We start from the raw sequence: 57,671 nt of genomic DNA, 5'->3' as shown, positions 1-57,671 counted from the left end.
TCTATGTGTGGTGCTGGAAATGTCGGAAAGGTCAGCAGAATGAACGAGTTAATGCGTCGGCAGTTCGACTGGAATCTGCTGCACACCTTTACCGTTATTGTCGAGGAACGCTCGATCACCGGGGCGGCCAACCGGTTATTGCTGCGCCAACCCAGTGTCAGTAACGCGCTCAAACGCCTTGAAGATCAGATTGGCGCGCGCCTGATTGACCGTGAACGCGGCCGGTTTGAAGTCACCGAACAGGGATTGGCGCTTTATCACGAATGCCGCGAAATTTGCGGTGCCATCGGCCGATTGTCGGATGTGATGTCTGATAGTGGCAATCAACTGACCGGGCATTTGCATATGTGGCTGGCCAGTCATGTGGTGTTTCCACCCCTTGATGATGCCCTGTTTGAATTCAATCGCGCCCATCCCGAAGTCACCTATGAAATCGATGTTGCGACCTCGGTCAATGTCGTCGATCAGGTGCTGTCACAGCAGGCCAGCTTTGGCATCTGTCTGGTCAAGGAACGCCATCCCAGACTGGAATATCGCCGTTTGTATCGCGAACATTTCGGATTTTTCTGTGGCCCGACCCATCATCTGTTCGGACAAAAGGACCTGACCCTCGCCGATTTGCGCCGCGAGGCATTCGTATCATTCGCGACCGACCAACTGAGCGATGCACTGGCCCCGGTCGCAGTCCTGCGCGCGCAGGAAGGCATGAAGGGCAAGGTCGTCGCCGTCAGCCCGCACCTTGAAGAAGTCCGTCGCCTGATCAATGCCGGACTTGGTATCGGGCCGCTACCGATCCACGTTGTACAAAGCGCGACCGACCGTGGGCAGCTTTGGCGCCTGCCGCCCTATATCGACCCGCCAGCGATTGATATTTATCTGGTGACCAACCCGCGCATGTCGCTGAGCCGGGCCGAACGGTTCTTTATCGAAAACCTGACTGCGCGACTGGATGCGGCGCCGGACGGCTATTTTGTTTACCCATAAGGTGCAAATTCGTCGGATCACGCCATTGGGACTTGCCACCGGGCAGGGACTTGCGCAAGCATGCGGGCAAATTGAAGTTTGTTGTCAGGATTAAACATGAAGCTGATCTATTTTTCATGGGTCAAGGACCGCATCGGCATGGCGGAAGAGGCCATTGACCTTCCAGATACCGTCAAAACGGTTGCCGACCTGCTGGCATGGTTGCCCGGTCGCGGCGAAAACTTTGCCAATGCCCTGGCTGATCCCGCGATCATTCGCGTCGCGGTCGATCAGGAATATGCCACGCCTGAAACCGACGTCACCAAGGCGACCGAGATCGCGCTGTTCCCACCGGTGACAGGCGGATAATTCATTCCTCATAGAAAAGGGCGCCTTGTTTCCAGGGCGCCCTTTTAATCATCAGACTATTTGATCAGCTTAATCCGCAACCGATGCGGTTTGCGTCAAACTGTCAAAGAACTCCTTGCGGCCCAGCGTGCCGGTCACCTTGCCATCGCGGGTCAGGATGACCGGGTTCTGGGTGATCGATCGCATCTCGATCAGATCCTTAAGCAGCACATCCTCCTGCGCGACAAAGACAATCGAGTTGTCGGTCGCGTCCAGTTCATCGGGCAGGGTGCCGTCATAATTGATCAGCTTAAGCTCGCCGCGTTCGCCATTGTTGGCGGACCGGACAACACCATCCTGCAAAGTGACGCGGATATTGGCGTCTTCGAGCAGGAACTCGGTATTGCCGGATTTCTGATCGCTATCAAGGCGATGCATGATCGCCCGCCCCCGCAGGATATTGACCGGGTTCATATGTGCCACAAAGTCCGCAACATATTCGTTGGCCGGGCGGAGCGCGATGTCTTCTGGCGTGCCATGCTGCACGACATATCCACCTTCCATGATGGCGATCGAATTGCCGAGCTTCATGGCTTCGTCAAGGTCGTGGCTGACAAACAGGATGGTTTTATTGAGCTTCTCCTGCAAATCCAGCAACTCGTCCTGCAGACGGTTGCGGATCAGCGGATCAAGGGCCGAGAACGGCTCGTCCATCAGAAGGATCGGCGCATCGGTGGCAAAGGCACGCGCCAGGCCAACACGTTGCTGCATGCCGCCGGACAGTTCATGGGCATATTTGTTTGCCCATTTATCCAATCCGACAAGCGCCAGCTTTTCACGCACGATCTCGCGGCGCTCAAGCGGACCCATGCCGCCCAGTTCAAGGCCAAAGCCGACATTGTCTTCAACCGTTCGCCACGGGAACAGGGCGAATTGCTGGAAGACCATGGCGACATTTTTACGACGCAGGTTCCGTAATGTTGTGGGATTGCAGCTCGTAACATCGACCATGTCTTCGCCCGCCCGAACGCGAAGCGATCCGCGTGAAACGGCGTTAAGGCCATTCACACAGCGCAGAAGCGATGATTTGCCAGATCCCGAAAGTCCCATCAGGACACAAATCTCGCCCTCGGGAACATCAAAGCTGACATCGGCGACACCAAGAACATTGTTGGTGGCAGCCGCAATCTCTTCGCGGGTTTTGCCCTGATCAAGCAGTTCAAGTGATTCTGCCTGACGGTTGCCAAAGATCACATCAATCTTATCGAATTCAACAGCATTGCTCATGATCACTGCCCCGACTTTTCTTTGTGGTCACGACGGCAGATGCGGTCCAGCACGATGGCCAGAATCACAATTGCCAGACCGGCTTCAAAGCCTTGCGCGATATTCACCGTATTAAGCGCACGCACAACCGGCTTGCCAAGGCCGTCTGCCCCAACAAGGGCTGCAATCACCACCATCGACAGTGACAACATGATGCACTGGGTCAGGCCGGCCATGATCGACGGCATCGCCGATGGCAATTCAACCTTGAACAGCAACTGGCGCGGCGTACAGCCAAAGCTTTCGCCAGCTTCCAGCAGGGATTTCGGCGTGTTGGAAATGCCAAGGTGGGTCAGGCGGATCGGGGCGGCAATCGCAAAGATCACGGTCGAAATAAGACCGGGAACGACACCAAGACCAAACAGGATCAGGGTCGGGATCAGATACACGAATGTCGGGATCGTTTGCATCAGATCAAGGACCGGGCGCATCGCCTGATGCAGCCACGGGCGGTGGGCGGATGCCACGCCAAGCGGCACACCGATCAACATGCAAAACAGCGTCGCATAGATCACCAGCGCCAGCGTTTCCATGGTTTCTTCCCAATAGCCAAGATTGACCACCAGCAACAGGGACAGAACCGTAAATGCCGTCAGTTTCCATGATTTGTGCAAGACAGCGGCAAGCGCCCCAAAGACCGCAATGATCAAAAGGGCAGGCAACCACACCAGAAAATCGATGGTGTTTTCAATAATGAATTCGAGAACATCCGAAACGGTATAGAAAACGAAATCGGCATGTTCGTTCAGCGCATCCATCAGGGACGATATCCACTGTCCCAGCGGAATCTTCGTTTCCGTGAGCCATTCCATGCGAAAAAATCCGTTCAATGAGAATTAAGAAAAATACATCCGATGCGCCCGCATCGGCCGGAAGCCACAAATGGAAACCAGCGGCGGGCGCATCGGTAAAATCAATCGCGGTGCTTAAAGACCAAGACCGGATTTCAGTGCTGCTTTGGCATCGCCACCGTCAAAGGTGGTTACACCGTCAAGCCATGCCATCGCGGCATCCGGGTTGGCTTTAAGCCATGCGGTTGCGGCTTCTGCCGGGTCGGTACCTTCGTTCAGGATCGCGTCCATGATTTCGTTTTCCATGGCGAGGCTGAATTTCAGGTTGGTCACGAATTTACCCGCATTCGGGCATTCGTCGGTGTAACCGGCACGCAGGTTGGTGTGAACAGTCGCACCGCCAAAGTTCGGGCCAAAGACATCATCGCCACCATCAAGATAGGCCATGTCATATTTCGCATTCATCGGATGCGGTTCCCAACCGAGGAAGACGATGAACTGATCGCGCGATGATTTGCGGCTTACTTCTGCCAGCATGCCCTGTTCGGAGGACTCAACAAGCTCGAACTCGCCCAGACCGAACTGGTTGCTGTCGATCATGTCCTGGATAAGACGGTTGCCGTCATTGCCCGGCTCGATGCCATAAATCTCGCCATCAAGCTGATCCTTGAACTTTGCAATATCTGCAAAGTCCTTAAGGCCCGCATCAAAGGCGTTCTGGCTCACGGCAAGGGTGTATTTCGCACCTTCAAGGTTTGCGCCGGTCGACACAACGGTGCCTTTATCAAGGTAAGGCTGAATATCGGCTGCCATGGTCGGCATCCAGTTGCCGAGGAAGACGTCAACGTCGCCGTTGGCAAGGCTCGTGTAGGTGACCGGTACCGACAGCAATTCGGTTTCCGCGGTGTAGCCAAGTGATTCAAGGATCACGGATGCGGTCGCGGTGGTTGCGGTGATGTCGGTCCAGCCCACATCAGAGAAAGTCACGGTTTTGCAGGCATCGCTATCGGCTGCTTTGGCAGCAGTGGCACCCAAAAAGGTGGTCGCAATAATGGTGCTGCCAAGAAGGCGGCCGAACGTGGAAAGATTGGTCATGCTTCTGGTTCTCCCTTGTATAAACCTGATGTTGCTGATGACCGGATTTGGCCGGTCATCAGAAGACGCTCGGTTCCGGAGGCCAGACGAACATCAACGCAACAAACATGTCGCCAACACTCGCCCAGAGCCATCAACCACATTCCCCTGAATGGGTGTGATGGGCCGGAATAATCACAAAAACAGCCGCATAGCCGCGCAGCAAAGGCCAAAAGCCCTGAGAAACGCGCCGCATATGTCGGCGTGTTTTTATTGATTGATTGTTCAATTAAATTACAGCATATTCACGAGACGTCAATTGCGAAGGATTAAAAACTGCGTCTTATGCTGTTGCACCGGCGTTAAACCCTTCGCAACGCAGAGGATTGGATGAATTAATGCCCAAAGTTGGTATGCAGCCTGTACGCCGCAGGCAGTTGATCGACGCAACGATTGAAACCATTCACCAGCACGGATTCGCCGACACCACGATTGCGCGGATCTCTAAGGCTGCCGGTATGTCGTCCGGGATTATTTCGCACTATTTTGGCGGCAAGAACGCCCTGTTGCAGGAAACCATGCGCTCCCTGATGAAGGATTTGCGCAATGACTACATGGTGCGACTGGCAACGGCCAAAACGCCGATGGACCGTCTCGAAGCGATCATCAATACCAACTTCAACGAAGAACAGTTCACCCCGCAGGTGACAGTGGCCTGGTTGTCCTTCTGGGCGCAGGTGCCGTTTTCTGATCAGTTGCGGCGTCTGAACAATATCTATTTTCAGCGCCTTGCATCCAATCTGCGGCACGAGTTGCGTCAATTGACCACCGAAGAATGCGCAGATGAAATCTCGTCTGCAATTGCCGCCATGGTTGACGGCATCTGGGTGCGAACCGGTCTGTCACGCGGACAGGCCGACATTGCAGGGGCGCGCAAGATGGTGCTGGGCACCTTGCGCCTGTATCTGGCGAATTCGCCCAGTCCGGCAAAGTGCCCGAAAAAGCACGCAAAGAAGTAATCGAACCAAACACAAAGACCACGGCTGCCGGTTGCCCCGGTGGCCTGCAGGAGTTTTAAGATGAGCCTTTATCAAATCCAGAATTTCATCAATGGCAAGAAGACCCAGGGTTCGGGCGCAGAGATGGTTACCCTTAACCCTGCGACCAACACGGTTCTTGCCAAGGGCCACGAAAGCACGGCAGCTGATGTGGATGCCGCGGTCAAGGCCGCCCGCGCAGGGTTCGAAATTTGGAAAAATACGCCGGCAGCCGAACGGGCACGTGTACTTTTCAAGGCCGCCCAGATCCTGCGGGATCGCAATGATGAACTGGCGCTGGTTGAAACCCGTGATACCGGGCGTGCCATTCAGGAAACTGAAATTGTCGATGTGATTTCAGGTGTCGAATGCCTTGAATACTTTGCCGGTGTCGCCGGAAGCCTTGCGGGCGAACATATCGATCTTGCAGGTAACTTTGCCTATACCCGCCGCGAACCGGTCGGGGTTTGTGGTGCCATCGGTGCCTGGAACTATCCGATCCAGATTGCTTGCTGGAAGGCGGCCCCGGCATTGGCATGCGGCAACGCGGTTGTTTACAAGCCGTCCGAAACCACGCCGCTTTCGGCCATTGCGGTTGCCGAGGCCCTTAAAGAAGCTGGTCTTCCCGATGGCGTTTACAACGTCGTACAAGGCGCGCGCGAAAGCGGTGCCGCACTGGTTGAACATCCGGGCGTTGACAAGATTTCCCTGACCGGATCGGCCGCAACCGGTGCCAAGGTGGCCTCTGTTGCCGCAGGTGGCATGAAGGCCGTTACCATGGAACTGGGTGGCAAGTCGCCGATGATCGTGTTCGAAGATGCCGATCTGGATAACGCTGTTTCCGGTGCGCAGATGGCGAACTTCTATTCATCGGGTCAGATTTGCTCGAACGGGACGCGTGTGTTTGTCCATGAAAGCGTTGCCGATGCATTCATCGAAAAGCTGATCGCACGCTCCAGGGATCTTGTTCTCGGCGATCCGGAAAAACCTGAAACTCAGGTCGGCCCGATTGTCACCAAGGCCCAGTATGACCAGGTCATGTCCTATATCGAAAAGGGCAAAGCAGAGGGTGCCAAATGCGTTCTTGGCGGCCATGCCGTCACTGAAGGCATGCCAGAAGGCGGACTTTTTGTTGCACCGACCGTGTTTGCCGACTGCACCGATGACATGACCATCGTGCGCGAGGAAATCTTTGGCCCGGTAATGTCTGTCCTGACCTTTAGCGACGAAGACGAAGTGATCAAGCGCGCCAATGACACCGAATACGGTCTGGCGGCTGGTGTGTTCACCAAGGATCTGTCGCGTGGCCATCGCGTGGTCGCACGGCTTGAGGCCGGCACCTGCTGGATCAACACCTATAACATCACGCCGATCGAAATGCCGTTTGGCGGTGTCAAGAAATCGGGCGTTGGCCGCGAAAACGGCCGTGCGGCGATTGAATATTACACCCGCATCAAATCCGTTTATGTCGAAACCGGCGATGTTGAGGCCCCTTACTAAGGGGTTTTGACCAACCAACGTCGCCAACCACTCACCGGCTGCCCACACAGCACGACCAAACAAGGGATCAGAAATGACGACCCCAACGACCACTGAAAAATATGATTATGTGATTGTCGGTTCAGGTTCGGCAGGGGCTGTGCTTGCCAACCGACTGACCGAAGATGCTGAGGTTAAGGTTCTGGTGATCGAAGCCGGACCGAAGGATCACTGGTGGGACTGGCGCATCCATATGCCGACAGCGCTGTCCTATCCGATGCAGTCGGAAACCTATAACTGGGCCTATTGGACAACGCCGCAGCCCAACCTGAACAACCGCCGCATGGAAACGCCGCGTGGCCGCGTTTATGGCGGTTCAAGTTCGGTCAACGGCATGGCCTATGTCCGTGGTCACGCCCTTGATTACAATCGCTGGGCCGAAGAAGACGCAAGCCTCAAGGAATGGGATTATGCACGCTGCCTGCCTTATTTCCGCAAGGCCGATACGCGCAACGAAGACACCGAAGGCGATGAATATCACGGCGGTGATGGTCCGCTGCATGTGACGACCGGTGCCTGTCAGAACGACCTGCACAAAGCATGGATCAAGGCCGGTCAGCAGGCCGGGTACGAATTCACCCCGGATCAGAACGGCTATCGCCAGGAAGGTCTCGGGACCATGGATATGACGGTCTATAAGGGCCGTCGCTGGTCAACCGCGCGCGCCTATCTGCATCCGGCGATGAAGCGCCCGAACCTGACTGTTTATCACAAGGCCTTTGCTCAACGTGTTGTTTTCGAAGGAAAACGTGCCATCGGCCTCGACTTTTTCCATGACGGCGAAAACAAGCGCGCCCTTGTTGATCGTGAAGTGATCATTTCGGCCGGTTCGATCAACTCGCCAAAGCTTTTGATGCTTTCGGGTGTTGGTCCGGCAGCCCATCTGCGCGAACATGGCATTGATGTTGTCCATGATCTGCCCGGTGTTGGTGAAAACCTTCAGGACCATCTGGAGCTTTATGTTCAGATGGAATGCACCAAACCCATCAGCCTGAACAGCAAACTCGATTGGTGGAACAAGCTTAAGATCGGGGCGGAATGGTATTTGTTCAAAACCGGTCTTGGTGCCAGCAACCATTTCGAGGCGGGCGGCTTTATCCGTTCCAAGGCGGGCGTGCAGCACCCAGACATTCAGTATCACTTCCTGCCAGCCGCGATTAACTATAACGGCTCCAAGGCGGCCGAAGGCGATGGCTTCCAGGCCCATGTCGGTCCGATGCGTTCCAAATCGCGCGGCACGGTTCGTCTGGCATCCGCCAACCCCAAGGATCGCCCGATCATTGATCCGAACTATATGAGCCACCCGGAAGACTGGGAAGAAATGCGGGCGTCTGTTCGTCTGACGCGTGAAATCTTTGCCCAGGAAGCCTTTGCTGATCTGCGCGGGGCGGAAATTGCACCGGGCAAGGACATCCAGACCGATGAAGAGATCGACGCCTTTGTCGCCGATCACGCCGAAAGTGCTTATCACCCGTCCTGTTCGTGCAAGATGGGCAGTGATGAGATGTCGGTGGTCGACGAGAAAACCCGCGTCCATGGCGTCGAAGGTCTGCGTGTGGTCGACAGCTCGATCATGCCGTCCATCGCATCGGGCAACCTCAATGCCCCGACGATCATGATCGGTGAAAAGGCGGCTGACATCATTCGTGGCAAAACGCCGCTGGCACCGTCGAACGCACCGTATTTCGTGCATTCCGAATGGGAAACCAAACAGCGTTAAGCTCTGTGATTTCAACGAAAATCTCCTGCATTTCGTCAGGGGATTTTTTTGTGCGCGACTGAGGATCAATGACGACGCGATGTGGCGCGTGGCCGGTCGCGACGCTGTATGGGGACGTTATTGTTGCCATTTGCACGCTGTTGCAGGCTTGCACCTATGGCAACACCAATACCGCAGCCGACAGCGATGCCAATGGCAATATTGGGAGTAAGGTTGTTGGTGATTACGCCGAGAATTATCCCAGCAGCCGTGCCCAGAACGCTGCCGCTGATAAGGCAAATTGCTAATGGCATATCGTTCAGCCTTCCTTTTGGTGACGTTGATCAAACCTTGCCCATGATGCGTTATCGCGGCCCAGGCAGGCAAATAGAATATCGGTATCGTTGAACAAGGTGATTGCATTTGGGCCAAGGCCACGCGATCATCCCGGCATATTGTATGCAATCCTTGCGACATACAGCCAAAACGAAGAATTACCGCCATGCAAGAAATCAGCCTGCTTAATTCCGTCATTGGTCCCGTCATGCGCGGGCCGTCCAGTTCGCATTGTGCCGCCCCCTATATGATGGCAAAGCTCGTGCGTGAGCTTTCCTGTGCCAATGGCGAAACCCTTAAAAATGCGGTCATCCGCTTTGATCCGCGCGGCTCTTTCGCGCCGGTTTATGCTGCGCAAAGCTCGGACGAAAACTTTGCCGCAGGGCTTGCTGGGGCGAAACTGACCGATGCGGATTATCGTGACATTCTGGGGCGGGTAGAGCGCGGGGAGGGTTTCCAGTTCGCGGTCGAAGTGACCGAACTTGAAAACAACAACCACCCCAACCGTGTCGATTTGGAACTTAGCGTTGTCACCGCCGATGGCACGGATCGCACCGATCTGTATACAGGTGCCTCGGTCGGTGGCGGGATGTATTATATCGACAGTCGAAATGGTGAACGCCTGTTCATGACGGGCAAGACCGCGACTGTATTTATCTGGGGACCGGCAGCGGTGGCAGATGCCGATGCGTTGGCAACTGACATGACGTCGGGCGAAAATAGCCTGCTTGGTGTGTCGGTTGAACCCGATCATGAACGGGTCGAAATCGCGCTACAGGCCTTGCCGAATACGGACCTTCTGGCAGCACTTCGTGCCCGCAACGGGATCACGGATGTGCGCTTTGCCGACGCATCACAATATCCGGTCTGTGCCACCGATGATCTGTTTTCGCAAAGTGCCGACGTAATTGCCGTTGCCGATGACGCCGAAGGCGGATCCATCGCCGATGCAGCATTGGCGTTGGAGGCAAAGCGCCTTGGCCTGTCGCGCGATGCGACCCGCGCTTTGTTCCGCGAGCGCTGCGAACTGATGCTGCGCGTCGTGGCCGAGGGGTTTGATGCCAAGCCTGATGACAATGTCATGCGCTTCCTGACACTGCGTGCGCGCAACGTGCGTGATGCCAATCTGCCTGCTGGGCTTGGCGGTCCGGTTTTGCAGGATGCGATGGCCGGTGCATTGTCGGCCATGGAACGTGATAGTAACCGGGGGCTTGTGTGCGCGGCCCCAACCGCGGGCAGTGCCGGTGTTGTGCCGGGCACGCTGTATGGTCTGATCCGTCATGGCATTGATCTTGATAGGGCGACGGATGCGCTGCAAACCATGGCGCTGATCGGGGCGGTGTTTGCTGCACGCGGGACATTTGCTGCCGAATGCGGTGGGTGTTCGGTGGAAACCGGCGCGTCTGCCGCAATGGCGGCTGCCGGGGTGGCGCAGGCCTATGGCGGCACGCCCAAGCAATGCTTTGATGCGGCCAGCATGTGTCTGATGAATACCCTTGGGCTTGTCTGTGACCCGGTGGGCGGGGATGTCGAAATCCCGTGTCATGCGCGCAATGTGGCCGGGGTGTCGCATGCCTTTTCATCGGCGATGGCGGTACTGGCCGGGTTTGATGCGGTGCTGGAATATGACGAGTTGGTCGATCAGACGGTGAAGATCGGCAATATGATGCATCCTGATTTGCGCTGCACAGCGCGCGGTGGCTGTGCCGCCACCAAAACCGCCCTTCGCATGGTCGAGGCAGTTAGTCAAAAACCTTAAAACGCTGATTCTCAAGGTTCTATTGCCTGCCAACAGCAAAAACCAGTGCCGCAGGTATCACGCTTTGTTGGCTGCTTTACGCAATCGTTCTGCTTGGACTTGGCCGGTTTTGGCATAATCGGCGAAAAGCGGGTTTAAGGCCGGAAAAAGGGCAGTTTTTCCTTGATAGGTCGGTCGGATTGGGCAGGATAAGCCCACATCCATTTACAAATATGAGGGTTCCTCATGTTCACCCCGAACTTGCTGACCGCCAATGACCAGGCAGGCCAATATCCTGATTCCTATTACGCCGCGACGGCGAATGCGACCGCACCCTTCGCCAAGCTTGAAGGGGATCAGACCTGCGACATTGTCATCATTGGTGGCGGCTTTACCGGGCTGTCATCCGCATTGCATCTGGCAGAGCGCGGCTATGACGTGATCCTGCTTGAAGCTCACCGGGTCGGCTGGGGCGCGTCGGGGCGTAATGGCGGGCAGGTCGGGTCCGGCCAGCGGCGTGAACAGGATGAACTTGAGCAGATGGTCGGGCGCGACGATGCGCATAAGCTTTGGGGTATCGCCGAAGAGTCAAAGGACGTCGTCAAGGCCCTGATCGCCAAGCATAATATCCAGTGCGACTGGAAGCCGGGCATTTTGCATGCCGATCACCGTGCACGCTTTGTCGAACATTCCCATGCCTACGCCGAAAAGCTTCAGGCCGAATATGGCTATGAGGATATCCGGTTTGTTGATCGCGATGAAATGCGCGCGATGCTGGGCACCGAATTTTATCATGGCGGGTCGCTTGATACAGGGGCGGGGCATTTGCATCCGCTGAACTTCGCCCTTGGTCTGGCCGATGCAGCACGCAACGCCGGTGCACGCATTTTCGAGGGCGCGGTTGTCACGTCATATGAAAATCAGGCGGGCAAGGTCACGGTAAAAACCAAGGATGGCAGCGTTGTTAGCGCTAACAAGCTTATCCTTGGCTGCAACGGGTATCTTGATGCATTGGATGATCGGGTGGCAAAGCGGGTCATGCCGATCAACAATTTCGTCATTGCCACCGAGCCGCTTGGCGATGATCTGGCGCGCGAACTGATCCGCGATGATGTCGCGGTCGCGGACTCAAAATTCGTGATCAATTACTACCGGCTGAGTGCGGATAAACGCATGCTGTTTGGTGGCGGGGAAACCTATGGCTATAATTTCCCGCGTGACATCAAGGCGTTCGTGTCGCCGCATATGCTGGAAGTCTATCCGCAGCTGAAAGACGTCAAGATTGATTATGGCTGGGGTGGGACGCTGGCGATCACGATGAACCGTATGCCGTTTTTTGAGAAGATCGAAGATAACGTCTTTACCGCGTCGGGCTATTCCGGGCATGGGGTTGCGATGGCAACCCTTGCCGGACAGATCATGGCCGACGCCGTTTCCGGCACCATGGAACGGTTTGACGTGATGGCCAATATCAAAACTCCGGTGTTCCCGGGCGGGAAGATGTTGCGCTTCCCGATGCTGGTGGCCGCGATGCTGTGGTATTCGATCCGAGACAAGCTTTGATCTGATGTGACGTGAGGTGCTTAGCGCTTTGAAAGGCGCTAAGCCATTTTGCGTCCTTCATCTTTGTCTTTTTTGTTCCGGGCACTGGTGTCCTGATCACCGGTGTCGGGCACCGTGGTATTCTGGTTGCCCGTATCGGGCGTACTGTCAGGGGTGCGGGCGCCAGATGGATCTGCATCCGTTGTATCGGTCTTAACGACCTGTGTGTCTTGGTCCATATTATCGGATGCGCCGCGTGCGGTCAGAAGTGCCTTGGTGCGTTCCCATTTTTTAGGGTTCAAAGCCAAAGTGGTCGCGTCGCTGAAAGAGACGTCATACCCGCGGTTAAGGGCTGCCTGCATGGTTGCCTTGACGCAGAAATCGCCGTCCAGACCGACAATGATCAGTTTGCCGACTTTCTGACGATCCAGAACGCGGTCAAGTTCAGGTTCGCTGAAGCCATCCGCGCGCGCCTTGACGATATCATGGTCGATATCGCCATTGATCCGTTCATCAAGATCAAGGCCCTTGGACTTGGGACTGCCGCGACCTTCATTCAGGAGCTTTACGAGAAAGTTGATGTACCAACCGCGGAATGTCTGGCGGATCGAGATCACCGGCGTTCCATTGGCGTTTGCGGCTTCAACCAGTTTGTTGATTGCAGAGATCAGTTTATCGACCATGTCGGCCGGATAGGCATGCTTGCCGTCCGAACTGGTGAAATCTTCCTGGACGTCAACGATCAGAAGGGCGCTATTGGGCCGCTCTGCGAGATTGATCTTTTTGCCCTTGCTGGGGGCGAGGTGATGGCGTTGGCCATAGATGGTGTAGGCGATGGCACCCACCAGTAAAATGACAATAAGAGTGATCACCGACCACATGTCCAGGCTCTCCGTTTCGTCGTCTCAGGTCGCTTCGTAAATCTACTTTGCAATCGGACTTAAAGACCATCGGTGAACCGGGCAGTTCAGGTGCGGTAACGCACTGAACCACACCCGACCGTTTTGGGGCGGGTGTTCCAGGCCAGATGTATCCAATTGTCAGAATGCCGGATGCCGCGTTGCGGCGCGTCCAATGGACGTCACGAACAGAGCTATTTTTTTCTAGTCTTCCAGCATTCTTCATAACCATATGAAATCGTAATCATTTAAATTTGTCAACTTAGCCGACAAAAAGCAAACCCGCGGTTTTGCGGGCTTCGTGGTTATGTGTATCTGATTGCCTAACGTTTCAGGATCAGTTTGGTTCCCAACTTGATACCGGGTCATAGCGTTCGCCCTTGGACAGGATCACGCCATTGTGGGCGGCAATGCCGACTTCAAAGCTTGAAGCGATGCGAAGGGCCCGTTCCATGAAATGTCTGGCGGCGGGTTCTTCGCAAAATTCCGAAAGGGTTTGGGCAAAGAGTTGCAGCCATCGGTCAAAATGATGGCGGGTGATCTTGAGCGGCAAGTGCTTTTGCATCGGGCGCCCGTCATAGTTGCCAGTCGCCAGCGCGACCGAGGACCAGAACATCACCATGCGATCAAGATGATGGTCCCAGTTATCGACCTTTTCATCAAACACCGGGCCTAGCAGGTCGTCGTCGCGCACCTTGGCGTAAAAGCCATGCACAATGTTCTTGATCATGTCCGTATCAATGCCGGTATCTTCCTTGATACGCCGCGTGGCAATTTCGCGACGTTCCTTGATTTCGGCAAGGGTTGGCTGTTTTTCGGACATGGTAAAGGGCCTGTTTTGCGCATCAACTGAAACCGCTTTAAACGACGAAGCGATTTTCGGACATGACATATGTCACTTTGTGTCCGAACGCAAACAGATCGCCTGTTATGGCATTATCGGTCAGGCAAAGCGATCATGCAGTCCGTAATAACGATAGCCGATAGAACGCGCCATACGCCGCAATGACGCCATCGGGAATTTTTCCATTGGTGTCGTCAACACGGCACCCAGATCCTCTTCATCGCAGGTACCCAGCATCCGTTCTGCCAGAAGCTTGCCACCCAGACTTGCCATCGCCACCCCGTTGCCATGCCAGGCAAGGGCGGTCCAGACATCGTGATGACCCGGAACCCGCCCGATATAAGGCCGCCAGCTTTGCGACAGGCAGGCAAGCCCGTTCCAGTGATGGGTAAAGGCAACATCCTGCCAGGCCGGGAACATGCGTTTGAAATTATCAAGCAGATCCTGTTTGCCTGCGGCAAAGGCCTTGGGCGTTGCTGTAATCCCGCCGCGTCCACCAAACAGAAAACGATTATCAGGCAGCTTGCGGAAATAATGCAGCAGAATGCGGCTGTCAAAAGCCATCAGGTCACTGGTCCAGCCTTGATTTTCCAGCTCATCCGCGCGAAGCGGACGGGTAATCAGAATACCCGAAAAGACCGGCATCAAACGTCCGCCAATCCAATCGGGCAGGTTTTCCGCACTATATCCGTTGGTGGCGATGACGATCTTGGCCGCCGTGATTTGGGTGTTGCCGGAATAAAGGCGATAGGTATCACCATCTTCCTCAAACCGTTCGATGGTTGCCTGTTCGAATATCCGAACACCTGCGTGAACGCATTGTTCATGCAAGCCCGAAAGATACTTCATCGGGTTGATGCCAAAACCGGCCTGAACATGCAAACCGCCATACGTTTCCGCCGCACAAAGGCCGCGTTCCTTCAATGCGTCGCGGCTTAGAAGCTCTGTCGGGATGGTCGTGAAATGGGACAGTTCCTGTGCCTCATGGGCCAGTTCGGCGACCCGGTTGGGTTTATGCGCCAGAACCACTTCGCCGTCAGAATGGCGATCCGCATCAATATCCCAGTCATTTAGGCGTTGATCCACCAGATCAATGGCATCGCGTTGATGACGGGCAAACTGTTTGACAGCGTCTTCACCAAAACTCTTTGCCAGTTGGCCAAATCCCTTGCCACTGCCACCCATGCAGCAAAAACCGCCATTACGCCCCGACGCGCCCCAACCGGACCGGCCAGCATCAAAAACCGCAACACTTGCGCCGTTCTTCGCCAGTTCCAGGGCCGTCGACAGGCCGCAATAACCGCCACCGATAATGGCGATATCGGTTTTAAGCTGGCCTTCTTCGGGCAGGGTTTCACAGGCAGGAAGTGGTGATGCACTTTCGACCCAATAGCTGTCAGGCAGGGTATCGGTGCGATAGGCGGCGGGTTGATAGATACGTTTTAGCATGGTGGGCTCTTTTGGGGCTTGGCTTGGGTGAGGGGCGGTGGGATGTGCGTGCCTGTGGGGCAGGCTTTGGTGGGCGGCTTGTTATCGCTGTAATCAAAAATACCCGGCAATGATAGCTCATGCCGGGTATTTGGGTAAGTTTTTGTAATCAGGGTCTGGTTACATTTTGCCAAGTTTCTTCGCGGTCTCGTCAAAGGCGGCGCGCGCCCGTTTGACCAGCTCGTCGATTTCTTCCTTGGTGATGCAAAGTGGCGGCGACAGAACCATGCGATCACCACAGGCACGCATGATCACGCCATTGGCAACGCAGGCATCGCGGCACATGGTGCCAACGGTGCCCGGCTTGTCGAACATCTTGCGGGTTTTCTTGTCATCCACCAGCGGCATACCGGCAATCAGACCAACGGTTTCAACCGCACCGACCAGCGGGTGGTCTTCAAGGGTTTTCAGTGCCTTGGCGAAATACGGGCCGATATCGTCCTTGACGCGTTCGACCATCTTTTCTTCACGCAGGATGCGAATGTTCTCAAGCGCCACAGCCGCACATGCCGGATGACCGGAATAGGTAAAGCCGTGGGTGAATTCACCGCATTCATTGATCAGCACATCGGCAACCCGATCGCCAACCATGACAGCCGAGATTGGCAAATAACCCGAAGACATGCCCTTTGCCATTGGCATCAGGTCCGGCTTGATATCAAAGGTGTCCGAGCCAAACCATTCGCCGGTCCTGCCAAAGCCGCAAATGACTTCGTCAGCAATCAGAAGGATGTCGTATTTTTTGCAGATACGCTGAATTTCAGGCCAGTAGGTTGATGGCGGAATGATCACGCCACCAGCCCCCTGGATCGGTTCACCGATAAAGGCACCGACGCGGTCTGCACCAAGTTCCTTGATCTTTTCTTCAAGCTTGCGGGCCGCAATCAGGCCGAATTCCTCGGGGGTGTGATCGCCGCCTTCGCCGTACCAGTATGGCTGATCGATATGAACGATATCGCGCACCAGCGCACCGCCCTGCGAATGCATGCCCGACATCCCGCCAAGCGACGCACCGGCAACGGTGGAGCCGTGATAGGCGTTCTTGCGGCTGATGATGGTGGTGCGTTCCGGTTTGCCCTTAAGGTTCCAGTACTGGTGCACCATACGGACAACCGTGTCGTTCGCTTCCGAGCCGGAATTGGCATAGAAAACGTGGTTCAGACCTTCTGGCGTGATTTCGGCAAGAACTTTGGAAAGCTCGATCGCCGGGGTATTCGCGCACTGGAAGAAGTTGTTGTAATAGGGCAGTTCAAGCATCTGCTTGTAGGCGGCTTCGGCAAGTTCCTTGCGGCCATAACCGATATTGACACACCACAGGCCCGCCATGCCATCAAGATAGCGTTTGCCGTTGGAATCTTCGATAAAGACGCCTTCGGCACGTGTGATAACCCGGGTGCCACGATTGTTCAGGTCCGCCGTATCGGTGAACGGGTGAATGTGGTGAGCCTGATCAATATCCTGCCAATAGGCGGTTTTGTCGAAATTATTCATAACGTCTCCTGACAGCGGCGCTGCTCTGCTTTCGTGCGATATGTTGAACATCCGACCTTAGTGTTCGTTTTTTCGAACACCTTTGCAAGAGGATTTTTCGACAATCTTCTTGAGGAATTCAAGGTCAGTTTTTGTTACCTGGCGGTCGATGTGAGTGGTCTGTGCTGCTGAACCATCCTGTCGCGCCAGAAAATTGTGCATTGCATGATTTGCACGATATATCGAACGAAGGGGCTTGACCGGGGCTATCCGGCGCGGCACGATGCGTTACAGTTTAATAACAGGCCTTCTCTGGGAGTATATGACGATGAACAAGTCGTTCGTCGAAGACAGTAGGGCGGAAGCCCAACGATTCTTTGAAGAAAATCCGGATGTCGAACTTGTTGAGTTGCTCATTCCCGACATTAACGGCGTGTTTCGCGGCAAGCGAATCAGTAAACAGAAATTCCTTAAAAGCTTTAGCGAAGGTGTAACGCTGCCGGGCTCCATGTGCCTGGTTGATATCACGGGTGACAACCCCGAAGGTACGGGCCTCCTTTGGTCGAGCGGTGATCAGGACAATCTGGCAAAACCGATCCCGGGAACCCTTTGCCGCGTGCCTTATGGTGAACTGCCACTCGCACAGGTGATGATGAGCCTGTACAACCTTGACGGCACCAAGTTTTTTGCCGATCCGCGCAATGTGTTGCAGGGCGTCGTTGATCGTATGGCCGCCGATGGTTTTTATCCGACCGTGGCACTTGAACTTGAATTCTATCTTGCCGATCAGAACCAGGAAACCGCCGCACCGCTGCCGCCGCAGCCGCTTGGTGGTGGTATTGCGTCTGATGGCGTGCAGGTTTATGGCCTGCAACAGATCGAGGATTTTGAAAAAGTCCTGCATGATGCGGTTGCCGAACTGAACCGTCAGGGCATCCCGGCCGACACCATCGTTGCCGAAGCAGGCCCGGGGCAGTTTGAAATCAATCTTGGTCACGTGACCGATCCGATGATGGCGGCAGATCACGCCATGCAGCTTAAACGCGTGGTTAAGGGCATTGCCTGGGATCACGGCGTGACAGCAACCTTCATGGCAAAACCCTATTCCGATCAGGCGGGCAATGGCCTGCATGTTCATGTGTCGCTGCGTGACAAGGATGACAATAACGTTCTCTCACCGGTGGGTGACGAGGAAGTGTCGGACAATCTGCGCTTTGCGATTGGTGGCCTGCAGGAAAGCATGTTTGAAAGCATGGCGATCTTTGCACCAAACCCGAATTCCTTCCGCCGGTTCCAGAACAAGGCCTATGCGCCGATGTCGCCGAACTGGGGTTTGAACAACCGTACCGTCGCCCTTCGTATTCCGGCAGGAAGCCCGAAGGCAGCCCGCGTTGAACACCGCGTGTCGGGTGCCGATGCCAACCCGTATCTGGTTCTGGCGTGTGTTTTGGCTGGCATGCATCATGGCATGAAGAACAAACTTGATCCGGGTGAACCGACCGTTGGAAACGGCTATGAGCAGCATGGCGGGCGCATTGTTCCGCGCAGCATGATTTCGGCCCTCGATCGCTTTGTCGAAGGCGATATCGTCAAGGAATACCTTGGCGAACGTTTTGTCGAGGTGTTCGATATCTGTCGTCGTGCCGAATATGACGAGTTCTTTGCCGAAGTCACCCAGCTTGAATATCGCTGGTATCTCGACGCGGTATAACCAGACAAAACAACAATAAAGTTTGACAGGGAAAAGACGGGAATGTCGCAAAAGGTAGGGGATCGTCTGAAGGCGGTGCGCAGCATGTACGGGCTGTCGCAGCGTGAACTGGCCCGCCGGGCCGGTGTGACCAACAGCACGATCTCGACGATTGAACAGAACCGGGTCAGCCCGTCTGTTGATAGCCTGGCCAAGGTTCTGGCTGGCATTCCCATGAGCCTGATAGATTTCTTCACCATTGATCTTGATACCGGTGAAGAAATCTTTTTCAGGAAAGAAGACCTTGTCGAACTGTCTGATGGGACGATGTCGATGCGTCTTGTCGGGGCATCGCGCAAGGATCGTAATTTGCGCGTGCTCCATGAAACATACCCTGCGGGCGGGGATACCGGTAACAACCTGATTGTCCAGAAGGGCGAGGAAGCCGGTGTTGTCGTCCGTGGCAAGCTTGAAGTCACGGTGGGCGAACGGGTCAAGGTGCTTGGCCCCGGTGATGCCTACTACTTCAATGCAGAAATTCCACATCGTTTTCGAAATGTGGGTGACGGGGAATGTGAAGTCGTCAGTGCGGCGACGCCACCGTCATATTGATGACAGATCGTGCTGCCAGAGTGCCCATCAGGGTGCCAAGTGCCACGATCAACTTTGAAAAAATCCAAACGCGCCATCCGTCAGGAGACTTGCGATGACCAATCCGATGAATTTTGAACAACTGACCGCGCAGGCCGCCGCCCTTGATATTCGCAACAAGGCGTTCATCAACGGTGCCTATGTCGATGCGGCATCCGGCAAGACATTTGATTGCATCAGCCCGCGTGACGGGTCGGTGCTGACCAAGGTTGCCGAGTGCGACGTCGAAGACGTCAATCGCGCGGTGGCATCGGCGCGTGTGGTATTTGAAAAAGGCAGCTGGTCCGAAGCCGCCCCTGCGAAACGCAAGGCGATCATGCTGCATTTCGCCGATCTGCTTGAAAAGAACGCTGCCGAACTGGCTCTTCTCGAAAGTCTTGATATGGGCAAGCCGATCACGCTTGCGGCGCGCGATGACATTCCGTTGTCCTATAAGTGCATCCGCTGGTATGCCGAGGCGATTGACAAGATCTATGACGAAATCTCGCCGTCGGGCACCAATGAAATTGGCATGATCACCCGTGAACCGCTGGGCGTGGTTGCCGCCGTTGTCCCGTGGAACTTCCCGCTGATGATGGCGGTCTGGAAGCTTGGCCCGGCCCTGGCGATGGGGAATTCGATCGTCCTTAAACCAGCCGAGCAGTCACCTTTGACCGCACTCCGAGTGGCGGAAATCGCAGTTGAGGCCGGCATTCCTGAAGGCGTTCTGAACGTTGTGCCGGGCTTTGGCCCGACGGCAGGCAAGGCGCTTGGCCTGCATGAAGATGTTGATTGCGTGACCTTTACCGGGTCGGGTGAAGTCGGCAAGCTGTTCTTGCAGTATTCCGGTCAGTCGAACATGAAGCGTGTCTGGCTTGAATGCGGTGGCAAAAGCCCGAACATCGTTCTGGCCGATTGCCCGGATATGGATGCGGCTGCTGCGGCGGCGGCCGGCGGTATCTTCTATAATCAGGGTGAGGTCTGCACGGCTGGTTCGCGTTTGATTGTCGAAGAAAGCATCAAGGACGAATTCATTGAGAAGGTGGTCGCCGCGGGTGCGAAAATGCAGCCGGGTGATCCGCTTGATCCGAAAAGCCAGATGGGCGCGATTGTCGATGAAAGCCAGATGAACCGTGTTCTGGGCTATATCGAAAAAGGATCCAGCGAGGGCGGTGTCCTTCGCACCGGTGGTAAACGGGTTCGCACCGAATCTGGTGGGTATTATGTTGAGCCGACCGTGTTTGACGGCATTAAAAACGACATGACGATTGCCAAGGAAGAAATCTTTGGCCCGGTTCTGTCGGTTATTTCGGTCAAGGACTGGAAAGAGGCTGTTCAGACCGCAAATGATACGCCATATGGTCTGGCAGCAGCAGTCTGGACGCGCGACATCAACAAGGCACACATGACCGCAAAGAAACTGCGTTCGGGTCTTGTCTGGGTCAATTGCTGGGACGGTGGATCAATCACCATGCCGTTTGGTGGTTACAAACAGTCCGGTACCGGTCGTGATCGTTCGCTGCATGCGCTGGACAAATATTGTGAAATCAAGTCGACCTGGATTGCACTGGGCGACGCGTAAGAACTCCGTCGACCGCTGGCAGGCAGATGGTCCGGGTTTGATACGGGAAGTGAGAAGGGTTTAAAAATGAGCAGCACCGGGGTCATTGACACCAAGGGCGGTGATAACGCCTTTACGGCAAAATCTGTGCATCAGAACACCAGCGAGCCGATGTATTCCGGTGCGCTGTCCTTCATGCGCCGCCGATATTCGCGCGACCTCAATGGGATTGATGTTGCTGTGACCGGTATCCCCTATGATCTTGCAACATCAAGCCGACCGGGCACGCGTCTGGGCCCGCAGGGGGTGCGTCGTGCATCGACCAACCTTGCCTGGGCACCGCATTTCCCGTCCGGCCGCGATATCTTTGCCGAGATGGCGGTGATTGACTATGGCGACATGGTCATTGATCCGGGCCACCCGGAAAAGATTCCGGAAATGATCGAAGATCACGCACGTGATATCGTTCAGTCCGGCGCCAAGATGCTGACCATTGGTGGCGATCACTTCATCACCTATCCGATCCTGAAGGCACATGCCGAAAAGTACGGTGATGGCATTTCACTCATCCAGTTTGATGCCCACTCCGATACCTGGGAAGATGACGGCGACCGCATTGATCACGGCACCATGTTCTGGCACGCGGCCAAAAAGGGCATCGTCAATCCGTCAAAATCCATTCAGGTCGGTATTCGCACCCACAATGAATCGACCCACGGGTTCAATATCCTTTATGGCCCGGATGTTCAGTCGATGTCGATTGACGCCATTGTCGAAAAGATCAAGGCCACGGTGGGCGACAACCCGGCCTATATCACCTTTGACATTGATGGGCTTGATCCGTGCTATGCACCGGGCACAGGTACGCCGGTTCTGGGCGGTTTGACCAGCCATCAGGCGGTGTCGATCCTGCGCGGTCTTGCAGGGCATGTGAACCTGATCGGCAGTGACGTGGTTGAAGTTTCGCCGCCTTATGATGTTTCTGACATCACATCGCTTGCCGGTGCGACCATGGCGTGGGAAATGCTGAACATTCATGCGGTTAACCGCGCAAAGTAATCTGCGATTTCAGATCGAAAATCTTCGGGGCCGGTATCATTTCACGATACCGGCCCTTGTTTTTTCATTTTCCTGTGCTCTGATAGCAATCAGAAAAACAAAAGAAGACAGGAGATCAAGGAAATGAAACCAATTGCTATTTCGCGCCTGACCATTTGCGGCATTGACGAACTGCCGACCCATCGCAGCCATGGTGTGACCCATGTCCTGTCGGTCCTTGATCCCGAACGTGAAGACCCGACCATCTTTGCCAATTTTGACCCGCATGAACGCACTATTTTGCGTTTCCATGACGTGATCGAAGACAAGGAAGGCCGTCCGGCCCCGACCAAGGCCGATGTCGAGGCCATCCTTGCCTACGGCGAAACCCTGATCGGAAGCCGTGCGGATCGCCGCGATGGCCATTTGCTGGTGCATTGTCACATGGGCGTATCACGTTCGACCGCCGCGATGATCACCCTGATGGCACAGTGCGAGCCGGACCGTGACGAAGACAGCATCTTCACCACTATCCGCGAAATGCGCCCGATTGCCTGGCCAAATTCGGTCATGATCGCCTTTGCCGATGAACTCTTGGGGCGCGAGGGGCGCCTGACCGCGGCCCTTCATCGCCACTACGCCATTCAGCTTGAGCGTGATGCGATGTTCGAACGCTGGATGACCGAACTTGAACGCCAACGTGAAGTCGGCTTTGGCAAAGGCCTGCAGAGGACGTAATTCGTCCGCCACAGGCACTCTGTCGCAGCAATTTCGTGGAAGTTACAGTTGCTGCGACAGGGTTTTGGTTTTTTCAGTAACAACATTGCCGGTGTGTTTGGTCGATTTGCTTTCAATCAGCAGGACCCAGCACTCTTCCTTGGCAATCGGGTTATGCATGACCCCTTTGGGGATGGTCAGAAATTCGCCTTCGCTCAGTTCGACCTTGTGGTCTTCGAACTCGATGATCAGGCTCCCCTTGACGATATGGAACAGCTCGTCTTCCTCGTCATGGGCATGCCAGACCAGTTCGCCTTTTACTTTTGCAATTTTGAGATATTGGTCATTCACTTCACCAATAATCTTTGGCGACCAATAGTCGGTAATTTGATCAAAACTTTGCATCAGATTGCGTGCGACGAGTGTGCTCATGAAAATGCCCTGTTGTCTGCTAGTGTGGTTTGGTTTTGATTTCGCGACTTTATATCCGGGGCGATTTTCGCACTGAAGTCCTAATCTTTTTGGGCCAAGCCTTTTGCGCAAGAATGTGAAAAGCCGATATGCTGGCGAATGCGACGCTACGTTCGATTAGCATTTGTCTGACGCGTTGAATCGATTTAAAAGGCGGTGGGTCCCACAGACCACATACTATTGATCCGCCGAATTTGCGGACAATTCGAACGGAGAAACGTCATGACAGCCAAAGCTGTTTGTCTTGGGGAACTGCTGATTGATTTTGTTCCGACCGTGACCGGAACCGGCCTTGCCGATGCGCCGGCCTTTGCCAAGGCGGCCGGGGGCGCACCGGGCAATGCGGCTGTGGGTTTGCAGCGTCTGGGTATTGAAACCGGTTTTATCGGTAAACTCGGCGATGATGCCTTTGGCCATTTCCTGGTCGATACCCTTAAGGCCGACAATGTCGATACATCGGGCATTGTCCTGACCAAGGAGGCGTTGACCGGGCTTGCATTCGTCTCCCTGCGTGCCGACGGGGAACGGGAATTTTCATTCTATCGCAGCCCGTCAGCCGACATGTTGCTCAGCATTGCTGATCTTGATCAGGACATGCTGAAATCAACCGATCTGTTCCATTACGGAACGCTTTGCATGATCGATGATGACCCGCGCGCGGCGACGCTTGAGGCGATCAAGATTGCCCGCGAGAACGGCGCGATCATTTCGTGTGATCCGAACCTGCGCCTGCCGCTGTGGCCGAGTGAGGAAAAGGCTCGTGAAATCCTGCGTTTGGCGATCAGTCAGGCCGATGTCGTCAAGATGTCGGACGAGGAAATCACTTTTGTTTCCGGCAAGGATGACCTTGAAGAAGGCATCAAGGATCTGTGGTGTGATCAATGGCGCGCGATGATTGTGACTTACGGTCCCAAGGGATCACGTTACATCACACCGGCGTTTGATGGCTTTGTGCCGTCCTTTGAAATCACCGCGGTTGACGCCACCGGGGCAGGGGATGGCTGCACGGCAGGCTTCCTGTCGCGCCTGCTGAAGGACCCGGAGCTTCTGGGGTCCGAAGAAAAACTTGCAGCCGCGTGCCGCTTTGCCAATGCGGTCGGTGCGATTACGGCAACCAAGCGTGGTGCCATCAACGCATTGCCGACGGAAAAAGAAGTCGAAGACTTTCTTTCGAACCGATAAGATCACAGGCGTAAATGAAAAATCACGCGGCGGCCATAATCTTGCCGCCGCGTGCTGCAAACTGTCCCACACATGGTTTGAAACGCGTGTTAGCCTGTTGGCAATAACACCGTATTGTTATGAATGAATTTGAATGGGCCGAGGGTGGTATGTCTGCTGATAAAATGACCGCAAGCTGGGATAAACTCGATCAACTGGGCGCGGAAGTTTCCGAAAAGCTCAATCTGCGTCAGGCATTTGCCAACGATCCTGCGCGCTTCGAACGATACAGTGCGGCCCTCAATGACCTGTTTGTTGATTACTCCAAAAACCTGATGACCGACGATGTGATGGCGGCCCTGGTTGAGCTTGCCAAAGCAGCCAATGTTGAAGGCTGGCGCGACCGGATGTTTAAAGGTGATCGGATCAATGTCACCGAAAACCGCGCGGTCCTGCATACAGCACTCCGCAATCTTGATGGCGGCCCCGTCGAGGTTGACGGCGAAGACGTCATGCCTGCGGTCAAGGAGGTTCTTGCCCGTCTGAAGGACTTCGCAGCACGCGTGCATTCCGGCGAATGGAAAGGCCATACCGGTAAGAAAATCACCGATGTGGTCAATATCGGTATTGGGGGCTCCGACCTTGGCCCGGTCATGGTCAACGAGGCGCTCCGTCCTTATCACATCGATGGCATTCGCTGCCATTTCGTGTCCAACGTCGATGGCGCACATATTGTCGATACGCTGAAATTCCTCGATGCGGAAACGACGCTTTTCATCATCGCGTCCAAAACCTTCACCACCGATGAGACGCTAACCAACGCCTATTCGGCGCGGGATTGGCTTGTCGGGATGCTGAAAGACGAAGCCGCCGTTGCCAAGCATTTCGTTGCCGTTTCAACCGCCCTTGATAAGGTCGCGGCATTTGGCATTGATACCGACAATGCATTCGGTTTCTGGGATTGGGTTGGCGGACGTTACAGCCTGTGGTCGGCGATCGGTCTGCCGATTATTCTGGCGGTCGGGTATGACAAGTTCGAAGAATTGCTGCGCGGTGCGCAGTCGATGGATAACCATTTCAAAACAGCCCCGATTGAAACCAACATTCCAATGATTCTGGGCCTGATCGGGGTTTGGTATCGCAATGTGCTGGGCGCATCCAGTCAGGCTATCCTGCCCTATGATCAGCATCTATCACGCCTGCCGGCCTATCTGCAGCAGGCCGATATGGAAAGTAATGGCAAATCAGTCACCCGTGACGGCAAACCGATTGCCTATGAAACCGGTCCGATCATCTGGGGAGAACCGGGCACCAACGGACAACATGCGTTTTATCAGTTGATCCATCAGGGTACGGAGCTGATCCCGGTTGATTTCATCGTGGCGGCAAATGCACTGCATCCGTTGGCGAACCATCATGACAAGCTGGTGTCGAACTGCCTCGCACAGGCCGAGGCATTGATGCGCGGCAAGACCGAGGCCGAAGTCCGTGAAGAGCTTTCTGGCAGTGACCTGTCACCAGCGGAGATTGACGTGCTGGCGCCGCAAAAGGTGTTTGATGGCAACAAGCCCAGCACCATGATCCTCTATAAGCAACTGGATCCCTTCACCCTTGGCCGACTGGTTGCGATGTATGAACACAAAATCTTTGTTCAGGGCATCATCTGGAACGTCAATTCCTATGACCAGTGGGGCGTTGAACTTGGCAAACAACTTGCCAAGGAACTGCTTCCGATGGTCGAGGGCAAGGAAGACGCCGGTGCCCGTGATGCATCTACCGCCGGTCTGATCAAACGCCTGCATGCCTTGCGTGGCGCATAAGCTGGCTTAGTCGTCCTGATCATCAAGGACGATGCGCAATCGATAGTTACCTGAAGGGCGGTTTTGGCCATGGCTGATGCCGCCCTTTTCAAATGTCAGTTTGCGTTCGGCACATAGTTGTTCTGCGACCTGATGCACGCGCGGCATCAAATCCCGCCAGTAAGAGCCAAAGGTTTTGGCAACCTCTGACGGGCAGATCGTTTTGTCTGGTCCGCGCTCTGTTGCCAGATCAATCACGCGCTGGCGCAGGATGGCGTAGGTTGGCTGATCTTCGTCTTTTCGGTCAAACATCATGACACTTGGTTCTGCATGTCCGCTTTTGCAGGCTGTTTTCGCTGGCGCCGGCACCGGTCAGAGCAATACTGAACTGCGTCCCAGCAATCCTTCCATTTGCGCCGCCAGTTAAACGGTCGTGCGCATGTCACGCAGGTTTTCTGCGGCAAATCTGATTTGCTGTGACGACGTCCATTGGCATTTTTCGGCATGACACTGCGTTCGGATCAATTTTACCGATTATCCGATCAGGGCTTCGACCATGGCATGTGCCGCTGTTCGGCCACTGCGCCATGCCGCCTCGACCCGTGCGCCAAGGCACCAGTCGCCTGCTGCAATCACCCGGCCATTCATGCCATTAAGGTGACTTTTGCCAAGCGGCAATTCAGTCCGCGCATAGCGCCAACGATGGGCCTGTACTGAATGAAGTTCCGGCAATTTCACGCCACTGACATCACGAAGGGCAGCCAGCAGCTTTTCAATCACGCGGTCCTTGTCTTCTTCAAGGTGGGCGCGTGACCATTCCGGGCTGGCATGCAGGACCCACGGATCGGGTGTGCGACGGTGGAACATGTCTTCGTTCTGGCTGCTGCGTGCGGCCCAGCTGATTTCGGGGCTCGGATACAGCATCGCGTCAAAGCCGGTCGGAAGCGGGCTTTCAAAGGCCGCCATCACCGCCCAGCACGGCGCCATGACAACCTCGTCAATCGGGGCATAGCGCGGGGCAAGTGGGCGCAAAAGATCGGCAGTCTGCGGGGCAGGGGCGGTGACGATCACACCATCAAACGGGCCGTAAGTCCCGTCCAGATCATCATGGAGCATAAAACTGCGCGGGCCGTTCGGCTCGATGCCGACAATGCGGTGTTGTTTCTGGATCGGGAAGGTGTCGACCAGGGGGCGGATCAGTTTGTTCATCTGTGGTGCGCCCTGATACCAGGGCTCTTCGGCAAGGTTGCCGACATGGCGCGCGATTGGTGAAAGTGCCGCACCTGATTGCGCGGGGGCGGACGTTCCGCGATGCAGGTTGGGCGACCAGTTTTGGGCCGCGTTAAATTCGGTTGCTTCTTGCAAAAACGCATTAAATCCGGGGTCACGCGCCGTCACATATTGCGCACCATGATTGAAGTGGCCGAAGTCGGTGCGCCGTGACGCCAGCCGCCCGCCAAGACCGCGGCTTTTTTCAAACACCGTTACATTCATGCCGATGCGGTGCAGCGTGCTGGCCGCCTTTAGGCCCGCCATTCCGGCACCAATGATCGCAATATTCACGTTTGACATCCGTGGCATGTGTGGCTCCTGTCTGATCCGGGCCGAATGTGAATTTAACTGTGCTTTGTCATACGCAAGCAGATCGGATTTGGAGCAGTGCGAGGAGCTAGAAAGTTGCGAAACCGGGTTCATCCATACAGGTTTGATGATCAAATGGTAAAATGGTTCAAACCGGTGGCGATATCGACTAAACTCCCGCCGCGGTCGGGGACATGGCCGATGAATATTAGGGGAGTTCGGGACACTGACGACGCGACGTGAACCACATATTCTGGTCGTTGATGACGACCAGGAAATCCAGAAGCTTTTGAAGAAGTTCCTGTTGCAACACGGTTTTCGCATTACCACCGTGTCCGACGGCAATGAAATGCATCGTGCACTGCGCGACTGGAAAATCGATCTGGTGATTCTTGATATCATGTTGCCAGGCGAGGACGGCTTTGCGCTGTGCCGGGATGTTCGACGGACCTCCAAGGTGCCGATTGTCATGCTGACGGCAGTGGGCGAGGATACTGACCGTATTCTTGGCCTTGAACTTGGTGCGGATGATTACCTGACCAAGCCGTTTAACCCGCGTGAATTGCTGGCCCGCATCCGTGCGGTGTTCCGGCGCTTTGAAACGGGGGCGGTTGGGCCGTCTGATAACGAAGTCGCCCCGGCGCACAAGATCATTTTCGGTGAATGGACGCTTGATATCGGATCACGTGAATTGCGCGATTCTGATAATGTCGCCGTGCATCTGTCGACGGGCGAGTTTTCGTTGCTTCTGGCACTGGTCAAGAACAACAAGCGGGCGCTGTCGCGTGAACAGCTTGTTGATATTGTGCGCGGGCAAAGCTCGCTTCCGTTTGATCGCAGCATCGATATCCAGATCAGCCGCCTGCGCCGAAAGATCGAAAAAGATGCCAAGAACCCGAAACTGATCAAAACAGTGCGCGGCATCGGCTATCAGTTCTGCGCCGACACCCAAACGATTTAGGCCGCCCCATGGCCGATATGTTCGCAAAATTCAGCAACTATATGCGCCGCTACAAGCCGCGCACGCTGGGCGGGCGTATCTTTCTTCTGATGATGCTGGGCGGGCTGATCATTGCAGCCCTCAGTGCCATGGCGTCCTATTACGTGATCGAGAGGGACGAACGCATTGGCCGGGCCTATACACTTGGCTTTACCATTCGCGAACTGGTACGGATCGCCGAAAACCCCGAATTTGAAAAAAACATCATCGATATTGCTGCGCGCGATGGCATGACGATGCGCATCCTGCCATCCGATGATGTCGGGACCTTGTTACTGTTTTCGAGACCCGCACAGCATATCGCCATGCCGGTCCGACTGGCCAATACCGGTTGGCCGACCTCGGTCAAGGTTCATTTCGAACGCGGTCGTTTGAGTGCCGAACAGCGCGCCACCATCGAGGCTACCGAAAATCCCAGCCTGTTCTTTGCCGAACTGTCGCGTGAAATCGCGCGTCTGGGCCTTGAGGCACAGGTTGAAATCATGATGCCGTCGGGCAAGCGCATTCTGGTGCACCATAACGAGCTGTGGGCGAATTATTCATCACCGTCGCTGGTCTTTCTGATGTTCCTGATGGGGGTGGCGGCAGTTCTTGTCGTGTTTGCCGGGCTTGCCGATTTGTTGGCAGGCCCGTTCAAGCGCCTGACGCGTGCGATCATTGATCACGCCGATGATGTCAGCGGCCCACCGGTCGAGGAACGCGGACCGACCGAGGCCCGGTCAATGGCCGCGGCCTATAACGATTTGCGTGAACGTATTTCAAGGATGCTGGGCGATCGCACCCGGATGCTGGCCGCCATTTCGCACGATTTGCGCACGCCCAGCACGCGGTTAAGACTGCGTGCCGAATTCATTGAAAATGATGAGCTGCGTGAAACCGTTTTGCGCGATCTTGATGAAATGGACAGTCTTCTCAATGACGCGCTTGATTTCCTCGGTGACTGGATTGCCAACGAAGAAGAACGCACGGTTGATTTCATTTCCGTGCTTGAAGCCATCTGTGACGATTATGCCGATCTTGGCCGTCCGGTGAGTTTTGCCGGGCCGCAGCCGTTGCAGTTCAGCTCGGTCCATACGGTGTTCGGCGGCAATGATGATGCCCATTCCTTTGAGGGCAAGCGCAGCATCCGGTTGTCTTGCCGTCCGGGCACGTTGAAGCGTGCCTTTACCAACCTGATTGAAAATGCCCTGAAATATGGCCATCGGGCCAATGTCAGCCTCGAAGCAACGGCAGATACCGTGCTGGTCACCATCCGGGACGAAGGGCCCGGTATCCCGGTCGAACATCAGGACAAGGTCTTCCTGCCGTTTTATCGTGTCGAAGGATCGCGGGCGCGCAGCACCGGGGGCAGTGGCCTTGGGCTTTCGATCGTCAAAACCGTGATTGATGCCCATGACGGGCGCATTGAATTGCGCAATATGCCGGGAAAAGGTCTGGAAGTTATCGTATCCCTGCCGCGCAGGGTTTAGGGCCATTCGATACAGTATCGGGCAGAGCAGGGCCCAAAAAGAAGAATGGCGGGTGGCCCCCAGAACCACCCGCCAATCAGATCAGATCCGCAACTCGGTATCCGGGTCAAACAGACTGATCTGAGACATGTCGGCCGAGAACGTCATGCTCTCGCCCGGTTTCGGTTGACGGTCCGGACGGACGCGCGCAACGATTTCCTTCCCGGCGATTTCGATCACGGTCATCGTGTCGGCACCGGTCGGTTCGATCACTTCGACCTTGCTGTCGAAATTGACATACTGGCTGCCCGGTTCGTCCGACCCGGTACGTTTGTGGGTCAGGGCTTCGGGGCGAATGCCAAACACGACATCCTTGCCGATATAACCACGATAGCTTTCCGGCGCCTCAAACAGCGGCAGGACAATCGGGTTGCCATCGCGCGGGATGGTCAGGGCCAGCTTGCCGCCCTCTTCGGTCAGGGTCGCATCAATGAAGTTCATCGACGGCGATCCGATGAAGCCGGCAACAAACATATTGTTCGGGCGTTCATAGATGTTTTGCGGCGTATCGAACTGCTGCAGGATACCGTCCTTCATCACCGCGATGCGCGACGCCAGGGTCATGGCTTCGATCTGGTCGTGGGTGACATAAACGATGGTTGAGCCAAGACGCTGATGCAGCTTCTTGATCTCGGTGCGCATGTCGACACGCAGTTTCGCATCAAGGTTTGAAAGCGGTTCGTCAAACAGGAAGATATCCGGATCACGGACAAGCGCGCGGCCCATGGCAACACGTTGACGCTGACCACCCGAAAGTTGGGACGGTTTGCGATCCAGAAGTGCTTCGATCTGAAGCAGTTTGGCAACATCGGCAACGGCCTTGTCACGTTCCTGATTGGAAACGCCACGGATTTCGAGGCCAAAGGTGATGTTCTTGCGCACCGTCATGTTCGGGTAAAGCGCATAGGACTGGAACACCATGGCGATGTTACGGTCTTTGGGATGCACGTCGTTGATAACGCGATCCCCGATGCGGATTTCCCCGTCGGTGGCTGTTTCCAGACCTGCAATCAGGTTCAGAAGGGTCGATTTGCCGCAACCCGACGGACCGACAAGGACGAGAAACTCGCCATCGTCAATCGCCAGATTGATTTCCTTGAGAACTTCGACAGGGCCAAAAGCCTTGCGAACTTTATCGAGGGTGAGTGATGCCATTTGCTTATCCCTTCACCGAGCCGGCGGTCAGGCCGCGGACGAAGTATTTGCCAGCGAGAACATAAACCAGCAACGTCGGAAGGCCGGTCAGCAGGGCTGCTGCCATATCAACGTTATACTGTTTCACGCCGGTCGTGGTGTTGACGATATTGTTGAGTGCGACGGTCATCGGTGCGTTTGCGCCAGAAGCAAACGAGGCACCGAACAGGAAGTCGTTCCAGATCTGGGTGAACTGCCAGATGACCGAAACCACGATGATCGGGGTCGAGATCGGCAGAATAATGCGCCAGAAAATGGTGAAGAACCCGGCACCGTCAATGGTGGCTGCCTTGACTAGTTCGTCCGGGATTGAAACGTAATAGTTCCGGAAGAACAGGGTGGTGAAGCACAGGCCGTAAACCACGTGGACCAGAACAAGGCCCGGGGTCGAGCTGGCAAGACCAAGCTTGCCAAGAACCTGCGACATCGGCAGCAGAACGACCTGGAACGGAATGAAGCAACCAAACAGCAGCAGGGCAAAGACGATGTTCGCCCCCTTGAACCGCCACTTGGTCAACGCATAGCCGTTGATCGCACCAAGGAAGGTCGAAATCAGAACGGCGGGGATCGCCATTTTGACCGAGTTCCAGAAATAGATTTTGATCCCGGTACATTCGACACCAACGCAGGCTTCGTTCCATGCATAGTTCCATGCATCAAACGTCACCACGCGCGGCAGCGAAATCAGCGACCCTTCACGAATTTCGTCAAGCGACTTCAACGAGGTCGAAATCATGACGATCAGCGGGAAAAGGTAATAGGCCGCAAACAGGATCAGAATAAGATACAGCAACCCGCGCAGAACGGTATTCTTCCAGCCTGCATCGTGGCTATAGGTCTGAATATCAGCCATTTTTCTTGCCTCCGCGCAGTTCGGAATACAGATACGGCACAATGATCGCCATAACGGTCGCCAGCATCATCATGGCACTGGCTGCACCAACACCAAGCTGGTTACGCTGGAAGGCCATCGTGTACATGAAGGTTGCCGGAAGATCGGATGAATAGCCCGGGCCTCCACCTGTAAGCGCAATGACAAGGTCAAAGCTTTTGACCGCAAGGTGGGCCAGAACGACGATCGCACTCAGGAAGACCGGGCGGATCGACGGAATGATGATACCGAAATAGATCCGGGGCAGGCTGGCACCGTCCATATAGGCTGCGCGAATGATGTCCTGATCGACGCCGCGCAATGCCGCAAGGAACATTGCCATGACAAAGCCCGATGCCTGCCAGACTGCTGCGATCACAACCGTGTAGATCGCCATGTCCGAATTGACCAGCCAGTCGAACTTGAAGCTCGTCCAGCCCAGATCATGCATCATGCTTTCAAGGCCAAGGCCCGGATTAAGAAGCCATTTCCAGACAGTACCTGTCACGATGAAGGACAGGGCCATCGGATAAAGGAATATCGTACGCAGCGCACCTTCGGCGCGAATACGCTGATCAAGAAGAACTGCCAGAAGGCACCCGATGATCAGGCAGGTCACAATAAACAGACCACCAAAAATCAGCAGGTTTTCAATGGCAACATGCCAGCGTTCCATCTGCCACAGACGTTCGTATTGCCGAAGCCCTGCCCAATCCCAGACGGGAAGCATGCGCGACTTGGAAAACGCCATATAGCCGGTCCACAGGATGAACCCGTAGACAAAAAACAGGGACGCAGCAAAGGACGGTGCAACAACGATCTTGGACAGATGACGCTGGATGCTGGCCGTCAGGTTGCTTTCGGTGCTTTGAGAAGCCCCCATAACCTTTGCCTCAAAAGTTAAATGAGTGGGAAACAGGCCCCGGAAATTCCGGGGCCTGCAAATTGCTCATATCTCAGATTGTACTGATCAGATGAGATTAGTCTTTGGCCAGTTCAACTGCTTCGACCAGACGCGAGACGGCTTCGTCAGACGACATGTCGGAGTTGAAGTGGGCAGTCACGACGTCAATGATCGCACCGGCAAGGTGGCCACGAAGGGCCATGCCATGTGCCATGGACGGAAGGAAACCACCGGCTTCCTGTGCGGCCTGGAGGTCAGCTTCGGACTTCTTGGCGCAATCGTCGAACTTATCAAGCGAAACGCCTGAACGTGCCGGGATCGAACCTTTGAGAAGGTTGAAGGTTTCCTGGAACTTCTCGCCAACAATCAGTTCGGCAAGCAGTTTCTGGCCTGCGACCTTGTCGTCGCCCGAAACGTTGAACATGGCAAAGCTGTCAACGTTGAACAGGTAGCCGTTTTCGGACGGGGTTGCTGCACAGATGAAGTCTTTGCCCGGTACTTTACCAGCAGCAAGGAATTCGCCTTTTGCCCAGTCACCCATGATCTGCATGGCGGCTTCGCCATTCATGACCATTGCGGTTGCAAGGTTCCAGTCACGACCCGGGAAGTCGGCATCGACATAACCACGGATTTTGCGCATCTGGTCAAACACCGCTTTCATGGTGTCGGAGTTCAGTGCGTCTTCGTCGAGATCAACCAGAGCACTCTGGAAGAATTCCGGGCCGCCAAGGCCAAGAACGACGGTTTCAAAGACAGTTGCGTCCTGCCACGGCTGACCACCATGGGCAACCGGCGTGATGCCAGCAGCCTGAAGTTTGTCAGCAAGGGCGTTGAACTCGTCCCAGGTGGTCGGTGCGGAATCGGCACCAACTTTTGCCAGAAGGGTCGGGTTTGCCCAGATCCAGTCAACGCGGTGTACGTTTACCGGAACAGCAACATAGTCGCCTTCGTATTTCATAACGTCCTGGATCGCAGCCGGGATAACGTCATCCCAACCTTCAGCAGCGGCAACGTCATTGAGATCAGCAAGGGCACCCTGTTCGGCCCATTCCTGAATTGCCGGGCCTTTAAGCTGAACAGCAGCCGGTGCATCACCCGACAGAACGCGCGAACGCAGAACGGTCATGGCTGCATCGCCAGCACCACCAGCGACCGGGCTATCAACCCAGGTGCCGCCATTGGCTTCAAAATCTTCTTTAAGGGATGCGACAGCTTTTGCTTCGCCGCCCGAAGTCCACCAGTGCAGAACTTCAGCGGTCGGCTCGGCATGAGCAAAGTTAGCAGTCGCGAGTGCAGAAAACGCCACACCAGTGGCGAGGATGGTTTTGCGCAGATACATCTAGGTTTCCTCCCTGGCTTTTAACCATTTGCAGCGACAACATGCTGCGAGAAGGGGCACAATGCATCCACAAAACTGTAACAGGGCGTTTCCAGATTGCGAACTGAAACACTTTGTTACAAAATTGGCAATATACATCGCTAATATATTGCAGAGCAGCAAAAACAATTAGGGCGTTTGTCGGCATTAAAGCTGTGACGCATCGGAATAAGTGCATTGAATTTGGTCGTGATTATCATGTGATAGCAGGGGAATAGAGGACGGCCATGTGGAATAACGCACCTGTTATCGACTGGATTGCCAAAGAAGGTCGCCTGATCGAGGATGCAAATGCATTCCTTGACCAACTGATGACGCGGATCAACGCCCAAGGATTTCATATTGCGCGCATGCGCTGCTCGATGGAGGCACTCCATCCGCAAGTCGCCGTCTGGTCGTTTCTGTGGGATCGCGAACACGGGGCCCGTCTGTGGGAGGCCACCCACGGCATTCATGAAAGCGGCTCTTACATCGGAAGTCCGGTCGAAGACGTTAACCTGCATGGGGGCCCGGTGCGCATTCACCTTGCCAGGGTCAATCCGGCCGATCATCACCCGCTTGTTGGCGAGCTGATCGGCATGGGGTTGACCGATTATTATTGTACGCGCATTCGGTTCAGCGGCGGACGCTGGTGCGTCATGACCATCGCAACAGATCAGCACGACGGTTTCGATGATAGCGAAATCGCCTGTTTTGAAGGATTACTGGACCACGTTGGCGGGGTGCTTGAACTGCATGTGACCAAACGGATCGAACATTCGTTGCTTGATACCTATTTGGGCGAACGCACCGGCGCGCGAGTCATGCATGGTCATATTCGTCGCGGCGACGGTGAAACCATTCGTGCAGCCCTTTGGTTCAGTGACGTGCGCGATTTCACGGTGATGACCGAAACCCTGTCGGTCGAACAGCTGCTTGACAGTCTTAATGTCTATTTTGAAACGGTTGAACGTGCCGTGCGCGCCCACGGTGGCGAGATTTTGCGTTTTGTCGGCGATGCGATGCTGATTGTCTTTGCCCAGGAAAACGATCAATCCGCCGAAAGTGTCTGTGAAAACGCCGTGCGTGCGGCCGAGGCCGCCTTGGCCGATCTGGAAAATGTCAACCGCAACCGTTTGAAAGAAGGGCTGCCAATCCTTCGCTTTGGCGTCGGGCTTCATTACGGCGAAGTGGTCTATGGCAATGTTGGCGGCACCCATCGACTGGATTTCACCGTAATGGGTGTGGCGGTAAACCGGACAGCCCGTCTGGAAAGTCTGACCAAACAGATCGGCACACCCTTGTTGATGTCAGATGTTCTGGCAAGCCACATCACCGAGCCGACGGTGTGCTGTGGTGACTTCGCAGTCAAAGGCGTTGCCGCGCCGCTTACCGTCCATGCCCTTCAATCGGCTTTGCCTTTTGCCAAGGTCGCAGAGGGTAACGCCTAGGCAGGGCATGGGGCAGTGCGTTTTGATCTGAAAATCCGGCGAAAATGCTGCGCTGCACTATGCGCGTTCAGGTATAATTCAGCTCAAAACATCATACTTAATCGCCGTATCAGCCACGGATTGTCGGGTATGATTTGTTCATATGAGTTTATCTGTGAATAAATGGCACAGATGATATGCATTTTTTGGTGGTTGAGGATCAAGTGGAATTTCGACATATTGCAACGCGAAGCAAGCTGATGAATGCGCCAGACAGTTGGAGGTCACCTCCAAGGCAGCATTCAAAATTGTAACCCAAGGAGGTTCAACATGTTCCTGTCCAGTATTCTTGTTGCTGTTCGCCGTTGGGCCTATGCACGCTCGGTCGCGAATGAACTTTACGGCCTTGATAAGCGCGATCTTGATGATGTCGGGATTTCCCAGTGGCAGATCAAAGACGTTGCTCGTAAAGCAGCACGTGACGCGATTGCATAACGCTCGCACCATATAGGCACCCGTCAATCGGGATTGCCAATGCGGAAGCCGGACACAAGTCCGGCTTTTTGTGTTTCTGGGGTAGACTCTGGGTCAAACCAATCCGGACAAAGTTACGCAGCGTATGGAAGCAATATTCTTGTGATTGCGAGTTCCGTTTTCATGCCGCTGGTTTGTTTCCGCATTTTAAATCTGTCCACCACACCTGACCCGAACGATGTCGTTGGGTGGTGCTGATGCGCCCACCAACCACAATCGTCTGGTTAAAGCGCGACTTGCGCCTGCATGATCATGCGGCGCTGAATGCGGCGATTGCTGCCGGATATCCGGTTGTGTTGCTTTATGTCTTCGAGCCCGATTATTGGCGCTTGCCAGACACATCGGCACGGCATTGGCAGTTTATCCGGGCGTCCCTGCATGAACTGGCGTCCGATGCCCGTGCGCTTGGTCAATCGCTTACCGTGCGGGTTGGCGATGTTGTTGATGTTTTGGCCGGGCTTGCCGACACATTCGATATCCGTGCCATTCACGCACACGAAGAAACCGGCAATCTCTGGACATTCAAACGTGATCTGGCCGTTTCGGATTGGGCGCGCCAAAAGGGCATTGCATTCCACGAACATCGTCAGTTTGCCGTCATCCGTGGCAGGCTTGATCGCGACCACTGGCACGGGGCATGGCAGGCGTTTTTTGCCAGCCCACCAACCGGGCAGGTGCGGTTTCAAACACCTGCTGTTGATCTTGATCCCGGCTCAATTCCCGAACATCCGGTGGCGCACCTTTCCGCACCTTGCAATGACCCGCAGGGTGGTGGACGGCGCGCGGGGATGCGGCTACTCGACAGTTTTCTTGGCTATCGCGGGCAGAGATATCACCGGGAAATGTCATCGCCCCGAACCGCGTTCGATAGCTGTTCACGGCTAAGTCCGCATATTGCCTATGGCACAGTATCCCTGCGCGAAATCATTCATGCCGTGCGTGAAAGACGGCGCGATATCCATGCCATGCCTGCAACGGATCGCCCCAAAGGGTTCCTTTCGGCGCTAAAGGCATATGAAAGCCGGCTGCACTGGCATTGTCATTTCGTCCAGAAGCTTGAAACCACACCGGGGATCGAGATTGAAAACCTGCATCCGGCCTATGATGGCTTGCGGCCTGATCATCCCGATGATCCAGGCCTTCTGGCGTGGAAAGCTGGCAAAACCGGATTTCCGTTTATTGATGCCTGCATGCGCGCCCTTGATCACACCGGCTGGATCAATTTCAGGATGCGCGCGATGCTTACAGCCTTTGTCAGCTACCAGCTTTGGCAACATTGGCGCGAACCTGCATTGCATCTTGCCCGGCAATTTGTCGATTACGAACCCGGCATTCATTACCCGCAAATTCAGATGCAATCAGGCACGACCGGGATCAACACGCCACGCATCTATAACCCGGTCAAACAATCTAATGATCAGGACCCCGATGGTGCGTTCATCCGCCGTTGGGTGCCGGAATTGCGTGACGTGCCGGACGCCTTCATTCATGAACCCTGGCGTCTTGCCCCGATTGAACAGATTGATCTGGGCGTTGAGATCGGAAAGCGTTATCCAGCGCCGATTGTCGATCACATGGCCGCCGCCCGACATGCCCGCACCAACATCTGGGCCATTCGCAAAAACGATGATTTCCGCGATCAGGCACAGCACATCGTCAAGCAGCACGGAAGCCGAACGTTTAAACAGAAACGGCCACCGGCCGGGCGCGATAAATCCGATCAACAGATCACGTTTGATTTCTAAGCTTCAGAAAAGGCTGCCTTATTCTGATCCGGTATCAAGCTTGCCATCATCAAGTTTGCTTAAAAACGCGTCGGCCTGTGCGATCAGATCGCGCTTTTTGTCGTCCTTCATGCGGGCCCAGTTGCGGTATGGCATGCCGAGGCGCGGATTGTTGCCAAGCTTGTCGGCGTTGCGATCCAAAAAGTGCCAATAAAGCGCGTTGAACGGACAGGCATCCGTGCCGGTATTGTTGCGCGGGTTGTACTGGCAGTCCTTACAGTAATCAGACATGCGGTCGATATATTTGCCACTGGCGGCATAGGGCTTTGATGCCATCTTGCCGCCATCGGCATAAAGCGCCATGCCAAAGGTGTTGGGAAGCTCAACCCACTCAAACGCGTCGATATAGACCGCCAGATACCAGTCGCAGACTTCTTTGGGATCAAGCCCGGCCAGCAGGGAAAAATTGCCAATCACCATCAAACGCTGAATGTGATGGGCATAAGCATTTTCAAGCGTTTCCCCAATCGCCTGTTTCAGGCAATTCATTGGCGCATCTCCATCCCAGAAAAAACCGGGCAGGGGGCGTTTGGCATCAAAATGATTACCGCTGCCGTAATCCGGACCAAGATACCAGTAAAGCCCGCGGACATATTCCCGCCAGCCAAGGATCTGGCGAATAAACCCCTCAACCGCGTTCAGCGGTGCCTTGCCCTCATGATAGGCCTTCTCGGCCGCCCGGCAGACTTCATCAGGCAACAACAGCCCGGTATTAAGGCACGGGCTGATCAGGGAATGATAAAGGGTGGCGCTTTTGACCGTCATCGCATCCTGGTAATCGCCAAACTGCGCCAAGCGATGCTTGATGAAATGATCAAGTGCCGCAAGCGCATCCTTGCGCGTGACCGGCCAGCCGAATGACGCAACATCCCCCAGCGCATCGGGAAAATCATCGCATACGCGATCAAGCAAACCTTGCGTGATCTTGTCAGGTGCAAATGTCTTTGGCGTTGGTGGCGTCACATCATCGGGCAGGCTTTTACGGTTATCGTGATCAAAGTTCCACTGCCCGCCAACCGGCTTGCCATCGGGTTCCATAAGAATGCCGGTATCGCGCCGCAAACCGCGATAGAAATACTCCATCCTCAGTTCCTTGCGGTCCTTGGCGAAATCCGCGAATGCTGAAAGCGGGGCAAAGAACCGGTCATCGGCGCGCACATCAACCGAGATATCGAGGTCTTCGGACCATGTATCGATTTCATGTTTGACCCGCCATTCACCGGGCTCGGTGATGATGACTTCCTTGATGTCGTGTTCGGTAACGGCCGCTTTCAGGGCATCGGTGAAGGATTTGGTCGGATGGTTTTGATAGTCAAAATACGCGACGTGAAATCCGTTTTCGCGCAATTCCTCGGCAAAGTGGCGCATCGCAGACAGGATCAGCACGATTTTTTGGCGGTGATGGGGGACATAGGTGGCCTCATCATGCGGCTCTGCCATGACGATCAGGTCCTGATTGGGATCGGCGTCCTTCAGGCTTGAAAGCGACGGTGTCAGTTGATCCCCAAGGATGAAACGAATGGTTTGAAAGTGCGGCTTCATGTTTTGCTTCAATCGATTGCACGGCAGTTGCGAGTCGTACGAAAACATCCGGGCACAAGATCTTTGCGAAGGGCAATTTCGCCGAACCGATTTTCATTCTCAGGGAAATCCGTGCGAATGATTTTTAGTCATTCACCCCAACTGGCTTATTTCGGAAAAATCGGCTAAATTATTGATAATGGTAATCAAAGGCGCGTTTTTTCCTTGAAACAAGCCGGGTGGATTCCCACTATCTGCATAGCCCAACCATCAGGAGAGCCATGATGAAAGGTGATCCCAAGATCATCACATATCTTAATCGCATTCTGACCAACCAGTTGACTGCGATTAACCAGTATTTCCTGCATGCCAGAATGCTGCGGGACTGGGGCGTGGAAGAAATGGGCGAGTATGAGTACAAGCTCTCGATCAAGGAAATGAAACGCGCTGACGACACGATTGAGCGCATTCTGTTTCTTGAAGGTCTTCCCAACCTCCAGAACCTCAACAAACTGATGATCGGCGAAAATGTCGAAGAGATCATCAGCTGTGACATGAAGTTTGAATTGGCGTCTCTGCCGCTTCTGCGCGAAGCCATCACCGCCTGTGAAAAGGCCGAGGACTTTGTGACGCGCGATCTGCTTGTGAAATTCCTGGAAGAACAGGAAGAGCACGTTGATTGGCTTGAGACCGAAGAATGGCAGCTCGAAAATGTCGGGATTGCAAACTACATCCAGAGCCGTTCAGGCGACGGCGACTAATCAGATCAGGAGTATTACGCCATGAAGGGTAGTAAAAAGGTCCTCGCCGCGCTGAACAAACAGCTCACTGCCGAACTGTCGGCGGCCGACCAGTACAACACACATGCTGAAATGTATGCCGATTGGGGGCTGCATTCGCTGTATGAACGCATGCATCACGAAAAGGATGAGGAACTCGAACACGCAAAGCGTTTGATCGAGCGTATCCTGTTCCTTGAAGGCGTGCCCGATACCGCATCGCGTGAACCGATCAAGATCGGCAAAACCGTGCCCGAGATGATGAAAAACGATCTCGAACACGAATATCATGTGATCAATCTTCTGAAAAAGGCGATCAAGATCGCCGAGGCAGAGGACGATTTCCAGACCCGTCAGATGCTGGTCGCACTGCTTGATGACAGCGAAGAAGATCACGCCTATTGGCTGGAACAGCAGATCCGCCTGATCGACATGATGGGCCTGCCGAACTACATCCAGTTCCGCGCAGCTGGCGAACCAAGCCCGGAAGGCTGATCATCAGCCAGCAAATAATTTTCAGAAGGCCCCGGCAATGTCCGGGGCTTTCTTTTTGGTATCAGAGGCTTAGCCCTGCGTTTTTATATGTCGCTTTTTTATCTTGACCTTCCAGTTGCTGGAAGGTCTATCGTGCCCCATATCTTGTAATAACCCCTTTTTTTGAGGTGCGTGATATGGATCGCCGAACAGACGAGTACGATACCGCAGCAGGCGGTGGGGCATCCGTGCAGCCGACTGCCAATACCAGCGAAGTGAACCTTGAGATCGAAGGCATGACCTGTGCAAACTGTGCGGGGCGCGTTGAAAAGGCCATTGCTGGTCTTGATGGTGTTTCTGATGTCACCGTGAACTTTGCACTCAACAGTGCAAATGTGCATTTTGACGACAGCAAGCTTGATACATCCAAAATCGCCGAGGCGGTGGCGGATTCAGGCTATAGCGTCGTGACCCGGCAGCTTTCCTTTGATGTCGATGGCATGACATGCGCGAACTGTGCCTTGCGGGTTGAAAAGGCACTTTCCGCATTGCCGGGCGTCACCGAAGCCAGTGTCAATTTCGCGCTGGAACGTGCCGATATCTCGGCAGTATCAGACAAGGTCAATGATGCCATCGCGATCAAGGCGATCGAGGATGCCGGCTATCACGCAACGTCACGCAATAAATCCGGATCCGAAGACGGTGACGCAGACGAGGCGGCCCGCAACGAAAAGAAACAGGACAAATCCCTGATCCTTCTTGCGGTATCGGCATTGCTGACCGCACCACTGGTTTTACAGATGGTCTGGATGAACCTTGGTGTGTCCTATCATCTGCCGGCATGGGTTGAACTTGCGCTTGCAACCCCGGTTCAGTTCTATATCGGTGCGCGCTTCTATCAGGGGGCCTACGCGGCCCTGCGCCATCGCAGCGCCAATATGGATGTGCTGGTCGCACTCGGGACATCGGCGGCCTATTTCCTCAGCCTCTATAACATGCTGACGGCCAATGCCGGTCAGACCCATCTTTACTTTGAAGCATCGGCTGCGATCATTACCCTGATCCTTGCGGGCAAAATCATGGAAGAACGCGCCAAACGCGGGGCATCAGCCGCCATTCGTGAATTGATGGCGCTGCGTCCACGGCGTGCGCGCAAGGTGGTCGCGGGCGAAGGCGAACAGGATGTTGCGATTGAAAGTCTTTCGGTCGGCGATATCGTTCGCGTCCTGCCGGGCGAACGTGTGCCGGTCGATGGCAAGGTTCATGCCGGTGAAAGTGAACTGGATGAAAGCCTGATCACCGGGGAAACCCGACCTGTGGCGCGCGTTAGTGGCGATACGGTCGTTGGTGGCGCGGTGAATGGCACCGGACGTCTTGAGATCGAAGTCAGTGCCGTTGGCGATGATACGACGCTGTCGCGCATCATTCGCCTGGTTGAAAAGGCCCAGACCGGCAAGGCCCCGGTTCAGAAGCTTGTCGACCGGGTATCGGCCGTCTTTGTGCCGATTGTGGTTGTCATTGCACTGCTGACCTTGGCCGCATGGTTGTTTACCGGCTTTGGCGCAGAGGCATCGATCGTTGCCGCCGTCTCCGTGCTGGTGATTGCATGTCCTTGTGCGCTTGGTCTGGCGACGCCGACTGCGCTGGTGGCTGGGACCGGCAGTGCTGCGCGCAACGGCATTCTGATCCGCAATTTCGAGGCACTTGAACAGGCCCACAATGTCGATACCGTCATCTTTGATAAAACCGGAACCCTGACGGAAGGTACGCCGACCGTGCGCGATATCTGCCCGGTTGAGGGTGTTGACCGTAATGAGTTGCTGCGCCTGACAGCAGCCGTTCAGGCCGCCAGTGAACATCCCCTGGCGCGTGCGGTTGTCTCGATCGCCAAGGATGAAGGCGTATCACTGCCTGATATCGATAACTTCAAGGGCAAAACCGGTGCCGGTGTCATGGCCGATGTCGAAAAGCACAAGATCGCCATTGGCAGCGAAGCCTTGCTGAGTGATCTTGATATCGCAGGTCCGCCGCAGGATCTGGCAAAGGACATCAAGAAACACGAAGGCGAAGGCAGAACCGTTATTCTGGTTGCGATTGATGGCACGTTTGCCGGTTACCTGACCCTTGAGGATCGCATTCGTGAAGGTGCCAAACAGGCGATTGCCGATCTGAAGGCACGCGGCATTTCATCGATCATGTTGTCGGGCGACAGTCAGGATGTCGCAAGCCATGTGGCGCGCGAACTTGGCCTGGAACGCGGCGAAGGCCGTATTCGCCCGCAGGACAAGGCACGTGAAGTCGAAAAACTCCGCAAGGAAGGCCGTCATGTCGCCATGGTTGGTGACGGCATCAATGATGCCCCGGCACTGGCGGCGGCCGATGTCGGTATCGCCATGGGCGGTGGCACCGATGTTGCCATGGAAACGGCTGGCATCACCCTGATGCGGTCTGATCCGGCACTTGTGTCTGCCGCGATTGATATTTCGATCGCCACGCGCCGCAAAATCGCACAGAACCTGTTCTGGGCCTTTGCCTATAACGTGGTGGGTGTTCCGTTGGCAGCATTCGGTGTTCTGAGCCCGGCGATTGCCGGTGCGGCGATGGCGCTCAGCTCCGTCTCGGTTGTTGGTAACTCGCTGACATTGCGGCGCTGGACAGTCCGGAAATAGGAGAGGGCGATGAACATTTCTGACGCCGCGACTGAATGCGGACTTCCGGCGAAAACCATCCGTTATTACGAGGATATCGGTCTGGTTTCGCCGGGGCGCCTGGCCAACGGGTATCGTGACTATGACGAAAATGATCTGCACAAATTGCGGTTCCTGCAACGTGCCCGCGGGCTGGGGTTTTCGGTCGAAGATTGCCGGGTGTTGCTGTCACTTTACGAGGACCGCAACCGTGCCTCTTCCGATGTAAAGGAAATCGCCAAAACCCATCTGGCAGAGATCGAACGCAAGATCGCCGAACTTCAAAGCCTGCGCGATACACTTTCCGACCTTGTGCAGTCCTGTCATGGCGATGATCGTCCGAACTGCCCGATCATCAATGATCTCGCCCGCAAGGCGTGATCCCGAAACACAAAAGAATGAGAGAGCACATTGAAGAATAAAGGTGTTATGGCGCTTGGCGCGCTTGTCGGTGCGGCGATTATGTATGGCATCGTCACATTCTTTGGCCCGGGCGGGATCGCGGATCAGGATGTGTCGTTGCGTCCCGATGATCTGCAACTGGTTGCGCAGGGCAAGAAGATCTATGACGCAAATTGTGCGTCCTGCCACGGTGCAAGACTTGAGGGCGAAGCCAATTGGCGGGAACGCGGTCCTGACGGTTTGCTTCCGGCGCCGCCCCACGACGAAACCGGCCATACCTGGCATCATCCCGATCAGGTGTTGTTTGAACTGACCAAATACGGACCGGCAGCAATGGCCGGGGGCGATTATAAATCAGCGATGCAGGGCTATGAGGGTGTGCTGAGCGACGAGGAAATCATTGCCAGCCTGTCTTATATCAAAAGCCGCTGGCCCAAGGACGTCATCGCACGGCACGACCAGATCAATCAATCTGCGGCCCAATAAGGCCTGAAGATCAAAAGACCCGCCTCGGACATGTCCAAGCGGGTCTTTTGATATACAGAGTTAACGATATCATGTTACGGCCGGGGCAGGGTAATGCGCACGGTCGTGCCCTTGCCAAGGTCGCTTTCGATACTAAGCCGACCACCATGCAGCTCCACCAGAAGCTTGGCCAGCGGCAGGCCAAGACCGGTGCCGACACTTTCCTTCACCCCGGATGGATGAAGCTGCGAGAACCGGGCCAGCGCCCGGGGAATGTCATTCGGGCTCATGCCGACACCATTATCCTCGATCGCAAAGGTGACGTCTTCGTCGGTTGTGGTCAGTCCGATGCGGATCTTGCCGTGTTCGGGTGTGAATTTTGCCGCATTACTCAGGATATTGATCAATATCTGTTTGAGTTTCAGCTTGTCACACAGCATCGATACCGGCTGTTCAGGCAGATCGAACTGCAATTGATGGCTGCGACGCGAAATATCATCCCCGACAAGTCGGGCGGCATCGCGTATTACCGAACCAAGGTCGGCCTCTTCAAGCTGCAAGGTCATCGAACCGGCCGACAGCTTTGACACGTCCAAAACATTATTGACCAGTTCAAGCAGATGCTTGCCCGCCTCGTAAACGTCGCGGCCACATTCGCGGTACCCGTCGGGGAGATCGCCAAGAACCCCGTGCGCAATCAGTTCGGAGTTGCCGATAATCGCATTAAGCGGTGTGCGCAATTCATGGCCCATATTGGCGATAAAGTCGGATTTTGACGCGTTGGCATCTGACTGATTGCGGTTTTGTTCCATCAAGGTGCGTTCGGCCTGTGCCTGACGGTCATTTTCAAGCAACGTCATCAGCACCGCGGTGCGCGTTTCATTGTTCTGGCAATATTCAAGCGGCGCGATGGAAAGATCGCAGACGTGGCTTTCCTTGGCGGCACCGACCAGAATGATATCGCCGCGCCAGGTCCGGCCCGAAGAAAACACATCTTCGATATCGCTCATCAGGCCTTTGGAAATGAAACCGGCCTTGCGGCCCAGCATGCGATCACGCGAAACGCCGATCAAACGCGCGATGGCCTCGTTACATTGCATAACGATGCCGTTGCGGTCGCATATGACGGCGGCATAGGGCAGGGCGTTCAGAACAACCTGGTCGGCCAATGGCACATTGGTTGAACCAATTGGTGTGTTGCTGGTCATGTCAGCCCGTGATCCCATAATAATCAGGTCGTCCGCTAAAAGCGGTCGATACCCAGCCCCGCCAGAGAGATGTCAGGGGTCTTGTCGCTGATGAGATCGGCGACTGCTTTTGCTGATCCGCAACTCATCGTCCAACCCAACGTCCCATGCCCCGTATTAAGGTATAGATTAGCATACTTCGTATCCCCAAGAACAGGGGCAGAATCAGGCGTTACCGGCCGCAAACCCGACCAGAAATCGATGCTGGAACGATCACCGGAATTCGGGAATAATTCCAGTGCTTTATCAACGATAAGTTTTTGGCGGCGTGGCGACATCCGCAGGTTATAGCCATCAAGCTCCGCCGTGCCTGCAACTCGAAGGTGTGTTCCAAGACGCGAATACACCATTTTCACACTGTCATCGATCAGGGCCGTTTCCGGTGCCCCGGAATAGCCGGTGGTATTGATGCTGATCGAGTATCCCTTGCACGGATAAATCGGCAATTTGATGCCAAGCGGGGCTAGCATCAACGGGCTGTAGCTGCCCAGACACACCAGAAATGCATCCGCATGGATGTCACCCTTGTCGGTTTGAACGCTGGTGATCTTGCGCTGATCATGTACAAGGCCGGTGATGTTGGTATTGAAGTGAAACGATGCGCCCTTGGCAATGCAATGTGCGCTCAGACGCTCGGTGAATTTACGTGCATCACCGCTTTCATCGTCGGGCGTAAAGCTGCCGCCTATGATCGGTGCTGTGGCATCGCGCAGGGCAGGCTCGATGGTAAGACATTCCTCGGACGATACAAGTCGACGTTTAAGCCCGTATTCCTGCATTTGGGCAGTGGCCTTTTCGACCGCGGCCATGTCTTGCTCAGTGCGGCAGATATGCAGGATGCCACGTGTGCTATGATCGTATTCAAGATCAAGCTCGTCGCGAAGCGCGCGCAGGCAATCGCGGCTATAGATCGCAACGCGAAGCGCCTTTTCCAGATTGATCTTGGCCCGTGCATCGGTGCAGTTGCGCAAGAACCGCAGGCCCCATGAAAACAGCTGCGGGTCAAAGCGCATTCGAAACAGAAGCGGCGCTTCTTCCCGGCCAAGCCAGCCCAGGATTTGCTTGGGCGTGGATGCATTCGCCCAGGGTGTGGCGTGACAGGCGGAAATCTGACCGCCATTGGCAAAGCTTGTTTCCTGCGCGCTGGCATGCCGGCGATCAACGACCGTAACCTGATGACCATTTTGCAAAAGATACCAGGCCGCCGTTGTCCCGATGACCCCGGCGCCCATGACGACTACATGCATGCGGGCAAAGCCTTGCTGCGGAAAGTTTCGTGTTGCGGTCTGATGGTCAGCCTTTCTGCCAACTATCCGACATGCGAATTTCGCTGCACTATAGTGGGGTGAAATTTAAATGGCTACAGTCGACTGGACCTGTTTTAAATGCTGTCTTGATAAACAACGCAGACCGGAAGTTCACGACAAGGATGACGGGGTGAAATGTTTGAAATCCTGACAACCGATCAAATGTACGAAGCAGACCGCCGCACAATCGAAGGCGGCATTCCCGGCGACGTTTTGATGCAAAATGCCGGTCGCGCCGTGTTTGAGGAAATCATCCGTCATTGGTCACCGCGTTCCGTATCGGTTTTGTGTGGCCCCGGCAACAACGGTGGTGACGGTTTTGCCATTGCCAAGCTTCTGCGCGATGAAGGCTGGTCGGTGCGTTTGGGGCTGATGGGCGATGTTGCTGACCTAAAAGGGGACGCGGCCTTGCATGCCGCCCGCTGGGAAGGGGCGACCGAACTTCTTTCACCCGCACTTGTTGTCGGCGCGGATCTGGTGGTTGATTGCATCTTCGGGGCCGGGCTTGCACGCGACATCACCGGCGATATCGCCGAACTTGTCACCACAATCAATTCAAGCCCGTGCAGCGTTGTTGCGGTCGATGTGCCATCGGGGGTTGATGGCAATACCGGTATGGTTCTGGGCGTTGCGGTGAAGGCCGACCTGACCGTGACGTTTTGTCGGGCGAAGCCCGGGCATTATCTTTTGCCGGGGCGTTTGATGTGCGGCGAACTGGCCGTGCGCGATATCGGCATCACCGATCAGACGGTGCTTGATATTGCGCCAGCCTGTTGGCGAAACGATCCGGTTTTGTGGCGGGCTGGCATCCATTGGCCTGGGCTTGAAGGCCACAAATACCATCGCGGGCATCTTTTGGCCTTTGGCGGCGCGACCATGACCGGGGCAACGCGCCTTGTGGCACGCGCCGCACGCCGATCCGGTGTGGGGCTTCTGACCATCGTGGCAGATGCGCAAGCATTGCCGATCTACGCATCGGATGCGCCGGGCAACATGACCGCCCCGATGTCTGCGTTTGATGCGCTTGTGAATGACTGTCGTCATAATGCCTTTGTCATCGGGCCGGGATTTGGCGTTGGTGATGATACCCTTGCCCTCGTTCTGAAACTTTTGCATCTGTGCCGGGCGACGGTGCTTGATGCCGATGCACTCACAAGCTTTGCCGAAGATCCGTCTACCTTGTGCTTTGCCGTGCAAGGCCCGACCGTCCTGACCCCGCATGAGGGCGAATTTGCCCGCCTGTTTCCCGATATCAACGGCGACAAGCTTTGTCGGGCACGCGCAGCGGCCAAACGCTGCAGCGCCACTGTCCTGATCAAGGGGGCTGATACGGTGATTGCTGCCCCCGACGGGCGGGCAGCCATCAGTGCGGTCGATGTGCCTTGGCTTGCAACCGCCGGGTCGGGTGATGTGTTGGCCGGGATCATTGGTGGTTTGATGGCACAGGGCATGGACAGTTTTGATGCCGCCTGCATGGGGGTATGGCTTCATGCACGAAGCGGGGCGGATATTGGGCCGGGACTGATCGCTGAAGACATCCCGGAACATCTTCCGGCTGTCTTGCGCGAACTGTGGCTGGCGTCACGTAAAAAGGCATGACGTGAACTAAGGTGAATAAGAAGTCGCCGCAGCCGCTGGCGCTTGCGGTATAATCACCCGATATAAAAACGGTATGGCGTGACGGGATAGAACATCACGCATTGAGGAAACGATTTGAAGTTCTTCTGATATCGGAGTGGGAGACAGGCATGTCTCAGACGTTTCTCGACAGAACCCTTGATAATCTTCGTGGCGCCTGGCGCGAACTGCGCGATAGCCCGGTGGTGCGTGGCCTTGGTTTTGATGAAAGCCAGACCCGCCAGGACCGTTGGCGCGAACAGATCGCCGATTGTCTGGCACGGCGGGGTGGGGCGGTATCGGCTCGTGCGCGTGCAGCCACCCTTGGGCATGATTTCTTGCGCCTTGATGATGCGGGGAAACGTGAATTCCTGCATCTTCTGGTCAATGAATTCGGGGTGGATCGCGACCGGGTTGCGGCTGTTATGGCCGATTGGACGGCGGCTGATGATCTGGCCGAACAGGCATTGCTTGAAACCGAACTGCGTGCCGCACTGGTGCCGCCATTCCGTTTGATCCTCAAGGAATTCAATTCATTACCACAAGGTGTGAAGTTCCTGGTTGATCTGCGCGCTGATCTTTTGCGCTGGCGCAAGGAAGCCCCGGGACTTGCCATTCTGGAACGCGATCTCAAGACACTGCTGGCAAGCTGGTTTGATATCGGCTTTCTGGAACTGAGCCGCATCACGTGGAATTCTCCGGCCGCACTGCTTGAAAAACTGATCGCCTATGAAGCGGTTCACGCCATTCAAAGCTGGGATGATCTTAAACGGCGACTGGCATCCGACCGGCGGTGTTTCGCCTTCTTCCATCCAGGGATGCCTGACGAGCCGCTTATTTTCGTGGAAGTCGCGCTTGTGAACGGCATTGCTGGCAACGTCGATGAACTGATCGAAAGCAAGGATGACGATTTGGGCGGCACGGAAAAGGCCCCCAAAAGCGAAACGAAGCCCGACACGGCGATCTTCTATTCTATTTCCAACGCGCAGGCCGGATTGGCGGGAATCAGCTTTGGCGATTTCCTGATCAAACGGGTGGTCGCCCAATTGCAGCGTGATCTGCCACATCTCAAACAATTTTCTACCCTGTCGCCGATACCGGCACTGCGCAGCTGGATGGACCGGCAGCTTGATGCCATGGCCAAGGGCGAGGAAACCGGCCTGCCCAAGGCGATTGAGGCCGCCTTGACCGATTGCGATGACTTGCTGGGGCCAAAACCACCTGCCACCAGCCCGGACGGGGTTTCGGAGCGCACACGCGCAAATATCGAGTACCTGACGGCGTGGTATCTTTTGAATGCCAAGCGTCCCGGCATGGACACCGCCTTTGACCCGGTCGCGCATTTTCATCTGAGCAACGGTGCGCGGGTAGAACGGTTGAACTGGAACGGCAATGCCAAGGAAAATGGCTGGAACCAGTCATTCGGGATGATGGTGAACTATCTCTATGACCTTTCGACCATCGAAAAAAATCACGAAAGTTACGTCGGGCAGGGCAAAATCGCGGTTTCCAGTGCTGTAAAACGTCATTTCCGCTAGGGTTGCGTCACCGGAAATCGGCTGATTGCCCCCGATTTAGGCCCTGTTTGATGGATATTTTCGACAAGATTGCGTTTGTCGAAAAGGCGATGCTTGCATGAGGGGATCGAAGTTTGTATTAAGGCGCACTCATTCCGGTGTGACCGGAGTGATTTCTATGCTTGTGTGCGGGTGTGGCGGAACTGGTAGACGCGCTGGATTTAGGTTCCAGTGGAGCAATCCGTGGGGGTTCGAGTCCCTTCACCCGTACCATAAGCAGGCTTAAAATTTGACCGGGTACCATATTCGTTTAGTCGTATTGACTTTCTGACGTCCGGACTGCGTCGCGTAACGGACATTATTCGAACCAAGCAAAAGAGTTATCTATGCAGGTTACTGAAACCAAAAACGAAGGCCTGGCGCGCGAGTTCAAAGTCGTCGTGCCCGCCGCACATATCGAAGAAAAAGTCGTCGCCAAACTTGACGAGATCAAGGATCAGGTTCGCCTGCCGGGCTTCCGTCCGGGCAAGATTCCGGCGAAACTCCTGCGTCAGCGTTACGGCCAGGCTGTCATGGGCGAAGTCCTTGAAGCCGCTGTCAACGAAAACACCGGCAAGGTTCTGAACGACAATGACTTGCGCCCGGCTGTTCAGCCGAAAATCGAAGTCACCAAATTCGATGAAGGCGGCGATCTGGAATTCGACATCGCAGTCGAAATCATCCCGGCTATCGAAGCAATGGACTTCAAAAAGCTGAAGCTGACCCGTGAAGTCGTTGAACTTGACGACAGCAAGGTGAACGAAACCCTCGAGCGCATCGCATCCGCACAGGGTACGACCGCACCGCTCGCACGCAAGCGCAAGTCCAAAGCCGGTGACGTTGTTGTTATCGACTTCCTGGGCAAAATCGATGGTGAAGCGTTCGAAGGCGGCAAAGCCGAAGATTACGAACTCGAACTCGGTTCGGGTTCCTTCATCGAAGGTTTCGAAGATCAGCTGACCGGTGTGAACGCTGGTGACGAAGTCGTCGTCAAAGTGAAATTCCCGGAAGCTTACGGTGCTGCCGAACTCGCAGGCAAAGACGCTGAGTTCGACGTAACCGTCAAGGAAATCAAGGAAAAGAAACCGGCTGAGCTGGATGATGAACTGGCCAAGAAACTCGGTCAGGACAGCCTTGAGTCCCTTAAAGAAGCGATCCGCAAGGACTTTGGCCGCGAATACGAATCGGTTTCCCGTCAGAAAATGAAGCGTCAGCTTCTTGACGCGCTGGCTGAAAACCACAGCTTCGAACTGCCGAAGTCGCTCGTTGAAAACGAACTCGAAGGCATCATCGGCCAGATCAAACAGGCCCGTGAAGCTGGACAGGAAGACGACGAAACCAAAGGCAAGTCCGAAGAAGAGCTGACCGAAGAGTTCCGCGAAATCGCAGAACGTCGCGTTCTTCTGGGTCTTCTGCTTGCAGAAGTCGGCCGTGAGAATGAGATCCAGGTCACTCAGGAAGACGTCAACAAGGTCCTCGTTGCCGAAGCCCAGAAATATCCGGGTCAGGAACAGCAGGTTATCGAATTCTATAAAAATAACCCGCAGGCCTTGCAGGCGCTTCAGGGCCCTGTATATGAAGACAAGGTCGTTGATTACATCGTCGAACTCGCCAAGGTAGAAGAAAAAACCGTTTCGGTTGAAGACCTTCTGAAGCCGGAAGAGGAAGACGAAGCTCCGAAGAAGAAATCGGCTGCTAAGAAAGCACCGGCGAAAAAGGACGCAGAGAAAAAGGCTCCGGCTAAAAAAGCCCCGGCCAAGAAAGCTGCAGCCAAAAAGCCGGCCGCTAAAAAAGCTGCTGACAAATCCGAAGACAAGTAATCCGGCCGGACACGGTTTAGGATCATGCAGGGAGATTGCAGTTGATGATTGAAGAACGGATGAATTCGCTTGTACCGATGGTCGTTGAACAGACCAGCCGTGGCGAGCGTGCCTATGACATCTTTTCGCGCCTTCTTAAGGAGCGCATCGTTTTCATCAACGGTCAGGTCCATGACGGCATGTCGTCACTGATCTGTGCGCAGTTGCTGCATCTCGAATCGGAAAATCCGGATAAGGATATCTCGCTTTACATCAACTCACCGGGCGGTGTTGTGACCTCGGGTCTCGCCATCTATGACACCATGCAGTACATCCGTTGCGATGTCTCGACGGTGTGCATGGGGCAGGCGGCATCCATGGGGTCGCTGCTTCTGATGGCCGGTGCAAAAGGCAAGCGTTACTGCCTGCCCAATGCACGCGTCATGATCCACCAGCCGTCTGGCGGCTTCCAGGGTCAGGCATCGGACATCGAAATTCATGCCCGTGAAATTCTGGCTCTGCGTCAGCGTCTTAACGAGATCTATGTCGAACATACCGGCCGCGATCTCAAGACCATCGAAGACGCAATGGAACGTGATAACTTCCTCACCCCTGATCAGGCCAAGGAATTTGGTCTGATCGACGAGGTCGTTACATCGCGTCCGAAGCCGGAAAGTGATGAAAAGAAAGACTGATCACTCAGGTGTGATTGGTGGAAACGCCCCGGTGATCGGCCGGGGCGTTTTTTTATGTCTTGCCTCATGGCAGTTTTAAGTCATAGACAAGAGTATGTGCAGGCTTGGGCGTTATTGTTCGGAACTTGCTGGCCGCCCGAACGTTTGGGTGATTAATGCAAGGGGTTTCGCAACCAAGATAGCGAACCCATATCAAACATGACGCCATAAAGCCGAAAAGCGCAGATTAAACGTTGAGATCGGTATCGTTTACCGGCTAACATGGCGATAAAAGATAACGTCAAACGTAATTGGGGTTTGTATGAGCAAATCGAATAGCGGGGACTCCAAGAACACTCTGTACTGTTCTTTCTGTGGAAAGAGCCAGCACGAGGTTCGCAAGCTCATCGCCGGTCCAACCGTGTTCATCTGTGATGAATGCGTAGAGCTTTGCATGGACATCATCCGCGAAGAGCACAAAACACATCTCGTCAAATCGGCAGACGGGGTGCCTTCTCCGCAAGAGATTTGCAAGGTCCTTGATGACTATGTCATCGGTCAGGGCCATGCGAAGAAAGTTCTCTCGGTCGCGGTTCACAACCATTACAAGCGCCTGCACCATTCCAGCAAGAATGAAGACATCGAGCTGGCAAAATCGAACATCATGCTGGTTGGTCCGACCGGTTGCGGTAAAACGCTTCTGGCCCAGACCCTGGCACGTATTCTTGATGTGCCGTTCACCATGGCGGATGCCACCACCCTGACCGAAGCCGGTTATGTGGGTGAGGATGTCGAAAACATCATTCTCAAGCTGCTGCAGGCTGCTGACTACAATGTCGAGCGGGCCCAGCGCGGCATCGTCTATATCGACGAAGTCGACAAGATTTCGCGCAAGTCTGACAACCCGTCCATCACCCGTGATGTATCGGGCGAGGGCGTGCAGCAGGCATTGCTCAAGATCATGGAAGGCACTGTTGCTTCCGTTCCGCCGCAGGGCGGCCGGAAACATCCGCAACAGGAATTCCTGCAGGTCGACACCACCAATATCCTGTTCATCGTCGGCGGCGCGTTCGCTGGCCTGGACAAGGTGATTTCCCAGCGTGGCAGGGGCAGCGCAATCGGCTTTGGTGCTGATGTCCGCGGCCCTGATGAACGCCGTGCTGGTGATGTTCTGCGCGAAGTCGAGCCGGAAGATCTTTTGAAGTTCGGTCTTATTCCGGAATTCATTGGTCGTCTGCCGGTTCTGGCAACGCTCGAAGACCTCGATAACGAAGCTCTGGTCCAGATTTTGACCGAGCCGAAAAACGCACTGATCAAGCAGTATCAGCGCCTGTTCGATATGGAAGACGTGAAACTCACCTTCCAGACGGATGCGCTCAAGGCGATTGCCGACAAGGCAATTGAACGCAAGACCGGTGCGCGTGGTTTGCGCTCGATCATGGAAGGCATCCTGCTTGAAACCATGTTCGATCTGCCGACCATGGAAAGTGTCGAGGAAATCGTCATCAACGCTGACGTCGTTAATGGAAAGGCAAAGCCGTTGCTGATCCATGCAGAACGTCGTGAAGGTGTTGAAAATACTGCCTGAACGTAATTCCCGCACCGGCAACTATTGCGGTGCGGGAAATCCGGATTATCTAACGATTATCTAAAACATGTTCGCGTTGCTGGCGGGGCCTATGGCAGGACCGCACAGCAGCGTTACGGCTCAGAGTAGGGAAAGAACATAATGGTCGAATTGGCGCGTGGCGAAATATACCCGGTGCTGCCGTTGCGTGACATTGTCGTGTTCCCGCACATGATTGTTCCGCTTTTTGTCGGACGTGAAAAATCGGTGCGTGCACTCGAAGATGTGATGCGCGAAGACAAGCAGATCCTGCTTGTCACCCAGAAAGACGCCGGTCTCGATGACCCGGCTGTCGAAGATCTCTATGAAATTGGTACTGTCGCAACTGTCTTGCAGCTTCTCAAGCTACCGGACGGAACCGTCAAGGTATTGGTTGAAGGCGGAAAACGTGCCGAAATTACCGGCTACGTTGATAACCCGGAATTCTTCCAGGCTTATGGTTCGGTGCGTGAAGACAGTGACGAGGATGACAGCGAACTCGAAGCGCTGGCCCGTTCGGTCGTCACCCAGTTCGAACAGTACATCAAGCTGAATAAGAAAATTCCGCCTGAAGTTCTGGTTTCGGTCAATCAGATCGAAGAACCGGCCAAGCTTGCCGATACGGTGGCATCCCACCTGTCGCTCAAGATTTCCGAAAAGCAGGAATTGCTGGAAACCAAGCTGGTTGGCGATCGTCTGGAACGTATTTTCGGCTTCATGGAATCCGAAATTGGCGTGTTGCAGGTTGAAAAGAAAATCCGCAACCGCGTCAAACGCCAGATGGAGAAAACCCAGCGCGAGTACTATCTGAATGAGCAGCTCAAAGCCATTCAGAAGGAACTGGGCGAGGGCGAAGATGGCAAGGATGAAGCTTCTGAAATCGAAGAGAAGCTGAACAAGGCCAAAATGCCCAAGGAAGCCAAGGAAAAGGCACAGGCAGAGCTCAAGAAACTGCGCAATATGAGCCCGATGTCGGCAGAAGCCACCGTGGTGCGCAACTATCTTGACTGGATGGTGTCTATTCCCTGGAACAAGCGTTCGCGTGTTTCCCATGACCTGAAAAAGGCCAAGAAGGTGCTTGATAAGGAGCATTACGGTCTGGAAAAGGTCAAGGAACGCATCCTTGAATATCTTGCGGTTCAGGCGCGTACCAAAAAGGTCAAAGGGCCGATCCTTTGCCTCGTTGGTCCTCCCGGTGTTGGTAAAACATCGCTTGGCAAGTCCATGGCCAATGCGACCGGGCGTAGCTTTGTGCGCATGTCACTCGGTGGGGTTCGCGATGAATCCGAAATCCGCGGTCACCGCCGGACCTATATCGGGTCGATGCCGGGCAAGATTGTCCAGGGCATGAAAAAGGCGAAATATTCCAACCCGCTCTTCCTTCTCGACGAGATCGAAAAGATGGGTTCGGACTTCCGCGGCGATCCGGCCTCGGCCCTGCTTGAGGTATTGGATCCGGAACAGAACTCGACCTTTAACGATCACTATCTCGAAGTCGATTACGATCTTTCGGATGTGATGTTTGTCACCACGGCCAACTCGCTTCGCATGCAGCAGCCGCTGCTTGACCGTATGGAAGTCATCCGGATTTCCGGTTACACCGAAGACGAGAAAGTCGAGATCGCCAAACGTCACCTCATTCCCAAACAGGTCAAGGATAACGGCCTGAAGAAGGGGGAATGGAGTATCTCGGACGAGGCACTTCGTGATCTGATCCGCTATTACACCCGTGAAGCCGGTGTGCGTAGCCTCGAACGTGAATTGGCCAAGCTGGCCCGTAAGGCGACCAAGCGTATCATGCTTGAAAACCTGAAAACGGTTCGTGTCACCCCGCGCACACTTGGCAAATATGCCGGTATCCGCAAGTTCCGCTTCGGCGAGACCGAGGGTGAAGATCAGGTCGGTGTTGTTACCGGTCTTGCCTATACCGAGTTCGGTGGTGATTTGCTTCAGATCGAATCTGTTACCGTCCCGGGCAAGGGCAACATGAAAACCACCGGTAAACTCGGTGAAGTCATGACGGAATCGATTCAGGCGGCGACCTCGTTTGTCCGTTCGCGTGCGGTTGATTTCGGGATCAAGCCGACCCTGTTCCAGAAACGGGATATCCACGTTCACGTACCAGAAGGTGCCACCCCCAAAGACGGCCCGTCGGCCGGCGTTGGTATGGTGACCTCGGTTGTTTCGGTTCTGACCGGCAACCCGGTACGCAAGGACGTTGCGATGACCGGCGAAGTCACGCTGCGTGGCCGTGTGCTTGCGATTGGCGGTTTGAAAGAAAAGCTCTTGGCTGCGTTGCGCGGCGGGGTGAAAACCGTTCTGATCCCGCAGGAAAACGAAAAGGATCTCGAAGAGATTCCGGACAATGTCAAACGCGGCATGGAAATCATTCCGGTGTCGCATGTTGACGAAGTTCTGAGCCACGCCTTGGTCAATCCGCTTGTCCCGATCGAGTGGGAAGAAGAGGTTGATGACGTTGCTGTCAAATCCAAGGACGGCGAAGAATCGGAAATCGGCGGTGTGACGACTCACTAGGGATCGTCAGAACGCGCAGAAAACAAGGGGGCCGACACTGTCGGCCCCCTTTTTCTGTGGATAACTTTGCCCAAGAATCGGCGCAGGAACATGTCGGGATTGGTGTAAAGCGCAAAAAATCGAAAAAAACGTCAAAAACCGCAGAAAACTGCGTCTCTCGCATTGACGAGCTGTTTGCGACCTGCTTACACTGCCCATGCAACAGGTTTGGGGCAAACCAAATTTCCTCATAACTCCGAACGTCCAAACAAGGGGGCCAGGAAGTGAATAAAAACGATCTCGTTGGAAGTGTAGCTGCTAAAGCTGATCTGTCCAAAGCTGACGCTGCCAAGGCAGTAGACGCTGTTTTCGATTCCATCACCGATTCTCTGAAATCCGGCGACGAAGTTCGTCTGGTTGGTTTCGGTACCTTCGCTGTCGCTGCTCGCGCTGCTTCAAAAGGTCGCAACCCGCGCACCGGTGAAGAAATCGACATCCCGGCATCGAAACAGCCGAAGTTCAAGGCTGGTAAAGGCCTTAAGGACGCCGTCAACTAAGTTTGACGATGTTCAGCTAAAAAATGCCGGTGACTTGCGTCACCGGCATTGCTTTTTGGAAAATCCATGCTATCTTCCGCTCCGCTTCGGGGCAATGGACCCCAAGAAGACGGGTGATTAGCTCAGCTGGTTAGAGCATCTC

The 57,671-nt window shown here is 54.9% G+C and carries 50 protein-coding genes and 1 tRNA gene; 33 read left to right on the top strand and 18 right to left on the bottom strand.

The window, feature by feature from the left end; all coding sequences use genetic code 11:
• The first annotated feature begins 39 nt into the window (after window positions 1-39).
• Together TH2_RS17940 and moaD are read left to right on the top strand one after the other, a co-directional pair.
• Entirely contained in the window at window positions 40-984 is a 945-nt protein-coding gene (locus tag TH2_RS17940) for a LysR family transcriptional regulator (protein ID WP_129542731.1), read from the top strand.
• Between the two features lie 96 nt (window positions 985-1,080).
• Window positions 1,081-1,332: a molybdopterin converting factor subunit 1 gene (moaD, locus tag TH2_RS17935; protein ID WP_008891861.1), complete on the top strand. Its 252-nt coding sequence runs from the start codon at window positions 1,081-1,083 to the stop codon at window positions 1,330-1,332.
• A 69-nt stretch (window positions 1,333-1,401) separates the two neighbouring features.
• On the opposite strand, the gene choV is transcribed toward moaD, so the two are convergent.
• From choV to TH2_RS17920, 3 genes are all read right to left on the bottom strand, one after another.
• Window positions 1,402-2,598 carry a choline ABC transporter ATP-binding protein gene (gene choV / locus TH2_RS17930; RefSeq protein WP_040824586.1) on the bottom strand — a complete coding sequence of 399 codons (1,197 nt, stop codon included), beginning with the start codon at window positions 2,596-2,598 and terminating at the stop codon, window positions 1,402-1,404.
• 2 nt (window positions 2,599-2,600) lie between these two features.
• A complete protein-coding gene (choW, locus tag TH2_RS17925; RefSeq protein ID WP_008891859.1) occupies window positions 2,601-3,449 on the bottom strand; it encodes a choline ABC transporter permease subunit in 849 nt (282 codons plus the stop codon).
• 114 nt (window positions 3,450-3,563) lie between these two features.
• Window positions 3,564-4,523, bottom strand: coding sequence for a choline ABC transporter substrate-binding protein (locus tag TH2_RS17920; protein WP_008891858.1), 960 nt, complete (start codon window positions 4,521-4,523; stop codon window positions 3,564-3,566).
• Between the two features lie 377 nt (window positions 4,524-4,900).
• Between TH2_RS17920 and betI the strand changes: the two genes are divergently transcribed.
• The 6 genes from betI to TH2_RS17890 all read left to right on the top strand — a co-directional run bounded on the left by betI (window position 4,901) and on the right by TH2_RS17890 (window position 12,414).
• Window positions 4,901-5,521 (top strand): choline-binding transcriptional repressor BetI, encoded by a 621-nt coding sequence (gene betI / locus TH2_RS21830; protein WP_008891857.1) that lies wholly within the window; start codon window positions 4,901-4,903, stop codon window positions 5,519-5,521.
• Between the two features lie 60 nt (window positions 5,522-5,581).
• Window positions 5,582-7,039 carry a betaine-aldehyde dehydrogenase gene (gene betB, locus TH2_RS17910; protein WP_008891856.1) on the top strand — a complete coding sequence of 486 codons (1,458 nt, stop codon included), beginning with the start codon at window positions 5,582-5,584 and terminating at the stop codon, window positions 7,037-7,039.
• Between the two features lie 73 nt (window positions 7,040-7,112).
• Window positions 7,113-8,798 (top strand): choline dehydrogenase, encoded by a 1,686-nt coding sequence (gene betA / locus TH2_RS17905; protein ID WP_008891855.1) that lies wholly within the window; start codon window positions 7,113-7,115, stop codon window positions 8,796-8,798.
• A 68-nt stretch (window positions 8,799-8,866) separates the two neighbouring features.
• Complete coding sequence (locus TH2_RS17900; protein ID WP_008891854.1) at window positions 8,867-9,085, top strand: hypothetical protein; 219 nt, start codon at window positions 8,867-8,869, stop codon at window positions 9,083-9,085.
• A 194-nt stretch (window positions 9,086-9,279) separates the two neighbouring features.
• A complete protein-coding gene (locus tag TH2_RS17895) occupies window positions 9,280-10,872 on the top strand; it encodes an L-serine ammonia-lyase, iron-sulfur-dependent, subunit alpha (RefSeq protein ID WP_008891853.1) in 1,593 nt (530 codons plus the stop codon).
• A 225-nt stretch (window positions 10,873-11,097) separates the two neighbouring features.
• On the top strand, window positions 11,098-12,414 hold the full coding sequence (locus tag TH2_RS17890) for an NAD(P)/FAD-dependent oxidoreductase (protein WP_008891852.1): 1,317 nt from the start codon (window positions 11,098-11,100) through the stop codon (window positions 12,412-12,414).
• Between the two features lie 38 nt (window positions 12,415-12,452).
• On the opposite strand, the gene TH2_RS17885 is transcribed toward TH2_RS17890, so the two are convergent.
• The 4 genes from TH2_RS17885 to TH2_RS17870 form a co-directional block, all read right to left on the bottom strand.
• Window positions 12,453-13,274 carry a cysteine hydrolase family protein gene (locus tag TH2_RS17885; protein ID WP_008891851.1) on the bottom strand — a complete coding sequence of 274 codons (822 nt, stop codon included), beginning with the start codon at window positions 13,272-13,274 and terminating at the stop codon, window positions 12,453-12,455.
• A gap of 355 nt (window positions 13,275-13,629) precedes the next feature.
• Window positions 13,630-14,115 (bottom strand): group III truncated hemoglobin, encoded by a 486-nt coding sequence (locus TH2_RS17880; protein WP_008891850.1) that lies wholly within the window; start codon window positions 14,113-14,115, stop codon window positions 13,630-13,632.
• A 120-nt stretch (window positions 14,116-14,235) separates the two neighbouring features.
• Window positions 14,236-15,585 (bottom strand): NAD(P)/FAD-dependent oxidoreductase, encoded by a 1,350-nt coding sequence (locus tag TH2_RS17875; RefSeq protein ID WP_008891849.1) that lies wholly within the window; start codon window positions 15,583-15,585, stop codon window positions 14,236-14,238.
• 159 nt (window positions 15,586-15,744) lie between these two features.
• Window positions 15,745-17,115, bottom strand: coding sequence for an aspartate aminotransferase family protein (locus TH2_RS17870; RefSeq protein WP_008891848.1), 1,371 nt, complete (start codon window positions 17,113-17,115; stop codon window positions 15,745-15,747).
• Between the two features lie 307 nt (window positions 17,116-17,422).
• Here TH2_RS17870 and TH2_RS17865 point away from each other — a divergent pair, with 307 nt between their 5' ends.
• The 5 genes from TH2_RS17865 (at window position 17,423) to TH2_RS17845 (ending at window position 22,751) form a co-directional block, all read left to right on the top strand.
• Complete coding sequence (locus tag TH2_RS17865) at window positions 17,423-18,805, top strand: glutamine synthetase family protein (RefSeq protein ID WP_008891847.1); 1,383 nt, start codon at window positions 17,423-17,425, stop codon at window positions 18,803-18,805.
• Between the two features lie 42 nt (window positions 18,806-18,847).
• Window positions 18,848-19,396, top strand: coding sequence for a cupin domain-containing protein (locus TH2_RS17860; protein ID WP_008891846.1), 549 nt, complete (start codon window positions 18,848-18,850; stop codon window positions 19,394-19,396).
• A gap of 94 nt (window positions 19,397-19,490) precedes the next feature.
• On the top strand, window positions 19,491-20,996 hold the full coding sequence (locus TH2_RS17855) for an aldehyde dehydrogenase (protein ID WP_008891845.1): 1,506 nt from the start codon (window positions 19,491-19,493) through the stop codon (window positions 20,994-20,996).
• A 66-nt stretch (window positions 20,997-21,062) separates the two neighbouring features.
• Window positions 21,063-22,034 (top strand): agmatinase, encoded by a 972-nt coding sequence (gene speB / locus TH2_RS17850; RefSeq protein WP_008891844.1) that lies wholly within the window; start codon window positions 21,063-21,065, stop codon window positions 22,032-22,034.
• Window positions 22,035-22,157: 123 nt separating this feature from the next.
• Window positions 22,158-22,751, top strand: coding sequence for a tyrosine phosphatase family protein (locus TH2_RS17845; RefSeq protein ID WP_008891843.1), 594 nt, complete (start codon window positions 22,158-22,160; stop codon window positions 22,749-22,751).
• A gap of 42 nt (window positions 22,752-22,793) precedes the next feature.
• Here the strand turns inward: TH2_RS17845 and TH2_RS17840 are convergent, their stop codons facing one another.
• Window positions 22,794-23,162, bottom strand: coding sequence for a cupin domain-containing protein (locus TH2_RS17840; RefSeq protein ID WP_008891842.1), 369 nt, complete (start codon window positions 23,160-23,162; stop codon window positions 22,794-22,796).
• 261 nt (window positions 23,163-23,423) lie between these two features.
• Here TH2_RS17840 and TH2_RS17835 point away from each other — a divergent pair, with 261 nt between their 5' ends.
• On the top strand, window positions 23,424-24,383 hold the full coding sequence (locus tag TH2_RS17835; protein WP_008891841.1) for a PfkB family carbohydrate kinase: 960 nt from the start codon (window positions 23,424-23,426) through the stop codon (window positions 24,381-24,383).
• A gap of 149 nt (window positions 24,384-24,532) precedes the next feature.
• On the top strand, window positions 24,533-26,182 hold the full coding sequence (gene pgi / locus TH2_RS17830) for a glucose-6-phosphate isomerase (RefSeq protein ID WP_040824577.1): 1,650 nt from the start codon (window positions 24,533-24,535) through the stop codon (window positions 26,180-26,182).
• Window positions 26,183-26,188: 6 nt separating this feature from the next.
• Here pgi and TH2_RS17825 read toward each other — a convergent pair whose 3' ends face one another.
• From TH2_RS17825 to TH2_RS17820, 3 genes are read right to left on the bottom strand one after another with little or no spacing between them, the layout of a single operon-like run.
• Entirely contained in the window at window positions 26,189-26,476 is a 288-nt protein-coding gene (locus tag TH2_RS17825) for a DUF3253 domain-containing protein (protein ID WP_008891839.1), read from the bottom strand.
• Window positions 26,473-26,667, bottom strand: coding sequence for a DUF2256 domain-containing protein (locus TH2_RS20815; RefSeq protein ID WP_008891838.1), 195 nt, complete (start codon window positions 26,665-26,667; stop codon window positions 26,473-26,475). The genes TH2_RS17825 and TH2_RS20815 overlap by 4 nt, the downstream gene beginning before the upstream one ends.
• Before the next feature lie 28 nt (window positions 26,668-26,695).
• Window positions 26,696-27,742, bottom strand: coding sequence for an NAD(P)/FAD-dependent oxidoreductase (locus tag TH2_RS17820; protein WP_008891837.1), 1,047 nt, complete (start codon window positions 27,740-27,742; stop codon window positions 26,696-26,698).
• A gap of 226 nt (window positions 27,743-27,968) precedes the next feature.
• On the opposite strand from TH2_RS17820, the gene TH2_RS17815 reads away from it, so the two are divergent.
• Complete coding sequence (locus tag TH2_RS17815) at window positions 27,969-28,703, top strand: response regulator (RefSeq protein WP_040824552.1); 735 nt, start codon at window positions 27,969-27,971, stop codon at window positions 28,701-28,703.
• Between the two features lie 8 nt (window positions 28,704-28,711).
• Window positions 28,712-30,211 (top strand): sensor histidine kinase, encoded by a 1,500-nt coding sequence (locus tag TH2_RS17810; RefSeq protein WP_008891835.1) that lies wholly within the window; start codon window positions 28,712-28,714, stop codon window positions 30,209-30,211.
• A gap of 81 nt (window positions 30,212-30,292) precedes the next feature.
• Here the strand turns inward: TH2_RS17810 and TH2_RS17805 are convergent, their stop codons facing one another.
• From TH2_RS17805 to TH2_RS17790, 4 genes are all read right to left on the bottom strand, one after another.
• Window positions 30,293-31,405 (bottom strand): ABC transporter ATP-binding protein, encoded by a 1,113-nt coding sequence (locus TH2_RS17805; protein WP_008891834.1) that lies wholly within the window; start codon window positions 31,403-31,405, stop codon window positions 30,293-30,295.
• 4 nt (window positions 31,406-31,409) lie between these two features.
• On the bottom strand, window positions 31,410-32,297 hold the full coding sequence (locus tag TH2_RS17800; protein WP_008891833.1) for a carbohydrate ABC transporter permease: 888 nt from the start codon (window positions 32,295-32,297) through the stop codon (window positions 31,410-31,412).
• Window positions 32,290-33,198, bottom strand: coding sequence for a carbohydrate ABC transporter permease (locus TH2_RS17795; protein WP_008891832.1), 909 nt, complete (start codon window positions 33,196-33,198; stop codon window positions 32,290-32,292). Before TH2_RS17795 ends, TH2_RS17800 begins: the two co-directional genes overlap by 8 nt.
• Before the next feature lie 97 nt (window positions 33,199-33,295).
• A complete protein-coding gene (locus TH2_RS17790) occupies window positions 33,296-34,558 on the bottom strand; it encodes an ABC transporter substrate-binding protein (RefSeq protein WP_008891831.1) in 1,263 nt (420 codons plus the stop codon).
• 266 nt (window positions 34,559-34,824) lie between these two features.
• Here TH2_RS17790 and TH2_RS17785 point away from each other — a divergent pair, with 266 nt between their 5' ends.
• The 3 genes from TH2_RS17785 (at window position 34,825) to TH2_RS17780 (ending at window position 38,285) form a co-directional block, all read left to right on the top strand.
• The gene (locus TH2_RS17785) at window positions 34,825-36,027 is read left to right on the top strand and encodes an adenylate/guanylate cyclase domain-containing protein (protein WP_008891830.1); all 1,203 of its coding nucleotides are present in this window, start codon (window positions 34,825-34,827) and stop codon (window positions 36,025-36,027) included.
• Window positions 36,028-36,336: 309 nt separating this feature from the next.
• Window positions 36,337-36,501, top strand: coding sequence for a DUF1127 domain-containing protein (locus TH2_RS20810; RefSeq protein WP_008891829.1), 165 nt, complete (start codon window positions 36,337-36,339; stop codon window positions 36,499-36,501).
• 236 nt (window positions 36,502-36,737) lie between these two features.
• Window positions 36,738-38,285, top strand: coding sequence for a cryptochrome/deoxyribodipyrimidine photo-lyase family protein (locus TH2_RS17780; RefSeq protein ID WP_040824574.1), 1,548 nt, complete (start codon window positions 36,738-36,740; stop codon window positions 38,283-38,285).
• An 18-nt stretch (window positions 38,286-38,303) separates the two neighbouring features.
• Here the strand turns inward: TH2_RS17780 and TH2_RS17775 are convergent, their stop codons facing one another.
• Complete coding sequence (locus TH2_RS17775) at window positions 38,304-39,866, bottom strand: cryptochrome/photolyase family protein (protein WP_040824548.1); 1,563 nt, start codon at window positions 39,864-39,866, stop codon at window positions 38,304-38,306.
• 263 nt (window positions 39,867-40,129) lie between these two features.
• Between TH2_RS17775 and bfr (TH2_RS17770) the strand changes: the two genes are divergently transcribed.
• From bfr (TH2_RS17770) to TH2_RS17750, 5 genes are all read left to right on the top strand, one after another.
• On the top strand, window positions 40,130-40,606 hold the full coding sequence (gene bfr, locus TH2_RS17770; protein WP_008891826.1) for a bacterioferritin: 477 nt from the start codon (window positions 40,130-40,132) through the stop codon (window positions 40,604-40,606).
• A gap of 21 nt (window positions 40,607-40,627) precedes the next feature.
• On the top strand, window positions 40,628-41,119 hold the full coding sequence (gene bfr, locus TH2_RS17765; protein WP_008891825.1) for a bacterioferritin: 492 nt from the start codon (window positions 40,628-40,630) through the stop codon (window positions 41,117-41,119).
• A gap of 176 nt (window positions 41,120-41,295) precedes the next feature.
• Complete coding sequence (locus tag TH2_RS17760; protein WP_008891824.1) at window positions 41,296-43,767, top strand: heavy metal translocating P-type ATPase; 2,472 nt, start codon at window positions 41,296-41,298, stop codon at window positions 43,765-43,767.
• Between the two features lie 9 nt (window positions 43,768-43,776).
• Window positions 43,777-44,166 carry a Cu(I)-responsive transcriptional regulator gene (gene cueR / locus TH2_RS17755; RefSeq protein WP_008891823.1) on the top strand — a complete coding sequence of 130 codons (390 nt, stop codon included), beginning with the start codon at window positions 43,777-43,779 and terminating at the stop codon, window positions 44,164-44,166.
• Window positions 44,167-44,196: 30 nt separating this feature from the next.
• The gene (locus tag TH2_RS17750; RefSeq protein ID WP_238538731.1) at window positions 44,197-44,673 is read left to right on the top strand and encodes a c-type cytochrome; all 477 of its coding nucleotides are present in this window, start codon (window positions 44,197-44,199) and stop codon (window positions 44,671-44,673) included.
• Between the two features lie 74 nt (window positions 44,674-44,747).
• On the opposite strand, the gene TH2_RS17745 is transcribed toward TH2_RS17750, so the two are convergent.
• Together TH2_RS17745 and TH2_RS17740 are read right to left on the bottom strand one after the other, a co-directional pair.
• Window positions 44,748-45,860 (bottom strand): sensor histidine kinase, encoded by a 1,113-nt coding sequence (locus TH2_RS17745; protein WP_008891821.1) that lies wholly within the window; start codon window positions 45,858-45,860, stop codon window positions 44,748-44,750.
• A 35-nt stretch (window positions 45,861-45,895) separates the two neighbouring features.
• Window positions 45,896-47,146: a D-amino acid dehydrogenase gene (locus tag TH2_RS17740; RefSeq protein WP_008891820.1), complete on the bottom strand. Its 1,251-nt coding sequence runs from the start codon at window positions 47,144-47,146 to the stop codon at window positions 45,896-45,898.
• Between the two features lie 195 nt (window positions 47,147-47,341).
• Here TH2_RS17740 and TH2_RS17735 point away from each other — a divergent pair, with 195 nt between their 5' ends.
• From TH2_RS17735 to TH2_RS17700, 8 genes are all read left to right on the top strand, one after another.
• Window positions 47,342-48,805, top strand: a complete 1,464-nt coding sequence (locus tag TH2_RS17735) for a bifunctional ADP-dependent NAD(P)H-hydrate dehydratase/NAD(P)H-hydrate epimerase (RefSeq protein WP_008891819.1) — start codon at window positions 47,342-47,344, stop codon at window positions 48,803-48,805.
• Between the two features lie 149 nt (window positions 48,806-48,954).
• A complete protein-coding gene (locus TH2_RS17730; RefSeq protein WP_008891818.1) occupies window positions 48,955-50,361 on the top strand; it encodes a malonyl-CoA decarboxylase in 1,407 nt (468 codons plus the stop codon).
• Window positions 50,362-50,528: 167 nt separating this feature from the next.
• Window positions 50,529-50,613: transfer RNA gene (locus TH2_RS17725), tRNA-Leu, on the top strand.
• A gap of 113 nt (window positions 50,614-50,726) precedes the next feature.
• On the top strand, window positions 50,727-52,199 hold the full coding sequence (tig, locus tag TH2_RS17720; protein WP_008891817.1) for a trigger factor: 1,473 nt from the start codon (window positions 50,727-50,729) through the stop codon (window positions 52,197-52,199).
• Window positions 52,200-52,243: 44 nt separating this feature from the next.
• Window positions 52,244-52,873 carry an ATP-dependent Clp endopeptidase proteolytic subunit ClpP gene (gene clpP, locus TH2_RS17715; protein WP_008891816.1) on the top strand — a complete coding sequence of 210 codons (630 nt, stop codon included), beginning with the start codon at window positions 52,244-52,246 and terminating at the stop codon, window positions 52,871-52,873.
• Window positions 52,874-53,174: 301 nt separating this feature from the next.
• Window positions 53,175-54,440 carry an ATP-dependent Clp protease ATP-binding subunit ClpX gene (gene clpX / locus TH2_RS17710; RefSeq protein WP_008891815.1) on the top strand — a complete coding sequence of 422 codons (1,266 nt, stop codon included), beginning with the start codon at window positions 53,175-53,177 and terminating at the stop codon, window positions 54,438-54,440.
• Between the two features lie 141 nt (window positions 54,441-54,581).
• A complete protein-coding gene (gene lon, locus TH2_RS17705) occupies window positions 54,582-56,993 on the top strand; it encodes an endopeptidase La (RefSeq protein WP_008891814.1) in 2,412 nt (803 codons plus the stop codon).
• A 263-nt stretch (window positions 56,994-57,256) separates the two neighbouring features.
• Complete coding sequence (locus tag TH2_RS17700) at window positions 57,257-57,529, top strand: HU family DNA-binding protein (protein WP_008891813.1); 273 nt, start codon at window positions 57,257-57,259, stop codon at window positions 57,527-57,529.
• The last annotated feature ends 142 nt before the right edge of the window (window positions 57,530-57,671 follow it).

It is taken from the genome of Thalassospira profundimaris WP0211 (genome assembly GCF_000300275.1).
GTDB classification, from domain to species: Bacteria; Pseudomonadota; Alphaproteobacteria; order Rhodospirillales; family Thalassospiraceae; genus Thalassospira; species Thalassospira profundimaris.
Note: the sequence above shows the minus strand (reverse complement) of the source record. Positions and strands in the feature narration are given on the sequence as shown.

Bases quoted from the DNA above. Each gene is read 5' to 3' on its own strand.
- TH2_RS17940 (WP_129542731.1), top strand. From the start codon at position 40: ATGAACGAGTTAATGCGTCGGCAGTTCGACTGGAATCTGCTGCACACC.
- moaD (WP_008891861.1), top strand. From the start codon at position 1,081: ATGAAGCTGATCTATTTTTCATGGGTCAAGGACCGCATCGGCATGGCG.
- choV (WP_040824586.1), bottom strand. From the start codon at position 2,598: ATGAGCAATGCTGTTGAATTCGATAAGATTGATGTGATCTTTGGCAAC.
- choW (WP_008891859.1), bottom strand. From the start codon at position 3,449: ATGGAATGGCTCACGGAAACGAAGATTCCGCTGGGACAGTGGATATCG.
- TH2_RS17920 (WP_008891858.1), bottom strand. From the start codon at position 4,523: ATGACCAATCTTTCCACGTTCGGCCGCCTTCTTGGCAGCACCATTATT.
- betI (WP_008891857.1), top strand. From the start codon at position 4,901: ATGCCCAAAGTTGGTATGCAGCCTGTACGCCGCAGGCAGTTGATCGAC.
- betB (WP_008891856.1), top strand. From the start codon at position 5,582: ATGAGCCTTTATCAAATCCAGAATTTCATCAATGGCAAGAAGACCCAG.
- betA (WP_008891855.1), top strand. From the start codon at position 7,113: ATGACGACCCCAACGACCACTGAAAAATATGATTATGTGATTGTCGGT.
- TH2_RS17900 (WP_008891854.1), top strand. From the start codon at position 8,867: ATGACGACGCGATGTGGCGCGTGGCCGGTCGCGACGCTGTATGGGGAC.
- TH2_RS17895 (WP_008891853.1), top strand. From the start codon at position 9,280: ATGCAAGAAATCAGCCTGCTTAATTCCGTCATTGGTCCCGTCATGCGC.
- TH2_RS17890 (WP_008891852.1), top strand. From the start codon at position 11,098: ATGTTCACCCCGAACTTGCTGACCGCCAATGACCAGGCAGGCCAATAT.
- TH2_RS17885 (WP_008891851.1), bottom strand. From the start codon at position 13,274: ATGTGGTCGGTGATCACTCTTATTGTCATTTTACTGGTGGGTGCCATC.
- TH2_RS17880 (WP_008891850.1), bottom strand. From the start codon at position 14,115: ATGTCCGAAAAACAGCCAACCCTTGCCGAAATCAAGGAACGTCGCGAA.
- TH2_RS17875 (WP_008891849.1), bottom strand. From the start codon at position 15,585: ATGCTAAAACGTATCTATCAACCCGCCGCCTATCGCACCGATACCCTG.
- TH2_RS17870 (WP_008891848.1), bottom strand. From the start codon at position 17,115: ATGAATAATTTCGACAAAACCGCCTATTGGCAGGATATTGATCAGGCT.
- TH2_RS17865 (WP_008891847.1), top strand. From the start codon at position 17,423: ATGAACAAGTCGTTCGTCGAAGACAGTAGGGCGGAAGCCCAACGATTC.
- TH2_RS17860 (WP_008891846.1), top strand. From the start codon at position 18,848: ATGTCGCAAAAGGTAGGGGATCGTCTGAAGGCGGTGCGCAGCATGTAC.
- TH2_RS17855 (WP_008891845.1), top strand. From the start codon at position 19,491: ATGACCAATCCGATGAATTTTGAACAACTGACCGCGCAGGCCGCCGCC.
- speB (WP_008891844.1), top strand. From the start codon at position 21,063: ATGAGCAGCACCGGGGTCATTGACACCAAGGGCGGTGATAACGCCTTT.
- TH2_RS17845 (WP_008891843.1), top strand. From the start codon at position 22,158: ATGAAACCAATTGCTATTTCGCGCCTGACCATTTGCGGCATTGACGAA.
- TH2_RS17840 (WP_008891842.1), bottom strand. From the start codon at position 23,162: ATGAGCACACTCGTCGCACGCAATCTGATGCAAAGTTTTGATCAAATT.
- TH2_RS17835 (WP_008891841.1), top strand. From the start codon at position 23,424: ATGACAGCCAAAGCTGTTTGTCTTGGGGAACTGCTGATTGATTTTGTT.
- pgi (WP_040824577.1), top strand. From the start codon at position 24,533: ATGTCTGCTGATAAAATGACCGCAAGCTGGGATAAACTCGATCAACTG.
- TH2_RS17825 (WP_008891839.1), bottom strand. From the start codon at position 26,476: ATGATGTTTGACCGAAAAGACGAAGATCAGCCAACCTACGCCATCCTG.
- TH2_RS20815 (WP_008891838.1), bottom strand. From the start codon at position 26,667: ATGCCGAAAAATGCCAATGGACGTCGTCACAGCAAATCAGATTTGCCG.
- TH2_RS17820 (WP_008891837.1), bottom strand. From the start codon at position 27,742: ATGCCACGGATGTCAAACGTGAATATTGCGATCATTGGTGCCGGAATG.
- TH2_RS17810 (WP_008891835.1), top strand. From the start codon at position 28,712: ATGGCCGATATGTTCGCAAAATTCAGCAACTATATGCGCCGCTACAAG.
- TH2_RS17805 (WP_008891834.1), bottom strand. From the start codon at position 31,405: ATGGCATCACTCACCCTCGATAAAGTTCGCAAGGCTTTTGGCCCTGTC.
- TH2_RS17800 (WP_008891833.1), bottom strand. From the start codon at position 32,297: ATGGCTGATATTCAGACCTATAGCCACGATGCAGGCTGGAAGAATACC.
- TH2_RS17795 (WP_008891832.1), bottom strand. From the start codon at position 33,198: ATGGGGGCTTCTCAAAGCACCGAAAGCAACCTGACGGCCAGCATCCAG.
- TH2_RS17790 (WP_008891831.1), bottom strand. From the start codon at position 34,558: ATGTATCTGCGCAAAACCATCCTCGCCACTGGTGTGGCGTTTTCTGCA.
- TH2_RS17785 (WP_008891830.1), top strand. From the start codon at position 34,825: ATGTGGAATAACGCACCTGTTATCGACTGGATTGCCAAAGAAGGTCGC.
- TH2_RS20810 (WP_008891829.1), top strand. From the start codon at position 36,337: ATGTTCCTGTCCAGTATTCTTGTTGCTGTTCGCCGTTGGGCCTATGCA.
- TH2_RS17780 (WP_040824574.1), top strand. From the start codon at position 36,738: ATGCGCCCACCAACCACAATCGTCTGGTTAAAGCGCGACTTGCGCCTG.
- TH2_RS17775 (WP_040824548.1), bottom strand. From the start codon at position 39,866: ATGAAGCCGCACTTTCAAACCATTCGTTTCATCCTTGGGGATCAACTG.
- bfr (WP_008891826.1), top strand. From the start codon at position 40,130: ATGAAAGGTGATCCCAAGATCATCACATATCTTAATCGCATTCTGACC.
- bfr (WP_008891825.1), top strand. From the start codon at position 40,628: ATGAAGGGTAGTAAAAAGGTCCTCGCCGCGCTGAACAAACAGCTCACT.
- TH2_RS17760 (WP_008891824.1), top strand. From the start codon at position 41,296: ATGGATCGCCGAACAGACGAGTACGATACCGCAGCAGGCGGTGGGGCA.
- cueR (WP_008891823.1), top strand. From the start codon at position 43,777: ATGAACATTTCTGACGCCGCGACTGAATGCGGACTTCCGGCGAAAACC.
- TH2_RS17745 (WP_008891821.1), bottom strand. From the start codon at position 45,860: ATGACCAGCAACACACCAATTGGTTCAACCAATGTGCCATTGGCCGAC.
- TH2_RS17740 (WP_008891820.1), bottom strand. From the start codon at position 47,146: ATGCATGTAGTCGTCATGGGCGCCGGGGTCATCGGGACAACGGCGGCC.
- TH2_RS17735 (WP_008891819.1), top strand. From the start codon at position 47,342: ATGTTTGAAATCCTGACAACCGATCAAATGTACGAAGCAGACCGCCGC.
- TH2_RS17730 (WP_008891818.1), top strand. From the start codon at position 48,955: ATGTCTCAGACGTTTCTCGACAGAACCCTTGATAATCTTCGTGGCGCC.
- tig (WP_008891817.1), top strand. From the start codon at position 50,727: ATGCAGGTTACTGAAACCAAAAACGAAGGCCTGGCGCGCGAGTTCAAA.
- clpP (WP_008891816.1), top strand. From the start codon at position 52,244: ATGATTGAAGAACGGATGAATTCGCTTGTACCGATGGTCGTTGAACAG.
- clpX (WP_008891815.1), top strand. From the start codon at position 53,175: ATGAGCAAATCGAATAGCGGGGACTCCAAGAACACTCTGTACTGTTCT.
- lon (WP_008891814.1), top strand. From the start codon at position 54,582: ATGGTCGAATTGGCGCGTGGCGAAATATACCCGGTGCTGCCGTTGCGT.